Below are 57671 nucleotides of genomic sequence, written 5' to 3'. Positions count from 1 at the left end.
CGAGGTTGTTCATGTTTACGAACAAAAGTTGAAACAATTTGCGGGGCAGCCGGTCGCTCAATCCGTGATTTTAATCGGACAGCAGAAGTGCTTTGGGTTCGTAAAACGGGATCGGCTTGAGTCAGCTGGTCAATCATCGCAGCTGTGTTACGATCGACTTCGGGGGCCAGTTCCAATACGGGAGGGATCCGCTTTTCGATGTGGGCACTGATCTTATACAGAGCATCTGCCGAGTAATGAGGAGGTCGTCCGCAGGCAAGTTGCCACAACAAACATCCAGCCGCATACAAATCGGTTTCGTGTGTCCAGACACCAGTACGAATCATTTCTGGAGCAAACAAATCGTAACATTCATAAGGGAGCCTGGTTTGCAATGTCCAGACGGGCTGAACCTGAGGACGCACGCCAGCATTGAGAATTGTAATGCTTCCCTTTCGGCTAAGCAGTAAATTTCCTGCTCGGATATCCCCGTGAACAAACTTGAGACTTTGATATCGCTTCAATTTCTCGTGAAGCTGTAACGCGATTGTACGCAATAATTCTTCAGGGAGTCGTCCTTGTCTGACAATGAGTTCCTGAGCAGTGATCCCGGCATGGTACTCATTGACGGCAAAGAGCTTTTGTTCGGTGGCGACAAAATCGACTGGGAAATCGGTCAATCGATTTTTCCCGAGCTGATTCCGTTCCTGAAATTCCAGGGAATTTACTATTTGATGAGGATCCTGACCTTCTGTGGGAAAAGCATCCAGAAAATAAAACGTTCTTTTATCGACAGATTGAGCCAGATATCGCTTTTGAACGTGATCGTTATTGATGAGGTCGACGACAAAGTAGGAGCCTACGCGAAGAAGATGTTCCTGATGATTGGCCAGAGCTTCTGCCTGAAACGACGTTAATTTCCGACGCTGCACCAGAGCATCGAGCCAGGTGGAATCGAATGCGGGTAAATCTCGCGAGAGCGCATGCACGATCGAACGGCAACCCAGCACATCCTGCTCTCTGCAGGTCGTATACTGTTCCAGACGCGCAATCAATTCTCGTGATGGGGGATCGTACATGCCCCAGGGAGTCCCTTCCCCTCGATACCTTAAGTAGTGCTCTTTCGAGCTTTAAATGTCGCCCTCAAATCGCTGTTCCGCAGTCAGTTTGACTGCTCCCCGATATTGAACTTACACGACATTTTGCGGTAGTTCGAATAGTAGGGTCCGCTGTGCGGTCCAAGATTGGCGTGACGGGTCTTGGATGTGAATCCTGCATTTACCTATCAAGCTGTCAGAAATGTACTTGAAATCTACAATTTCAGAAAGATCAGACCAGTTCGGTAACAGACCATTTTCAAATGGTTTCTGCAGTCGCCTGGACACGAAATGTCCTGAAAACGCTGTCTTTGCTCGTGCCGAACGCTTCAGGTCATTTTTGAATATACTCCAGAACAGGCTTGAGAGGACATCCAGGCATACATCATCAGGCTGCCTGCAACTCCGAGATTCAACGAGTCGACTCGATCGGACATCGGAATTCGCACGAGATGATGACAATATTCCTGCTGAGTGGTTGACATCCCCTGGCGTTCTTCTCCCAGAAAAATCAGGGTCGTTTTTGGGAATGGAAAGTCATTTAACAGCTGTTGACCACTTGGAGAAGTGCCAATCGGCTTAAGGCTGTGGGTAATTGTCCATTGTTCCAGTTCGTGGAGAGAACTGTGAATAAACTTCTGAAAAAACAGAGAGCCCATCGAGGCTCGGAGTATATCTGGTTGATAAGGATCAATCTGATGTCCCAGAAGAATCAAACCGTTGGCACCAAAAGCGTTAGCAGATCGAAGTAATGTTCCCAGATTGCCTGTATTTCGCACCGTTTCGAGAATAATCCAGCACGAACTTCGAGAAAGATCAATTTGAGAAAGTCTGCTCCATTGGCTTCGTACCAGAAAGCCAATCCCGGACGCATGTTCGAACCAGGAGATTTTCCGAAACTCCTCAGGACTGAGCGAAAGAGCAGGTGTCCCCGCTCTTTTCAATGCTCGAATCTGCTTTTCCGCAGCAGCTGATTTTAGCAACTTTTTGCTGTAGAAGATCGTTGCGATCTGCTGGCGGGCATTGATGGCGTGCAGAAAATTTCGCAAGCCTTCAGCATAAAAACATCTATGCCGTTCTCGCCATTCGCGTTCACGATGCAGTCGACAAACGAAAGTTATCGCGCGATTGACCGTTGGAAAATGTGGAATTTGATTTCTATCACGAGGCATACTCCAGTCTGGAAGACGACGCTTCCAACAGCAACACGAGGTTAAAAAAAGATTCCAGTCGTAGGTTGGGTTACGCTTCGCTAACCCAACCTACAGATTGTCTCGGCTCAGTGAAGTTAGAAAATTATTCGTCAGCAGCCATCAAAGATGCAGCCAGTGAAAGCGAATATTCGCACAATTCGTTGTCCTGAAAATAAATCGGGATCTCACGTTTAGCGGCTTCGGGGCCATCACTGCCATGAATAAGGTTCATTTGACGTGAGGTGCCGTAATCTCCGCGGATGGTTCCCGGATTCGCTTCGCGTCCATTCGTACTGCCCATCATGGTACGCATGACAGAAATCGCATCCGGGCCTTCAACAACCAATGCAACAACTGGTGCAGAGGTGATAAATGATTCTAAGTGTGGGTAGAAAGGCTTCTCAACATGTTCCTCATAATGTTTTCGAGCCAGTTCAGGCGTCACTTGCAGCATCTTCAATCCTGCAATTTTGTAGCCCTTGTTCTCAATCCGGGATAGCAATGCTCCAATCAAACGACGTTGAATGGCATCGGGCTTGAAAAGAATTAAAGTCTGCTCTTGTGGCATGGCGGTGTGTCTTGAAGGTTAAAGGTAGAAGGTTGGTATATAGTCCTTGGAGTATCGACCCGTCAGGCTGGTACTGGCTCTGCCAGTGTATGAAACATTAGTACTTAGTGTCGATTTGCACTGGCCAAGCCAGTGGCACACAATTCGAGGGTTATTGGGCCAGAATACAAATCCCTAGACATTGACCCCAATCATCGATTGCATAAATTCATCAAACAGATAACGACTGTCGTGCGGACCAGCTGAGGCTTCGGGGTGATACTGTACTCCGAAGACCGGTTCGGTTTTGTGCCGGATTCCTGAAACGGTGTTGTCGTTTAGATTGATGTGAGTCACTTCAACGTTATCAGGCAGAGTCTTTTCGTTGATCGCAAAGCCATGATTCTGGCTAGTTACTTCGACTCGGCCGGTTTTCTTATTCATCACCGGCTGATTGGCTCCCCGGTGTCCGAATTTCAGTTTGTAAATCTCTCCGCCCATCGCCAATCCAAGAAGTTGTTGGCCAAGGCAGATTCCGAATATCGGCTTTTTACCGATCAAATCGCGAATTGTATTCACAGCATAGTCCAGAGGTCGGGGATCACCTGGGCCATTGGACAGGAAAACGCCATCTGGATTCCGTTCGAGTATCTCGGCGGCAGTCGAAGTGCCTGGCATCACTTCGACATCACATCCACAATCGACCAGGTGCCGAGGGATATTCCATTTCATGCCGTAATCAATCGCGACAACTTTCGGGCGTTTGCTGTTCGGAGGAAGTGTTGTCTGATTAGCGGGTGTTCGTGCCAGTTCTGAAAGCGCTTCCGACCAGCAGGTCGTTTCTTTGGCAGAAACCGCTTTCACATAATCCTGTCCGACCAAATCCGGCGATTGTTGAGCTTTGGCAACCAGAGAAGCATCATCCAGATCGACAGTAGAAATCACACCGGTCATCGCACCTTGAGTTCGCAGTCGACGAACCAGAGCGCGGGTGTCAACCCCCTGCATTCCAATCACACCATGTTCGGCCAGATAACTGGAGAGGGAATGCGTGGCTCGATAATTACTCGGCTTCTCGCAAACTTCTCGACAGATGAAGCCTTTGAGAGCCGTTCCACTGCTTTCAATGTCTTCAGGATTGACCCCATAATTCCCAATTTGCGGGTAGGTCATCACAATGATTTGGCCGCAATAGGATGGGTCGGTGATAATTTCCTGGTAGCCAGTCATGCTGGTGTTGAAAACGACTTCACCAAAGGATTCGCCCTCTGCTCCGAAGGCGGTTCCGGAAAAGACTGTACCATCTGCCAGAGCGAGTTTGACGGGTTGAGACATAAGTAGAAAAGTTCCTCTTTTGGGGATCAGGTTTCAAACCAAATTTATCAGAGACCAGCTGAAAAAAAAAGGAAGTTCGACACGATTCAATCGGTTTAGAACGTATTGAAGTGTGTGCATAAAAAAAGCCGTGAAGAATGAACTTCACGGCTTCATCAGATTGCTCAAGTCGGCTAGTCTTCACGAGAAATTGTGAAGTCTTCGAATCGCAAGTCGTTGCTGCTGTCGTTTTTCATGGCTGAGAAGAACTCAGAAATCAGACGATAGAAGTGAATCTTACGGATCGAGTAGAAGTTGTGCTTGCCATCACGGCGAGCTTCGATCAAGCCGGCAACTCGCATCAAAGCCAAGTGATGGCTGACAGCTGGCTGGCTCTGCTTGAGTCGATCGCAAAGTGCGGTCACATGCAATTCGCCAGAACTCTGCAGGTAAAATAGAATTCGCAGGCGGGTTTCGTCAGCCAGCAGTTTGAACGACTGAACCAGATCTTTTTCCAGTTGAACGTCGATCTCGGTTTCCATCGGTGTACGATCCGGGATGACACTGTTTTCGCGTGCAACACTCGTTTCACTAATTGGGGTAATCATCAGCTTTTCCTTCCTCGCTTCGTGTGACGAAGCTGTAATTTTTTAAAAGCACGCTGTTAACGAAATACTATTCTGAGCGTGCGAACATTTCCGAAATGGTTGGATAAGAAGTTTCAGTTACTTATCCTCGTAGTAACAAAGTTCTAAGTGATCGTATCGTCAATCAAGTGAATGTCAACTGGTCTTACCAGATAATTTTTCAAGATTTAAGGAAATTTACTAAGTGAACTTTCGTGAACTTTTGGTGAAGATGAATTCTTCAACAGGTAACACTGTGAAGACAATCATGAAGTGCGTCTTCCCTACTAATAATTTGGGTTAATGATGTTGTACCGCACAACTACGGAGTGCGGTACAGTTATTTGAGGCCCAAATCTTAGCCCTTAAAGGGCAGTAGCCGAAATTTCATGTGTTAGTTTTTGAAAAGTGTCTTCTCGTGGATTCGATTCGAAATTATCTCTCGGTATCGAAGATTGTCAATATCATCTTCAAGGGATCCCTGTATTTGACCCACATCCCTTATATAGCGTTTGATTGATAAGCAATTATTGGTCCAAACTTTAATTAGTTTCTGAGAAAGTTGACAATATCCATGAAATCAAGTGATTGCATAGAATCATTAACTCTCAATTGAGTGATTTGAGCGATTGATTGATCAAAATAGAGGCAAGCTCTGATGCTTCCTTGTGCAACCTATCAGACATTACTGTTTAATCCTATAGCATATTCAATAATTACCTGCAGCGTTCGGCAGGAGCAGGCTTAGCGTTTTTAGGACATTTCGTGTCCAAGCGACTGCAGAGACCATTTGAAAATGGTCTAGTGCGCCTTCCAAGCGAATAGTTTGGGTTGATGTTCTTAATAAATAAAGCACGAAAACGAAGTACGTTACAGTGATTTGATGCAAAAATCTAAGCCCTGACAGGGTACGAGTTCATTCAATTCGTGCACATTTCACCAGGAATTCTTGAGGAAGAGTCAGCAGAAACAATTGGATCTCCAAAGTTATGGAACGAATGTGTATGTCCCCTGGTTGAACTGAGAGAGCTCCCGTAGTTGTTTTTCACTTGAGGGATTTCCAATACAGATTGTGCAAATGCGGGCTTTCCCCTGATTGAGTCGAGAGGCTTTATCCAGATCCCGTCTTGAAATGAGCCCATCTGTGAGGAAATAGATAAGGTCAGGGCTTTGGTGGATGGATGCTTGGAGTGATGCTAGAGGCTGAGTTGGGCCAACAGCCCGGAACGTGGCGATCCACTCATAGAGTTTCATAGGTCTGTTTCGACCTCGCATTACGCACTTTCCGGGAGACATTACTGTAGAATTATTATTGAAAAAATAAACACAGAATTCCTGTTCCGGTGAAAGCGATTCGATTGAGCGGAACAATTCGACTTTCACTCGACCGAACCTCGTCTTTGCAGCCGAGTCGTGCTTACCGTTCATACTGGCTGAAGCATCGACAACATACACAATGCGTTTGTCATTTGTCTTTGTCTCTCGTGTCAAAAAACCACCGCTGCTGGCTCCGTATCGGTCAATTCCCTCGCCAATTCCTGCCAGATGCCATAAACCAGCAATAGTATTGTTCGGAACTTCAGCAAATTCCCCAAATTCATGTAGCTGTACGGGATTGGGATTGACTGCAAAAAGCAGAGGATCTGTGGGAAGGGAAACCGAAATCTGAGGCTGTGGACTGACAGGTTGCAGGAGCTTTTGAGGTGAAGATTCAAACAAGGAACTGTTTGGCTGTTGGGGCTGACTGGAAGTTTCCATGGTGATCTGCAGCGGGTTTTTCCAGAGAACCTCCTTAGTTTCTACCGTATTCCATGTTGCTTCGATTGCCTGAGTAACTGTTTTTTTAATGGAAACATGGGGAATCAACAACAAGAGAAACAGAATGACAACATGGAAGAAAATCGCTGATCCCCAGGAAATGCAAGTTTGCTGTCCAGGAAAAGCGATTCTGAAATGTCGTTTCAGTATGATGCGAGATCGCAAGAGGTTCGGAATCTGGCGGAATATGGACATAAGAAAATTGTGCCTGAATTTTGCTTGTGTGCCATCAAAATTATAGAAAAGTTAACGCAAACGATGAAAAAACTGCCGGAAACAGAACGATTACGGCTTAGGCAAATGGGGCCATCCGATATCGATTTTCTCTGTGAGATACTAAGCAATCCAGAGGTCATGCGTTTTTATCCTAAACAATACACACGCGAAGAGGCCTACGAATGGCTCGATCGTCAAATGGGGCGCTATGAGGAGTTTGGCCACGGATTATGGCTGGTGGAGCGCAAGCAGGATGGTCGTCTGGTAGGGCAGGCGGGAGTCGTTTCTCAAAAAATCCAGGGCGAACTCTGGCTGGAGGTGGGCTATATGATCCACTCGCAATATTGGAAGCGGGGATTCGCTTCGGAGGCAGCAATCGCCTGCCGTGATTATGCGTTCAATGAATTGAACGTGGAGCAGGTTTGCAGCTTGATTCAACCAGCCAATATCGCTTCACAGCGAGTTGCCCTGAAAAATCAAATGAAACCACATCGCCTGGTTCAGCATTACGATAAGGATCATCTTCAATATATTGTGCAACGTAGTGATCTCTGATACATACGCCCATCTTAAACTTCAGGTGATGAGGTTTACTCCGGCGATCGATGCGGCTCAAATGTCGTCAACTGTTCGTCGCTGCGTTTCTTGGCTTCGATTTGAATGGCATTATGAAAATATTCCTGTGCCCGAAAGCGTTTTCCTTTTCGGGAAACGGGAACGTAGTTTCCATCAGGACCAAGCTCTTTTGAATTGGTATTATCTCGAAAATAGATATCGAGATAATCGATCAGGCGCAAACGACTTGGATCATCATCAATCGGTACCAGCAGTTCGATACGTCGGTCCAGATTTCGTGGCATCCAGTCTGCGGACGATATAAACACACGATCATCTCCACCATGATGAAAGTGCACGATCCGAGCGTGTTCGAGAAATCGATCGATAATACTGATGACTGTAATGTTCTCGCTCAAGCCGGGAATCCCTGGTCGCAAGCAGCAGATTCCGCGGATATTTAACTGCACTTGAACTCCAGCAGAGGAGGCACGATACAACGCTTCGATAATTTCCTGATCAACCAGCGAGTTAACTTTTGCTTTGATGAATGCCTTTTCGCCCCGCGTGGCCTGATCGATTTCGACATCGATCATTTCGAGCAGTCTTTGTTTTAAACCTGTCGGAGCTGCTTCAATTTTATGGTAGGGTTGTGGCTGAGAATAAGCCGTAATGGCATTGAAAAACGAAACGGCATCGGCTGTCAAATCGACATCCGAAGTCATGTAGCTGATATCCCCATACAGCCGCGACGTCTTTTCGTTGTAATTCCCGGTTCCATAATGCACATAACGGCAAATGCCCTGGGATTCCTGTCGAACAATCACACAAATTTTGGCGTGAGTTTTCAAACCCTTCACGCCATAAACGACTTGCACTCCGACCAGTTCAAGCTGTTTTGCCCATTCGATATTACGGGCTTCATCGAAACGGGCTTTCAATTCGACCACCGCAGTGACATGTTTGCCACTGATTGCAGCTTCTTTGAGAGCTGCAACAATCGGGCTGTTCGCGCTGGTTCGGTAAAGAGTCTGCTTGATCGAAAGCACATCCGGATCCTGAGCAGCCTCGGAGATCAGGCGAATCACGGGATCGAAACTTTCATAGGGATGTAGCAAGACCGCACTTCGCTGAGACAATTGTTCGAACATATCCACTGAGGGATCGATATCCAGGGCACGACTCGGTTCCCAGGGTTCATCAGTCAGAGAGTCAAATCCCTTGATACTTGCAAGGGACATGAAGTCGTTCAACCCAAGTGGACCGTGCAACGGGTAGACATCTGCAGGAGCCGCCTGATAAGCATTGGCCAGAAATGCCTGTAAAGTCGCTGTTGCACGAGAATCGATTTCGAGACGCACGCAATGACTTTCTTTCCGCGCCTGAAGCAACTGCTCCATTTCCGCCATGAAATCGACCGCAACATCTTCGCTGATCGTAATATCTGCATTTCGGGTCATCCGAAACGGAACAACTTCGAGAACTTGTTCCCCCGGAAAGAAGCGTTCCGCAAAACCGGCAACGACATCTTCGAGTAGCATGTACTCGTATCCAGACTCCGAAGGAACTGTCAAAAAGCGAGGCAGTTTGCGGCCGAGTCGGATGATGGCATATCGAAACGGTTCTTCCGCATCGGGCAGACATCTCAAACGAATGCACAAACATAAGTCCGGTTCTGGAAGCATCGGGACATGCTCGTTGTCCCAGACTGCGATCGGACTCAAAATAGAAAACAGTTCATCCTCGAAACGTTCTTCTACAACTCTCAATTGCGACTGTGAAATATCTTCGGCTCGCAGTCGACGAATTCCATTTTCAGAAAGGGCAGGTTCCAGGACTTCGTTGTAGCAATCATATTGGTCGTGCTGCATTCTGCGAACACGATCCCGAATCGCGATCAGTTGTTCTTCCGGGCTCATGCCGGTGAAGTCGAGTCGTTTGACTTCTTTCCAGGTCAAAATCTGCAAACCACCCACACGCACCATAAAGAATTCATCCAGGTTGGATGCTGTGATGGCTAAAAACTTCAAACGTTCGAGTAAAGGAACGCTGGAGTCACAGGCCTGGTCGAGCACCCGCTGATTGAATTCCAACCAGCTTAATTCTCGATTGATATACCGGTCGCTACTCATAAGATTTCGTTCAAATTTAAATGACTTCAGTCGGGGAATACTCACTTGCTTGCGCTACGTGTTTGTATTTATGAAATGAATTCACTTTTTGATAGTAAATAGGTAATTGTCAACTTGTGTTGGGTTACGCTTCGCTCAACCAATCTACTGCTTGAGGGACTAACGTTTTCTCATTGGTAAACTTGGCTGACCACGTAACAGGATTGGCAAACCGAAGGTTTCTTCGAAGAGATTTCCAATCTGACGAATTGCCAGCTGTTCCATGGAAAGGTCGGATATTTCTGGAATGGTTATCACGAGCCGTTTGGGTGTCAGCGTGCATTCGAAATCGTGAATCCGCTGATTTCTCGCTCCATCCAATGCCAAAGCAACTCGCAAAATGGCTGCCAGTTTAATAACGACGACTCTATCATCCCGTTCCAGATTGATAAAACCTGTATGGGAAGATTTTGGCGATGTCCGCCGGTGATACCGAGTGATCAGCCCAATTATTATCAATTGTTTGCGACCAATCCCAAACAATTCGGAGTTGGTGATCAGATACATCGAATGCTTGTGATATGCACTCGTTCCAATGAACAACCCGATTTCATGAAGCAGAGCCGCCAGCACGAGCAGCAATTCATATCGTCGGTCCAGTCCATGGAGCGGTGCGAGTTGATTGAATAATGATTTCGATAAGCGTGCGACATGTTCGGCATGAGATTCATCAAACTGAAAGCGTCGTCCGACATCAATGGCCGAACGGATAATCTGCTGAACCAACTCATCCGACCAGACATCCTGATCAATCAATTCCCGCAACAATCCGTCACGGACAGTGGCGGGCAGAACATGGATTTTGGAAACACGTAATTCTTTTGCCAGTTCAGTATTCGCAACGAGTGCCGGACCGAGATTTTCCGCATCTGGAAGTGGAATGTGAAATTCCCGGACCAATTCATCGACATTCATCGATAGAACCCGGTTGGTGAATGACTCCAGGTCTTTCAAGGTGATTAACGCGGCTTCCTGAGTAGATTCCACTCCGAGAAGCTTTTCCGCAGTTAACCGCATTTCACCCCCCAGAAGTAGCAGTTTTGCAGCTGGCGTTCGCTCGGCATAGATTCCGGTTCCGCTCAACGCCCGTTGAGCATGTTTCCGCAATAAGACCGGCCACTGACCTTCCGGGGCATCGTATGTTTTTAGTAAGGCACTCAGTCTGAGCGATCCCAGGCGTACGGCATTCGCCACTTCTACTTCGCCATGCTGAAGCATCAGGTATTCGGTATTGCCGCCACCCACTTCGGCGATCACCCAGCGATCCTGGGACAGTGTCGGAAGTTGATCTCGCCAAACCCGAATGCCCTGGTATATGACTCGATGAAGCTCTGCCACATCGAGAACATTGACAGACCAGCCCGTCGCAATGAAAACCCGGTCAACAAATGCCAGCGTGTTTTCCGCTTCCCGCACAGCGCTCGTGGCAACAACGCGAATGTTCTGAGGATCCGTCAGTCGATATTCGCGTAACTTCTCCTGATACATCTTCAACACGCCAACGCATGTTTCGATTGTGTTTCGGGAGATGCGTCCGACTGTGTAGGTGTCTTCTCCAATCGCCACCGTCTGGACAAGCTTTTCCAGAGTCTGAACACGACTCTCTTCATTCCCTTCGGCAATAGCCATGCGAATGGAAGTCGTGCCAATTTCAATGACCGCAATCCGACGTTTTTTCGACTGCGAAGTTTCACTGGAGATTGCTGGAGGAGACGACATGGTTAATAACTTCGGTGATTTTAATTCGATAATAGTAATGAGTTGACTTGCGAAACGTTTCTGATAATGGGGAATGCGGGTTCAGATTTCATTCAATTTAAAATCAAGCCTTTTCGTTTTCCGAATTGTCAAAATTCTTGCGTGCCCAGGCAGCAGAACCTCGAATGCCTGCATCGTCACCTAGTTTTGCGACCACGACCTCCGACACATCCTGATAGGCTGGCAGGAGCCAGGATTTCATACCCTCTTTGATCTTCTTACTGAAAAATTCCGGCATCGCTTCAACAAGTCCACCACCCAGTACGATTTTTTCAGGGGCTAGCATGTGCACAAATCCTGCAATGCTTTTCCCCAGTTGGACTACCGCTCGCGTCATAATATCCTCGACCATCGAGTCTTTCTTAAGAGCATCGGCCAGCAATCCACTGCGAATATTGGCCAAGTCGGTTCCCGCGGAACTGGCAACAGTGGGAGCCTGTCCGCGATAAGAGGCCTGGGCGATTAATGCACTCATCGCCAGTCGGCTCGCAACCGCTTCCAATGAACCGGGTAGGCCTGCAGAGGCGATTGGGCCTTCTGGAACCGTCGGTATGTGACCGATTTCCATGCAGGAAATTTTCGCTCCCTGCAGAATCACACCATTCTGTACGAATCCGCCACCAATTCCTGTTCCCGGGAATACACCCAGTAAACTTTCAGCACCTTGGCCAGCCCCAAACAAATATTCTCCGTAGACTCCTGCATCGACATCGTTAATCACGACGACTGGTTTTTTGAATTCCTTAGTTAGGCTTTCTGCAACCGGGACATTTTTCCATCCCAGATTGGGAGCTTGCAGTAAAATTCCTTTTTTGGGCTGAATCGGCCCCGGACAACCAATCCCAATGCCCGCAATACTATCGAGAGTGACACCCGAACTCTCTATTGCATCGTAAATGCACTTAATAACACGCTCCAACCCTGCTTCCGGACCCTGAGCTCCCTTGGTTTTTTTTCGCTCGCGTCCCAAGTCTTTATAATTCTCATCGAAAACGGCTGCCAGCATTTTGGTGCCACCGAGATCAAAACCGATCCAATTCTTATCACTCACAGCTCACTCCACTAGAAAATCTGGCTTTGACTTGTGTATTCATCCAATCCAATTGCTTAGACAGGATTGTACTCATTAACGCTTCCCCTGTCAGGGGTTAGAAACATATGTCTGATTATTGTGGCAGCAGGTTCACCTTCTCCATTTTCTCAGGATTTGCTACATTTCGATTGAGCGCTGAATCCAGCAGGTTTGTTGGCGAATTCAGTTCGATCCCAGTGCCTGTTCCAATTGAATATTAGGGTGCCACTGGCAAAGCCATTAGCACACAACTCGAAGTTTTTATTGGAACAATCCACTGGCGGGTAATAACACTTAATATCCTTCAGCATTCAGAAGTTTTTCATGCATCGTTCCTCGTGTTTTTGATCAAGAGGATTACATTTTTCATCTGCTTACAATTGTATATTTTTGGTATTGGATAGGATTTTCTGTCGGCTGGAATTCAGAACTTGTTAAACTGCATGGGTTTGAGTGAATGACGAATGTGAAGGGTTTGAGAGTTTGGCCTAATTTGGCAGGCCAATTGCCTATTGACCAATATGAGAGTTTGGCTACAATCACGATATATGGATAAACAGGGGAGATTGGACTTCCTCGGTGAAATGTTCTCTGTGAAATGTTTACGCCACGATTTCGTGAGTGTTTGCTCAAAGTCGAATTATGGTTTTCCTTCGGTAGAGAGTGAACTCGCCCGTTGGAAGACGATGTAACCGCTTTATCTCAGAAATCATGGTCCAATCAATGGAATGAAGTGACCTGGAATTCGCCCATATAAACGGGCGATACACTGATTGACATGGGAGTTTCCGCAGTAAATTTACGTCTGCGGTAAATTTACTGGAGTCCCTTGTCATCTCCTACAGTAAGGATGGAGCGACATGAAGACGGTATTTACAACGGGCGAAGCAGCCAAAATTTGCAAGGTCAGTCAGCAAACGATCATCCGCTGCTTCGATTCAGGACAATTGAAGGGATTCCGCGTTCCCGGCTCGAAATTTCGTCGCATTCCACGCGATGTTCTCTTCAAGTTCATGCGTGAAAACGGCATCCCGACCGACGCTCTCGAAAGTGGAAAACGCAAGGCGCTAGTTGTCGATGATGACCAGGAACTGGTCGAACTGATTCGCGACGTTCTCGATGCGGATGGACGTTTCGAAGTCCGCGTCGCCAACAACGGGTTCGATGCTGGTATGATGGTCAAAGAGTACCATCCTGATGTCATCGTTCTCGATGTGATGTTGCCAGATATTAACGGCAAAGAAGTCTGTCAGAGGGTCCGCAGCGATTCCAGCATGGATGATGTCCGCATCATCTGCATCAGCGGAATGGTCGAGCGGGACAAAATTGAAGAACTCAAAGCAGCCGGTGCCAACGATTTTATGCAGAAGCCTTTCGAGGTCGATGTGTTAATGAATCGCATCTGCAAACTGCTCGATGTGGAACCTGTCGGGGTTTAATTGTCGAGCCAAGAAGAATCAGGCCGCACGGACTTCGTGCGGCTTTTTTTGTGGACATCTCATCGGAAGTCAACAAGTGAGTCTTCTATCCTGATATTTTGGGTTGATGATGTTATAAAGCACGACAACGGAGTGCATTGCAGTTATTTGAGGCCTAAATCTAAGCCCTGAAAGGGCACTAGAGTGAACTCGAAGCAGGAAACGATCTCAATTCACCCTGACGATGCCCGCATGGCATCGCTCGTTGAATTCTGCGCTGCTGCCGGCCATGAAATCAACAATCCGCTCGCAGTGATTCTCGGTCGTGTCCATCTGCTGCTGAAAGATGAACATGATCCTGCTCGCAGACAATCACTCGAAACAATAGCCGGTCAGGCACTGCGCGTGCGGGATATGATTGGCGATGTCATGGTCTTCGCCGATCCTCCTTCTCCTCAACCAAGCCGATTTGTGGTTCATGACGAAATCTCAAAGATTATTGAATCTCAACTCGCTATTGCCCGGCGCCAATTTGGAGATGAAGTCCCGCAGATCAAATTTGATTGCAGTGAGGAAATCATTCTGGAAGCTGATCGGGATCAATTTCTAACGGTCATCTCAGAATTAATCCGAAACACACTGCATCCCTCAACGGCGGCGACTTCAATACAGATTGAAATCTTAGAGGCAGATGATCAATGTGAAATTCACGTCACCGACGATGGTCGTGGCTTAACCCCAGAAGAAATGCAGCATCTCTTCGATCCCTTTTACTCCGGACGACAAGCGGGCCGTGGACTAGGGTTTGGATTGAGCAAAGCGTATCGTCTAGCCGAATTGCATCAGGCGACTATTGAAGTGATACAGATCCCTGAAACTCATGGCCTTCAATTAGTCGTAATCTGGCCACTTGCTGTAGGCGAGCCAAGTCAGTCATGACTCGGGTTTTGTCATGATTATTGTGCCCGCACAAGACCAGGTGTTACATCAATATCAAGTGAAGCAAACAACTGCCGATCATAACTCTCCCAGGCAATCGCTCCCATGGCTGCGTTGTCGGTGCAGTATTCCATCGGTGCAATGACGAGTTGAGTTTTACGTTCGGTGCACATACTTTTCAGGTCGTGCCGTAATCGCCGATTCGCCGCGACTCCTCCACCGACACACAAAGAGTTGTATCCCAGTTGCTTTAGAGCCTGTTCACATTTCCTGACAATCACATCCACCACTGCTTTTTCAAACGAGGCGGCCACATCGGCCAGTCGTTTTGAGTTCATTTCAGGCGGTTGTTGATGAGCTCCCGGTTGACCTTTCACTTCGTAGAGAACAGCCGTTTTGAGTCCGCTGAAACTGAAGGCTAGGCGTGATTGATGATAAAACGCTTTGGGAAAATCAAACGCATCGGCATTTCCATCGTCAGCGGCTTTTTGAATTGAAGGTCCACCCGGGTAGGTGAGTCCTAAGATCGCTGCCACTTTGTCAAACGCTTCTCCCGCGGCATCATCAATCGTCGAACCGAGCAGCGGCATCTCTAAAGCATCTCTGCAATCGTAAAGATTGGTATGCCCGCCACTCACAACCAATCCGACTGCCGGGAAGACATTTTTCGCGGAGGACATCTGGCAGGCATACAGATGAGCTTGCACATGATCGATCGCAATGAGCGGAAGATCGAGAATTAAAGCCAATGTTTTTGCGGCTGTCACCCCCACGAGCAAGGAGCCGACTAAACCGGGATGAGTCGCGACAGCAATCGCGGAGAGATCTGTCAGATTTACTCCCGCTTCACTCATCGCACTCTCGATGACCGGCAGAATCCGTTCGACGTGCGCGCGAGCTGCAATTTCAGGAACAACTCCGCCGTATTGCTCGTGCAGATCGCTTTGCGAAGAGACAATCGAACTCAGAATCGTCAGGTCACGCCCGATAACTGCAGCCGCAGTCTCATCACACGTCGACTCAATCGCCAGAAGCAGTTTGGGCATCGGTTACCTATAAAATAAAAGAGGCGAGCCGCGTTTTGAATAACTAGGCTCGCCTCATATCAGCAAAGAAAATCTAAGATTAAAGCACAGTTTGTGCAGGCACCACGAAGAAGCTTCGCGGAATAAAGGCCGCTTTTTTGCTCTCTTCTTCAGGTTCGACCTGCTCAGTCTCTTCCTTGGCTTCCTGCTTTTTTACCTCACCAGACATCGCGGATTGTACATACTCGAGAGCTTTATCGAGCTGAGTATCGACGAATTCACTTTCAGGTGGAGCTTCGTTGCTGAGCACATCCCGCTCGCTGCGGAATTTGCGGTATTCGATCATCTGCTTTGTGGTGAACTCAACTTTCTCACCTTCGTCGGGCATTACACCCCATTCGTCTTCAGGTTTGGCTTTTGGAAAGCGATGAATGTTCTTACCGCTGGGACGATGATAACTGGCAGTCGTCAACTTGAGTGCACTGTTACCATCTTCGAGTTCAATCACATTTTGAACGCTTCCTTTACCCCAGGACCGTTCGCCGACAATGATGGCCCGATCATGATCCTGCAGACAAGCCGAGACGATTTCGCTGGCAGAGGCACTGAAACGATTGATCAGGATTGCCATTGGAAAATCGCTGAAAGTACCACGTTTCTTGGCTCGCCATGTTCGTTCCTGAGTGTTGCGACCTTTCGTACTGACAATTTTTCCAGACTCGATAAACAAGTCAGAAATTTCTGTTGCAGAGGTCAGCAGTCCACCTGGATTCCAGCGGAGATCCAGAACCAGACCTTTCATGCCTTCTTTTTCCAGCTGCTTCAAAGCGGCCAGTAGTTCGCTGGTACTGTTTCGGCTGAAGTGTGACAAGCGGATGTAGCCAATTTTGCTGGCATCATCGAGCATGAAATTCCAGGTGCCGTCCGGGTTGTAACGATCTCCCATTACGGTCGCCACTTTGATGACGTCCCGTTCGATTTCCAGTTTTTCGATCGTACTTTTGACTTCCACTTTCTGATCTTCCGGCAACTCTTCAGAATTTTCTGCAATCTCTTCTGCGGTGCCATCGTCATCGGTCGTTTCATGGCGAACTGTAATCGTCACTTTTTTGCCTGCTGGGCCTTTAAGGAGTTTCACCGCGGTCGCGAGTTCCTTGCCAACTTCGAATTCCGCAACAGTTTGACCTTCAATACTGATAATACGATCGCCTGCTCGAACGCCAGCTTTGTAGGCGGGGGTGCCGGGCAGGGGAGTCATGACGACGATTTCTCGATGATCCTGATCGAAGTGGACCTGAATACCAATGCCGCCGAATTCCTGCTGGACATCTTGTTCAAAGGCGGAGAGGTCTTCCGGGCTGATGTAATTTGAATAGGGATCAAGTTTAGCCAGCATTCCCTGAACAGCCGCTTCAATCAGATCGCGGCGATCAATGTCCTTCACATAATTCTCGTCGATCTCTTCAAACGTATCGACAAACAGCCGCATCAATTCGTAGGTGTCGTCTTGTTCATCGCCGTGTGTCGCCTTTCCCCAAATTACAGTCAAGGAAACACACAGGCATATCAGCCACGCAGTGGTCGCGGAATTCCGCATCAGACGGCTCCTTCTTTAAACAATGGTCGATCACGTCAAAGCCAACGCTGCTTTCATCCAATTCAGCAACGCTGGGGAACGGCATATTCTAAAAGCTTTACAGGTTTCAGACAAGATGCAACAAGTTTGCGGACCTGAATTCGCAATTCGTGGAAACGAAAGTTGCATATGTGATTTCTAAAAATAGTAGTTCTATTTCAAGCACGAAGCGCAAGCGAGTGAGTCGCATGATTGAAAACACACTCGCTTGCGCTTCGTGCTTGTATTTTGACTCATTGTGAATACGTTGTCGCATCGCATCATGTTGGAAATCTGCAACTTTGATCCAACTCGTTGTGAATTCTTGAGTTATGGTTATTTAATTGAACTTAGAAAATGAAAGATGCATTTCCACATCATCCCCACGAATAGTCCGATTAACGATGTGTAAAGAAAATGGACATTTTAATTATGTTGTAAATGCCTGCTAAGTAAATGGTTATGGAAACAGTGGCATGTTTGCGCCCAAGTTTCTCAGTTGATGAAATCCAGTTCTGGCACGGCTGCTGCTTTATCAGTAAACATCAAAACAAAACCACACACACTTCAAATAACAATCAACTGGAGACTACCACCATGACTCAACTCATCAACAACTTGTACAACGACGAAGCTGGTTTCATTGTTTCTGCTGAACTCGTTCTGGTTGCCACTATTGCCGTGCTCGGAATGGTTGTCGGACTTTCAGAAGTCGCTTTCAACGTGAACCAGGAACTCGAAGACGTCGGATCAGCCTTTGGCTCGATCAATCAGAACTTCCACTACAACGGAACAGCTGGTCACAAAGGCGGAATCGCCGGTAGCAAATACAACGACGAGTGGGATCAATGCGACGATTCCTGCGACGTAAGCTGCGATGTCGCTCCAACTGGCGAAAGCTACTAAGGAGCATTCTGCTCCACCGGGGGCAGTCGCACGAAGGACTAGAGACTGAGATCGCTGAGTTTGCTCCTGCAGAACGAGAAATGAATTTGTGAATCAAATTAGATTTGGGGTTAGTGGGTAAAGGTTAGAGTAAAAGCCGAGGGCGGAAAGCGGAAAGCCGTAAAGGTGACGCTTTCCCAGTGGGTCCAAACCCCTCGGCTTTCGGCTTTCCGATCTCCGCTTCGCTGCGACCCCAGCCCACACATCAAGAAAACTCTAACCTCTAACCAATAATCTCTCACCTCTTCATTTTCCTGACACGACACCAATCCATCGGGAATTTTCAATCAAGTGAGAGTTCACACTGGGCCCATTGGCCAAAGTTTTCTTCGACATCGACACGAATACTTTTCAGTTCGTGCCGATGTTTTTTTATGACGTCATCAACCAGACGAGTTGCAATCCAGTGGGCAATCTCTTCAGCTGTCGTATTTGGGACCGGAAGAATGATGCAGTCTTCTTTGGGAAAAACCCAACGTCGGGTTTCAAATCGTGCTTCGACTTCTTCGCGTTCATCATCGACGGTAACGGAAATCGTCGGATGACCTGTCGGTAGCAGCATACGGTGATCAAGCTCATTCACAATCGCCTGGGTTGCATCGCGTAAGGCGATGAAGTCGAACACGTAACGATTCTCGTCCAGTCCCCCCGTCACTTCGACGGCTACCCGCCAGTTGTGGCCATGAAGTCGTTCGCAGATGTTGCCATTGAAAGTAATGAAGTGAGCGGCACTGAATACGAGATGATCTTTGGTCACTCGAACTCGATAGGAGGTATCGGACATGGTGGGATTTCTGATTGCATAAATGATATTTGCATTTAATTACAAGCACGAAGCGCAAGCGAGTGAGTTTGATTCACACTTTTTGGCACACTCGCTTGCGCTTCGTGCTTGTAGATTTAATTTAATAGGAGTTTCGTCAGTTGGAAATCATACCTTCGCGCAAGCCGGCAAATAATGTAGCCGCTACGAGATCAGCAGAAGTGCCGGGGTTCTTTTGATGGCCATCATCACGAAGCCAGTCATCGAGTTTCGCAAATTCCTCACAACTTTCAGCTGTTTCCGGCCAGTTCAACTCAAGAACCTGTTTGGCTCGGATGCTCGATTCCTTAGCAACTTCATAACCACACTTGCGGGCGATTAGACTGTCGGGATAAGTCGCCATCCAATCCAGATGCAAACCGACAATTGCCTGATTGCGATCCTGCGGAAAACGCTCCCACCAAGCCTTGAGTCGGTCACGACCAAAGCCGAGGACATCGGCGAAATTATTAGAGTATTGCCGAGCGATCAGATCACGATCGGCAGCCAGCGACATGATTTGCCGAACGGATTCCGTCGGTTCCGTCGAGAGATCCTGCTCAGACGTTGTGCCCATTCCACCCGGTTGAGCGGTGCGGATTGCTTCGAAAATCAAACGACTGTCGGCGACATCGAGCCCATCGATAAATTGTGTAATATGGTGTTCAATTTCCCCTACTTGGGATGCTGCCGCGAGGGGAGCGATTAATAGCACGATGCCGAGATTCGTATTTTTGCCGATCTGCAGTTTGACAGTTTTCACCGCGTCAAGAATCGATTTAGAAATCCCGCGTTGATCGATTCGTGAAAGCATAAACGCAGTCACACGAGCAGAGCGGACGAAGTCATTGTACGTGAGATCGACAAAAGAAGCCTGGGGATGAACATTGCCCGCTTTAGGAGCTTCTGCTTCCCAGAGGCAAGCGGTTTCAATCCATTTTATTAATTGAGTGGTGCGGTCGTTAGTCAAAATCAAATCCAGGAATCAGGCGAGCCGAGTCAGTTATGACTCGGATTTTCTCACGATCATTGTGGTCTGTAAGATGAGTTGTGTATTAAATTTATCATAACCCGAAGCGTCAGCGAGGGGAAAGTGTTGCTTATTAATTCGCACAGATCAACAGCAGGGTTCAATACAACGGACATGACTCTTAATTATCAGTTGAGTAGTGAAAGTTCAACGATTCGGGGGCTTCTCTTCGAGAGCGCCCCGCCACCCCGGTATTGTTTATGTTTAACCGGATAATGAATTGAACGCCGTCCCCTCGCTTACGCTTCGGGTTAAGAAAAGTGGGAACATTAAACGAGAACAGCCGTGCATTTTCGTGCACGGCTGTTGTTCTCGTTTAGAGCAATTTCAATAATTCACTGCAGCGTACGGCAGGAGCAAACCCTGCGTTTTATGGTCATTTGATGATCATGCGACTGCAGAAACCATTTGAAAATGGTCTTAATCAATTACTTGTTATTCCGACGTTCTTCCAGTTCTTTGCGGCGGCGTTCGACGACTTCTTCCTGGACATTGCGAGGACAGCGGGCGTATCGGGCGAACTCCATGCTGAAGCCCCCTTTACCCTGTGTCATCGAACGGAGTTCGTTGGCGTAGTCGAACATGGCTGCCAAAGGCACTTCTGCCAGAATGTAGCAGGACATACTCTTGGTCGAAGATGATGTCACGATTCCACGCTTACTCGAAATATGACCTGTAATCGATCCCTGATATTCATCTGGAGCTTCGATATCCAGAGTCATGATCGGTTCGAGCAATGCCATATCGCACTTCTCACGCAGATTAGTTCGCATGCAGTCGAAGCCAGCAATTTTGAATGCCATTTCCGACGAGTCGACATCGTGATAAGAACCATCAGAGAGATAAGCATCTACTCCAACAACTTCACATTCGCACAACGGACCTTTTTCGAGAGCCCGCTGAAAACCAGCGTCGACGGATGGAATGTATTCTTTAGGAATACGTCCCCCGGTCACTTCGTTATGGAATTCATAAGGAGCTTCAAAACCTTCGGCCATCGGCACAATCTTGCCCACGATGTGAGCGTATTGTCCGGAACCACCGGTCTGCTTCTTATGTTTGTAATTGAACTCGACGGCTTTACTCGGAGTTTCTTTATAAGCCACCCGAGGTTCACCAATGATACACTCGCATTTGTACTCGCGTTTGATACGTTCGATATAAACATCCAGGTGCAACTGACCCATTCCGGCAATAATGGTTTGTCCGGTTTCTTCATCGGTCATCACATGGAATGTCGGATCTTCACGGCGGAAACGCTCGAGAGCTTTGCCGAGTTTGTCGGCACTGTCCCGGCTTTTCGGTTCAATCGACAGACGAATCACCGCTTCTGGAACGTAGATATTTTCCAGAGAGTAGTTCGCTCCATCTCCACAGAACGTATCCCCGGAAGCACAATCGACACCGACGATAGCGACAATGTCGCCGGCTCCAGCAACGTCGACATCTTCACGGTCGTTTGAGTGCATACGGACAATACGTCCGAAACGGGTTTTCTGACCCGTTCGAATATTGATGTAGCTTTCGCCCTTTTTGATTTGTCCCTGATAAATTCGGGTATAAGTCAACTGACCGAACTGCTCCATAACGGTTTTAAACGCCATGCAGACGAGCGGATCGTCATCACTTGTTGAGAGGGGAACTTTGAATTTTTCAGGATCGACTTTTTCATTCGTTCCATTATCCCGTTCTTCTTTTTCTGCTTTTTCGACAGCCGTGACATCGATTGCTTTCACTTGACGGTCGAGCGGCGAAGGAAGATAGCGAATCACGCCATCCAGGAGAACCTGAACACCTTTGTTTTTGAACGCACTTCCCATCATCACGGGAGTGATGCTTTGTGAAAGCGTTGCTTCACGGATGACATCTTCAATTTTACTGACAGGAATTTCGGATTCTTCCAGCAGCATTTCCATCAACTCATCGTCAAACAGAGAGAGCTGCTCGAGCATGTGGGCACGAGCGGCATCGGCTTTGTCTTTCAACTCCGCAGGAATTTCTTCGTACTTGATCTCTTCGCCGTTATCACCAAAGAAGTAAATCGCCCGCATGTTGAGCAGGTCGACAACCCCCTTGTGGTTTGTTTCGACACCAATTGGAATTTGTAATGGCACGGGAATTACGCCGAGCTTTTCTTCAATCTGTTGACAGACTGAATCCGGATCCGCTCCCGTGCGGTCGAGTTTATTGATGAACGCGATTCGAGGAATTCCGTAGCGTTTCATCTGACGGTCGACCGTCAATGACTGACTTTGCACACCACCGACTGAGCAGAGGACCAGAATCGCACCATCGAGAACGCGGAGTGAGCGTTCCACTTCGACTGTAAAATCGACGTGACCCGGCGTATCGATCACGTTAACCACGTGATCCTGCCAGCGGACCTGTGTTGCAGCTGAGGTAATCGTGATACCACGCTCGCGCTCGAGATCCATATGATCCATGACGGCACCTTCGCCACCGTCTTTCACATCGCCAATTTTGTAGGTCTTTCCAGCGTAAAACAGAATTCGTTCTGTTAACGTGGTTTTGCCAGAGTCGATGTGAGCGGAGATCCCAATGTTCCGTACTTGGTCGAGGTTTTTCATGGTTCGGTGTGCATAAATTCAGTGAGAGTTAAATACAGTCAGGTTGCCAATCAACCTGATGAAAAATTGACAGAGACACTTCCTCATACGTTCGCATCTCTGCTCTGAAATCTGCTTAGCTTTCCTGTAATCTCTTCGTGGAATAAAAATTCTGATTCCAACACTGAAGAGAATTCTCATCCATCATTCATAATGAAGAGACTTCGAGTGTGGTTACAAAGCAAGCAGATCTGAGGCAGTTGAACCCTGCCAAGCCGGCATTCAGAGCGTAAGCTCCCCATGTCCTGAGGGTTCTAGAGCATTTTCAAAAAATTATCTGCAGCGTACGGCAGGAGCAAACACTTCGTTCTATGATCATTTGATGCTCATGCGACTGCAGAAACCATTTGAAAATGGTCTAGTAAGAATATTAGCGACGTCATAGCAGTCTGAAAAGAGGAAACGCCCCGCTAATTGGGCAGATTTCGCTCCAATTCGCGGGAATCTTCGGAAATTTGCCTGTTTGCATTGCGGAAATTATCGACCGAAGATCGTTTCGACATTTCCTCGCAGGATCAAATGCCCCAGTTCGACAGCTCGTTTTTCGGACCAGCCTCGATCCACAACAAACTCCTGAGCAAGGACTTTGGCCAGAATTCGTCGATACATGCGGAATTTGGGCAGTGCAAATTCCAGCTTGTACATATCGCTGTAATAGCCGACGTATTTAGTCTGTGGGATCGCAGTCAATCGTGTCCGACAATCCTGTTCAATGTACGGCGGCGTGTTCGAGTACCACCAATGCCCATTGGCGATGACATTCGGGAAAATCCATGAATAACTGACCAATTCCTGATTGCTTGTGCTGGTTAACACAGAAATCGGGAACGTAACCTGAGGGAAACTATTAAACAGGTCGCGATATTGAATTAGGGAAGTTCGTTTGTCGTACAAATCCTGGCCTTGAAACACGCCGTTTTCGTAAACACGTCGATTCACGCCAATCATCAGATCGAATGGAAGTTCAAAGACGACACAATTCTCAGCCAGCTGCCAGAAGACAAACTGACTCAACTGAGCAGCCTCGGCTTCATTCAGTTTTTCTCCCCGCCCCAATTGAGACCAATAAGGCGCAACTGTGCCACTCGGGACTAGCGTCGGTGAAAAGTCAGGAGGCAGTGAAATCGCACAGGCTCGGGCTCCATTTTTCGTGAAATGCGTAAACAGATCGCGAATCGCAGCCTGTAAATCTTCGATAGAACCGAGATCGCGGTTGGTTGCTTTAGAGAGCCGTTCGCGGACGTCTGATTTTGTCAGATGAAAAACGAGATCGTCAGTACGCAGACAGGGAACATACAGTGAAGTATCGAAGCCTTCGAGGGGATCATCGAAATCGTTGGTGAGATAGACCTGCTCGAGCCCTGATTTTTTCAGAACCTGCTGCTCCCAGTCGGACTGGCCGAGCACTTTGTCGGCTTGATCGTACAGGTTCTCCCAGTTTTCTGTTGTGATTCGATCATCTTCGAAATTGAAGAATTCCCGGCAGATCTCGATCAACCAGGCATATTGAGCTGTATTTTCCAGTGCACTCAGTTTTGGAACGAGCCGACCGACTTTCTCTTTGGGGGAGATTCCCGGTTCTTCAATCTTGTTCTTTGCCAGCCCAGCCGAGTGCGCCAGTTCAGTATAATAGTGATATCCCATGATGTCCCCTAGCGACTTTGAAGCAGCCGCATGGGGGTTGATGTGCGTGTGAGGATCGATCAGCGGAAGGGCTTCGAGTTCCTGAAAGAGACGCTGTTGGAGAGAATCACTCATGAAATAACCGTTGTGGACCAAATCTGGCAGGGAAATTAAAAATATCCGCAGCAAAAGTTTCTACTGCGGATGAACACCATATGAACCACTTTATCGATTGTGGATTAGCTTGAAAACCCTATTGCAGAATCTCAGGAGGACTGCCGTTTCTTCCGAGCCGCAGTGACCAGGTCATTCAACTCAGTCCGTTGTTCGGGAGTTAATACAGACTGAATTTCCAGCGTTTCCTCAGTTCGCATGTCTTCGAGTTGTCGGATGAGTTCTTCTGTTTTCGTGCGGAACTCCGCCTGAATTCCATAAATTTTAGTGCGTTGTTCATCGCTCAATCCAATTTGTCCATAGTAATTGGGTAATCGATTCTTCGAGCGAGCAGTCGCCGGCGCTTCAACAGATTTCATCTTCTGAGCAGGAGCTGAACTGATGACAAAGCACAGGCAGAGGCAAAGCGTGATTAGACCAGTCGTTTTCATAGGGCTTTCTTCCGTCATGTATGAAGAATTTAATCATGGAGACGATCAAGTTCGGAAACACTTGTTACCAAATGGTCTCCTGTTCACATTCTGGCCAGAAGTTTTATTCCGTTGCAAGAGACAGGTAGAATCGATTTGAAATTTATTGCATAAAAATACTTTAAATTTACGCTATTGCAGGACAGGCTTCAAAAAGTTCTCGCTGTGCATAAAAAAACACCGCAGATGCTAAAAGCAAATGCGGCGTCTAATTGGTTGGTTAAACAGGACTTCAGGAATTGACAGCCATCTCAGCGGTGGCGTTTCCCTCGATCAAGGCGGCCAGTTCACGAAGTTCAGTCAGTTGTTCGCGACGCAAAGCCACCGTTTCTTCGGTTGGGTCTTCGCGACGTAAACGCACGGAACTTGTGATATATCGCAACCCTTCGAGCAGCAGATCCTGCTGACGAGTGTTCAATTCCACGTGGAGTCGATCGGTTGTGGACATGAGAGTATCCTTATAAACAACGCGGCTGCCGACCTTCCTGATTCAGTAACCGACCTGATTTGTTCTGTATGTCTTCTTGACTTGGAGAGTAGCTAGCGGATTAAACCATTCTCTAAGAACAATGTTAGCAATTGTCAGGCCAAACTCAATCGAAAGCTGACTAATCCGCGGAAATGTCAGACGAATGCTGTTTGGATAATTGCATAAGTTGACGAATGAAGCGCGTTTTCGATCAACCGACACCAAACAATGTCGGTTATCCTTATCTATCGAACTCTCATCATTCAGACTTCGAAACTATTCTCTGTGTAGTTACGACAACTACAGACCGACTTTTGAAAAATAATGCAATTATCCGTGTAATCGTTACGAAAACGCCGAAGGACAGGGGAATCATTAAGCAGATTGGGCGAGCCGGGTTAGTCATGTCTCGGACGGGGCTGGGGGCGTATCAAAGCCAAGCCCGCAGTTCATCACACCATCTTGCTGCATCACTTCGTTCGTCCCCAGCCACCTGGGTTTTAATAAAGACTGAAACGAATTCAATTTCAAGTATTGTTAGGAGTTCTGCGATTTGCCATTCAATCTTAAGCCATCCTGACGGAATGCATCCGACATCGCCTTCGGAATTTCTGCTTCCGCCAAAATCACTTGGGCACGGTTTTCCTGAGTCAACGCCATCATCTCGGCTTCGGTTGCCACAGCCTTGGCACGTTTTTCTTCGGCACGGGCTCGGGCAACACGCATGTCAGCCTCGGCTTGATCTCCCTGTAACCGAGCACCGATATTGTCGCCGACATCGATATCGGCAATGTCAATCGAAACGATTTCATAGGCCGTCTGTGAGTCGAGACTTTTTGCCAGCACAGCTTTGGCGATCATCATCGGATTGGCCAGCACATGCTTGTGGCTTTCACTCGATCCAATTGCCGAAACAATTCCCTCGCCGACGCGGGCAATCACCGTGTCTTCGGTGGCTCCGCCGATCAATTGAGCCAGATTCGTTCGAACCGTCACTCGGGCACGAGCTTTCAATTGAATGCCATCACGGGCGACACCGTCGAGCGTATTACGGGAATGGCGTTTAGGATCTGGACAGTCGATGACTTTGGGGTCAACACTGGTTCGCACGGCATCGACGACATCGCGACCTGCCAGATCGATCGCAGCAGCTGTGTCCCAGTCCAGATCAATCTTGGCTCGTTGAGCAGCAATCAGAGCCTGCACAATGCGGCGGATATTACCACCTGCCAGATAATGGGCCTCAAAAGCAGCCGTCGGAATTTTTGGTAAACCAGCCTGCACAGCCATAACACGAGCATCGATAATGGCGGTGGGGTTGACCTTTCGCAGAGACATCAACACGAGTTGAATCGGGCCGACGTGTGCTCCAGTAACAAAGCCACGTAACCACAGGTGAAAATACTTTGTGAAGAGCACAAAGACCACAATGCCTAAGATGACCGCGAAAACAATAGCCGCGAAGATCAGCATTTCCTGCGAAAACATATTGAGCGTCCTATTTGATAAGTGTCGTCTCGGAGTGTTCATCAATTAGTTTAGCCTGCCAGCATACGGGGTTGCAAGTTGATCCCCTCAAAGATTCGCATCTTCACCAACAGGATTCTGTTATTCAGAAAGTTGTCAAGTTTGAATCTTCAACCTTGTCGAGTGCATTCTCTTTCACGTATAAAGGGTATTCGATGCTTTTTTTAATACTTCGAAGCGACTTCGGGAAGATTGCTGATGAGTACCACTAAGTCTAAGAAATGCCTCTGCTTGCTGAGTGCTTTCATTATCCTATACGGTTTGCAGACTCAGATTCAGGCAGCTGATCCAAAATCGGAGATTGATTTCGAAAAGCATGTCCAGCCGATTTTGCGACAGCATTGTTTCCGCTGTCACGGAGAATCTCACGAGAAGGGCGGTTTCCGACTTTCCCGCAAGGCAGCCGCATTCGGCACCGGAGATTCTGAAGAAGCTCTCATCATTCCCGGCAATGCGGCAGCAAGTTTACTGATTACTCGTGTGGAAGATGCCGATGCGGGTGATTTGATGCCGCTTGATGGTGAGCCGCTGGCGGATAAAGATATTCGGATCTTAAAAAAGTGGATCAATCAGGGAGCGAATTGGCCCGACTCGGCAGCGGTCGCAACACATTGGGCCTACGAACCGATTGTCAGGCCTGAAATCCCAGAGGTCGAAAATCAAGCCTGGGTAAAAACTCCCGTCGATGCTTTCGTCTTAAAACAGATTCAGGAGTCCGGCTACGAACCTGCTCCTGAACTCGATCGCGCCCGCTGGTTGCGACGAGTTTCTCTCGCTCTCATCGGCTTGCCTCCGACTCCCGAACAGATCGAAAAGTTTGAAGCCAATCAATCTCCAGAGGCTTATGAACGTGCCGTTGAGGACCTGCTCGCCTCTCCTCGCTTTGGCGAAAAGTGGGCGGTCGCCTGGCTCGATCTGGCTCGCTATGCCGATTCGAATGGCTTTCAGGCAGACCAACTTCGCGACAGTTGGGCTTACCGCGACTGGGTGATCTCCGCATTCAATCAGGGGATGCCAATTGATCAGTTTGTCGTTGAACAACTCGCAGGCGATCTTCTGCCTGATGCGACCCCCAGTCAGAAAATTGCGACCGGCTTCCATCGGACTGTGACCTGCAATGTCGAAGCGGGAGTGCATCCCGAACAAAATCGCGTCAATCAGGTGTTCGATCGCGTTAATACGACAGGCACGGTATTTCTGGGAACTTCGATGGAATGTGCCCAGTGTCACGATCATAAATACGATCCTTTTTCTCAGGAAGATTATTATCGACTGTTCGCTTACTTCAATAACACTCCATTGGAAGTGAAGCAGACGGCTGGAGTGACTTACGATTTCTACGGCCCTTCCATGGAACTGCCTCTTCCTACGAAGGAACAGAAACAACGAAAAGAGTTGCAGAAACAACTGGCTGATTTGCAAGCCAGGCAGAAAGCAACGCTCGATTCCTCCGAAGAAGATTATCAACTCTGGTTGACTCAACTGAAAAGCACCTCGGCAATACCCGAATGGTCTGTTCTCACTATTAGCGAATTTGAATCGACAGGCGGAGAAACCAGCACAATTCTGGAAGATCAATCAGTACTCGTAACCGGTCGCATTCCGGGAACAACTATTTATACTTTGACGGCTCAAGCAGAATTGGCGGAAATCTCGGCTATTCGCGTGGATGCCTTGACGCATCCCGAAATTCCCGGCATGGGACCGGGACGTGGCGATGAACTCCGCACGAATTTTATCCTCAGTGAAATCGAGTTCAAACTGATTCGCGGAGACAAAACGGAACGGCTCGAATTGGCCAATGCTATCGCCGATTACTCACAGGATCGTTGGGATGTCACTCAGGCAATTGATGGAGATCGAAAAACGGGCTGGGCGATCGGTCAGGAATTCGGCAAGCCGCATTGGTCGCAATTCACACTCATTGAACCAGCAAAACTGAATGCAGGAGACCAGATTGAAATCGTTCTCGATCAAAACTACGGCCGTGGTCGGACCATTGGTTGCGTTCGTGTCTCCGCTTTTGGGGGCGATCCGACAATGCTGTCGATTCCTGAAGAAGTCCGAAAGCTGGCCTCTACCGACAAAATCAATTCCAAAGATGAGAAGAAATTGCGAGACTTTTATTCTGCTCAGAATCCTCAACTGGCCAAGCTCGAATTGCAGATCGAAACGGTCAACAAGAAACTGAAGCAGATTGAGCCACCCACCACATTAGTGATGGTGGAAATGGACAAACCTCGAAAAACTCATGTGCTTTCGCGGGGCGATTATTTGAACCCGGCTCAAGAAGTGACCGCAGGGTTGCCGGGAGTATTTTCCGTGCCCGATGACAAATTCGAGACAAATCGCCTCGGTTTTGCCCGTTGGTTAGTCTCTGATGAAAATCCGCTGCTCGCCCGGGTGACGGTTAACCGCTGGTGGACGCAGATTTTCGGTCGTGGCATCGTGATGACTCCAGAAGATTTCGGGACCCAGGGAGAACCGCCTACGCATCCAGAATTACTCGACTGGCTGGCTGACGAACTTCGTTCCCATAACTGGTCGATGAAGCATGTTCTCAAGCAAATTGTTCTCTCCTCGACATTCCGGCAATCGGCTGATTTGACTCCTGAACTCCTCGAGGCTGATCCTGATAATGCACTCTACGCCCGTGGACCACGTTTCCGGATGCAAGCCGAGATGATCCGCGATAACGCGCTCGCAATCAGCGGATTACTTTCAGAAAAAATGGGTGGAGAACCGGTCATGCCGTTTCAGCCGGATGGTATCTGGCGATCCATTGGAAGGAATCAACCCAAGTGGATTACCGCGCAGGATGAAGACCGCTTCCGCCGCGGGATCTACATCATCTGGAAACGCGATGCCCCATATACTTCGCTGATGAGTTTCGATGCTCCCGACCGCACCGCCTGCGTGGTGAAACGTCCTCGAACCAATACGCCGTTACAGGCTCTGACACTACTCAATGACCCGGCTTATTCGGAGATGGCACTCGGGCTGGCGACGCGAATTTTGAAGCATGCCAGCAATTCAAGCGATCGAGAACGGATGATTTACGGCTTTCAACTCGCCATTGCCCGGCAACCCACAACCGTGGAAATCGATTTGCTGACTGAGTTGCTGGAATCCGAGCGAGCAACACTGGACGCAAATCCCAAACTGATCGAACAACGGATGAAACTCAAACTGAAAGAGTTTCCAGAAGCTAAAGTCGAATCCAAAGAATTAGCAGTCTGGTTTTCTGTAGCCAATGTTCTGCTAAACCTGGATGAAACGATTACGCAGTGATTGTTTCAATGAATAATCAGCCACAGAGAGTCCTCTGTGCTCTCTGTGGCAATAAAAATATGTCTCGTTGAAGCGTAAGCACGGGCACAAATTGATTAGTAACCAAGAGTTATAAACCATGACAAATTCTCCTCTGCAATTCGTCAATCCTGAACTGACGCGTCGTTATATGTTGCAGAAGTCGGGGTACGGACTCGGGGCTTGTGCGCTGGCATCGTTGTTGAATCAGGATGCAGTTGCTGATCGTCGCGAAAAACCTCTGGAAATGCGAACTCCCGATTTTCCGGCTCGGGCAAAGAATGTCATCTATATTCATCTAGTCGGGGCTCCTTCGCATTTGGATCTATTCGACTATAAGCCCCAGCTGCAGGAACGTAATGGTCAGCTTTGCCCGGACGAGTTCTTTGAGGGCAAGCAACTGGCCTTCATTCGTGAACAACCCGTCTTGATGGGAACACCAAAATCGTCTGAATTTGCATTCAAAAAATGTGGTCAGTCAGGACTGGAAATTTCGAATCTGATGCCGAATCTGCAGGGTGTGGCGGATGAATTATCGATTCTCAAAACCGTCACGACGCAGCAGTTCAATCATGCCCCCGCTCAACTTTTTATGCTGACTGGTTTCGAGCGTTTCGGAAGACCCAGTATCGGTTCCTGGGTCACTTACGGACTTGGCTCTGAAAATCAGAATCTACCTGGCTTTGTAGTTTTGATTACCGGGCAGATCCTCGGAGCTGGCAGTAGTGCCTGGGGGAGTGGGTTTGTTCCCACTGTTTACCAGGGAGTCGAATTCCGCTCACAGGGAGATCCTGTACTTTATTTATCAAATCCTCAAGGCGTGACTTCCGAGAGCAGGCGGGGAATTATTGATACGGTCAACCGATTGAATCAGGTGCAGGTGGCTGATGTAGCCGATCCCGAAATTGCAACTCGCATTAGTCAGTATGAAATGGCCTACCGGATGCAAACCAGTGTGCCGGAGTTGATGGACATCAAAGCGGAATCTCAGCGGACTCATGATCTGTATGGAACCGAACCTGGCAAAACCAGCTTTGCCAATAACTGTCTGCTGGCCCGACGGCTCGTCGAACGCGGCGTCCGTTTTGTGCAATTATTCGATGAAGGCTGGGACATGCACGGCTCTGTATTCAATAACTTGCCGAAAAAATGCAAACAAGTTGATCAGCCAATCGCTGCATTGATTCAAGATCTCAAAGAGCGTGGCTTGCTCGATGAAACGCTCGTTGTCTGGTCTTCCGAATTCGGCCGTACGCCGATGGCTCAAGGGAAAAATGGGACAGGGAAGGAGACCAAAGCGGGTCGCGATCATCATAAAGAAGGCTTTTCGTTATGGATGGCTGGCGGCGGAGTGAAGGGTGGTTTTTCTTATGGACAAACCGACGAACTCGGCTACGCTCCCGTCGAAAATGAGGTTCCTGTCCACGATTTCAACGCGACCATCCTGCATTTGCTGGGAGTTAATCACGAACGATTGACCTACCGATATCAGGGCCGTCAGTTCCGCCTGACGGACGTGCATGGCAATGTTGTGCACGAAATTATCGCGTAATATAACGTTGATTTCGCAGAAAGTATTATAGGATCCACTGGGTGGAGGGGGCGCTCCGCTTTAGCGGAAGCCCCCGGGTGTTCTACGATTCGGGGGCTTCTCTTCGAGAGCGCCCCCGCCACCCGGATCGTTTTGACTGGATTAGTTTATATTCAGTGATTACGACTCTACCGGTCGTGGCGGTGCACCGGGTGGACGCCCCGGAGGTGGTCCATCGGGGCGTCTCTCTCTTCCATCCTTGGGAGGTCCGAAACGATCATCGTCACGACCACGTTCATCCTCAGGCCGCCGTCCACCGGGAGGGCCTCCCCCATTATTCCGGCGATCAAAGGGATGCAATTCACTGAGCACCTGGGCATGAAAATCATGATTCATGAAAATGCTCTCATTGCGATGAGTATCCCAAAGATACAGCCACATGAGTGCCTCGGCCTGATAATCAGCCGGGCTGTTCAATAATGCCGCCTGCTGATTGGTTTCGAGTTGTGCAAAAAATGATTGCAGTTCATTATTGGAAACTTGATCGACTCGCTCAAAACCTCGCATTTCGGAGACCATTAAGCTTCTCAACAGCAGACTGCGAAATGCAATTCGTTCCCAGGCAACGGCAGGCAAAATGCGAGTAAATCGACTACTTTCTTCTTCACTCGGCTTTTCAAGCTTCAGTCCATTTTTACGGACCAGTTCGAGTGTCTGCTGATTGGGCCAGGTCATTCTCGGATTGTTGGTATTGGCAATTGAAGCTCCGAGAATGCGAGACATTCTAGCAATGCCGGTCAACTTTAGTTGCTCAATTTGATCTCGCTGTGCAGAAGCCAGTTGCGAAAATAGAATTTCGTTGACCACCTGATTGAGTTGCTCATCCTGCAATAGAAACGGGGTCGTATTGTTGATACTCCAATTGGGGTCGAGCATCCACATCAGGATAGAAAGGCGACGATCTCCCTTGGAAATAATCCGAGCCATCAATTCCGGCAGCAGTCGATTGTCCTGCGTTCGGTTTTCTCTCAAAATCGATTCTACGGTCGCAATTTGAGCGGCTGGCTCCGGGCTGTTTCGCAGACTTTGTCGTTCAAATGGCGATAGTGTATCGAGCCATTTCGTATATTGATCAATCAATGGTTCGAGTCCATTCTGCTCAATATAGTTATGCAATTCCCAATATCGGGCTTTCTCTGCATTCGAGAGTGATTGATAAGTCTCCAGATTTCGATCGAGCCTCTCCCGATCCTCCTGAGGCAGGCTGGAAATTTTTTGTTTGATGTCCCGGGATTCTCTGAGTGACAACTTCGGGCCGAATGTCGCTCCACAGAGAATGACTAGACAGCAACTTCCGAGCAATGGAAAGGCCCATCTGGAGAAACGATGCGTTGGAGAAGAAATTGCTTTTTTTGCATCGATTTCAGTGAGATTTTCATGCGGATGCTTCATCGTATGGCCTCCCCATTCTCCTGATTATGTTTAAGCCATTCCGGGCTACTCTGCAATTTCTTGAGAAATTCCACAGAGCCAATTTCCTGGTAACTGTCAAATTGCTCAAGGACAGGATAGTTTTCAATCAGGGCTTCAGTTGTTGAAGGTGGAAAACTTCTCATGAGTGCAAACCCGACAAATCCACAGGCAATCACCAGGCACCAACCGAGAACCCGACTCCCCACTTCCTGGGCTTTTCGAAACCAGGCCTGATCGGAAAGTGGCGTTTGCTGTTCGTCCATCTTCAATGTGGCGATGGTCTTTTGAGCAAAATCCTCGGGAGCTTTTGTACGGGGCAGGGTGTCGAGGACCTCCCAGACTGTTGCCAGCGATTCCATATCGTGACGCGCAACCTCATTCTGTGACAGCAAACGCTCGATCTGTTGCGTTTCCTGCTCACTCAATTCGCCATCAAGATAAGCGACAAAATTGGATCGCTGATCGGCGGTTAATCTGGCGAGTTTTTCTACCATGCGACTTGCTCAAAAATTGACAATAACAACATTACATCACTGGATATGGCCAAACACGTTTTTAATCAATTTGGTCAGGCAATGCCCGACCTGCAGTTATCTGAAATTTTGGAACCGCGGATGGACACGGATAAACACAGATGTGATTTTCAACATTTCCTCTTAGCCCAAATTTGTATTTTTTAAAAATGATCTGAGGTTCAAAACTTAATGAGGAGCCCTGTTTAGTAAATTAAATAGGACTCCGCAGTACTATTTGAAGTGCCTGCTTGCTGAGTTACATTTGCACGTAATTTTCCAGAAAGTCCCGTAAGTTTTCCCGTGCTCTGGACAGCAAAGATTTCACTGCGGAGGGGGAAAGTTCCAGAGTGTCTCCAATATCGGAGTAACTCATTTCTTCAAATTTGTTCAATAACAGGGCCATCCGCTGGCGATCGTTCAAGGTTTCCATCGCCTGATGAATGATCGTGACCAGTTCGGCTTTATCGAGTTGTCGAGCCGGCATTAATGCCGATTTCTCGGCCAGATTCTTTTCAGGCAGGCCTGTTTTTACAGGGCCCGATTCACCACTGCTGAATTGAACTTCTTTACGTCGTTTGGAGGATCGGCGGGCATTGCTGGCAAGATTATTGGCGATGCGAAATAACCAGGTGGAAAATTTCGCTTTAGGTTCATATCCACGACGTGCCCGGTAGACACGCATAAAAGTTTCCTGAGCAAGATCTTCTGCAGCTTCCTGGGAACCAAGTATCGTGCTGAAAATACCCACCACCCGATCCTGATAGTTTTCTACCAACTCGGCAAAGGCTTCTTCATCATCTTCGCGCACCCTGAGCATCAACTGAACGTCGGGATCGCTCAGATACGGATTACTTGGTGCTTGCGAGGTCGCATTCACAATTACTGGTTTTTCTCACAAGTATGAATAACGGATTGTTTGTTGATCGCATTTGCAACCAAGCCGATCCGGTCAAAGATATTCGAATTTGATTGTCTTGAGACAGCCGCTCTCTTATTGTCGTCAAAGTTCGCCCCAGAGGCAACAGTCCCATGACAATGCAGAACAATCTCTAATCGATTATTATCTAAAAAGTTACTAAATCCCCTGGGATCTCAGTTTTTGAGATCACCAAGAATGCAAAATCGAAACTCAATATGGATTGAACACTCAAAAAACGATGAGGTTTCGCAACTCATATGTGGTTTCAGCAGCGTTTAACTAAGAATAACTCTCCATCATCACTTTCAGCATGTCATTATCCTGATAACTTTTCAATTACGAATAAATCGTTATGTCAATTTCCACGCTTCCCCTCAGCTATTGCGGTAATGTTCATCCGGCCAACACCGTTCCCGAATTCATTCAGATATTACAGGAGAAAACGGCTCTCGTGCAGCAGAAAACCGGTTCCAGGATTGCCGCTGGTTTGTGGTTGCCCGATGCGATTACTCGTGAAATCGAATCCAAGCCTCAACTCCTCGATGATATTCAGATCACACTTCAGCAGCACGATTTAATCTGCTACACGCTGAATGCATTTCCATTCGGGAATTTTCATTCCGAGCGAGTCAAAGAACAGGTCTATCTGCCGGATTGGACGCAGGAAAACAGACGAGAATATACTATACGCTGCGCCCGAATACTGGCGGCATTATTACCGGATGGTGTTGAGGGTTCTATTTCGACCGTTCCGCTAGGCTTCAAGGAACTTTCTGGCAGAGAAGGTTTTCTGAAAGAGTGCTGCGATCAATTGATCGAAACCGCTCGATTGCTCGATGAAATTCACGACGATACCGGCCGCATCATTCGCCTGGCGATCGAGCCCGAACCACTTTGCGTGCTGGAAACAACACCGGAAGTTGTTGACTTTTTTGCTCTGTTACGCGAACGGGTGAAGTCCAACGAATTAGCCGAAATTGTCGAACGGCACCTCGGAGTCTGTTACGATGTTTGCCATCAATCGGTGGAATTTGAAGATGTTGCCGCTTCGATCCGAACATTGCAGGAGCATGACATTCGCATTAATAAGGTGCACATCACCTGTGCCATCGAATTGCAGAACCCGGCTACCAATGAGGCGGGGCGAAAATTCTTAGCGGACTTTGCCGAACCCCGTTATTTACATCAGACGTTTCGAACTCAGTCTGGAAAGAGTCAATCGATTATCGATCTGACTGCTGAATTCGCCAATAGCCCACCTGCAGACTGGCTTGATGCTCCCTGCTGGCGGATTCACTTTCACGTTCCCGTTCATGCGGAAAACCTGGGGCCTCTCAACACAACTCGCCCCGACTTGAAACTGGCATTGGCAGAAATCGCGAAACTGGAATACGCACCCCATCTCGAAGTGGAAACCTATACCTGGTCGGTCATGCCCGGCGAAAACCTGCCAGATCCCTGCGAAGGACTTGCGCGAGAGATGACTGCCACAATGCAGTTATTGTCCGATCTGGAGTCAAAATAGTTTTATAAAAGGGTGTCCCAGATAGCTCCACTTTCCGGGCTATCCCATTACGGCGTTAAACAAACGAAATCAACTTTTACCATCATACAGGCGTATCAAGTCACACAAATATGGACTACCGAACTCGAAATCGTGCCGCTTACGATCGACTTGTTCGTGAGGGTGCCGTCTTTGCCAAAGTCGCTACCGATGAAGAATGTCAGCGACCACTGGCGATACTCGATTCGCGTGGCTGGTTACCAAAATCTGTTGTTGGCTTAAAGGTGCTCTGTCTGGCCGCAGGAGGAGGATGGCAATCGATTCTCTATGCAACTGCTGGTGCAGAAGTCACTGTCGTCGACCTCAGCCAGGAAATGTTGGCACTCGATCAACGGGAAGCAAAGCGTCGCGGGCTCTCTCTGAAATTGATCGAAGCCTCCATGGACGATCTGCCCATGCTGGGTGACAGTCAGTTCGATATCGTCCATCAACCGGTCAGCACCTGCTACGTGCCTCAGCTATTGCCAGTGTTTCAGGAAGTTGCACGCGTGCTTAAGCCGACGGGACATTATATCAGCCAACACAAATCCCCTGTGAGTCTGCAGATTTCTCACCGCACGAACAAAAATGAATACGTGATCGGCCTCGATTATTACCACGAAGGACCACTGCCTGCAGTTGAAGATACCTCTTACCGCGAAGCAGGTGCGGTCGAGTATCTGCATCGCTATGAAGAAATTCTCGGCAGTATGTGTGAAGCAGGCTTAGTCATCGAAGCCTTCAGCGAACCCAAACGGGCTCACACCGAGGCAAAGCCGGGCGATTATCGTCATCGTGGAAATTTCATCGCCCCCTACCTGAGAATCAAAGCCAGACGGAGTGAACAGGCTTCGAATCCTGCTCCGAATAAGTCGCAACTATGGACCCCGTAAATGTTGGCGTAGGTCAGGCACTACCTGACGAAATGGATATTGAATTCTACTTTCATCGCAGAGAAATCAAAAATGGGTGCCATGCTTGCATCGCGCAGCAGGGCAAGCATGATTCGAGGTGGATTTTGTCCAGATTATCGAATTATCATCAATGTGTTATCCTGGAAAATCCTTGTCGATCAAGTCAACAATTACCACGCCCATCACTTCGTTCTGAGCGTGCCACCCAGCGTTTCATAAAATTAACATCGCATCCCCATAACTGAAAAATCGATACCGTTCCTCAACCGCAATTCGATACGTTTCCATGATCTCTTCATACCCCGCAAACGCACTCAGCATCACTAGCAGAGTGGAATGTGGCAAATGAAAGTTGGTAATCAGGACATCGACGGCATGAAATTTGAAGCCCGGGCGGATGAATAAAGTCGATTCTCCCTGCCACGGCTGCAATGTGCCCGATTGACTGGCCGTCTCCAGAGTTCGCACGGTGGTCGTGCCAACGGCAATCACCCTTCCATTGTTTTCTCGACAGTGTTGAATCTGCTGGACGGTTTCTTCCTGCACCTCACACCATTCGGCGTGCATCGTATGTTCATCGAGTTTTTCCACACCAATCGGACGGAACGTGCCCAGTCCAACATGCAAAGTCACTTCCGCAATTGTCACCCCTTTTTGACGGCATTGCTCCAGCAATTCAGGCGTGAAATGTAACCCGGCTGTCGGAGCTGCCGCTGCTCCCGGTTGGTTGGCATACACTGTTTGATAGCGTTCCCGGTCTTCCGCCTGAGCATGCCCATGTTGAATATAGGGAGGCAGGGGAACCGATCCGATGGCATCGAGTATTTCCCAATGAGTGCGGGGGTCCTCTTCTGATTGCAGAGGGCGAACCTGCCAGCGACCTTCATCTTTTCGGGCGATGAGCTTCAATTGGATACGATTCGAGCCATCATCATTCACAACCGTAATGGTTTCCCCCGGCTGCAATTTTCCGCGAGTCTTGCCGATGATCTCCCATGTCTGTTCGCTGTCAATTCCCAGAAACAGGCCTTCCCATTTACCGCCAGTCTGATCACGAACTCCGCGTAAACGAGCCGGAACAACTTTGGTCCGATTCACAACCAGACAATCGTTCGGCTGAAGATACTCGAGCAGATTGAAAAAATGGGCATGCGTCCGCTCGCCCGTGTTCCGGTTAAAGACCAGCAATCGCGATTGATCCCGCTTTTCTGCCGGCGATTGGGCAATCAGCTCTTCGGGTAAGTCGTATGCGTACGACGAGATCAGATTCAAATCCACCATATAAAATTCCAGCTCTACCGTTGTCGATGACATCCTGATTCCACAGGGTATCAGTATTTTCTCACGTTACAGGGGGACATGTTATCGAATCGAACCTATAATTTCTTTGCATCCCGCTCAGCAACCAAGATGACTGAATTTCATGAATACCGATTCTTCGCCCATCCCAATCCTGTTCTGCATCACGGAACTCGATCCCGGCGGAGCGGAGCGGGCCTTTGTGCATATTCTTTCCCGGCTCAATCGAACTCGCTGGAATCCCCGAGTCATTTGCCTGAGTGGTCAGGGAGAATTGGTTGAGGAACTGGAGCGGTTCAATATTGAAGTTATCTGCCTGAATGGAAGTCCTCGACGACCTTTACAGTTATTGTCTCGACTTTATCGAGAGATCAAACGGTTTCAGCCAGTTCTCATTCAATCATTTTTGTTTCATGCCAACATTCTAAGCCGGATTGCTGGCCGATTTGCGGGAACAGCCGCAATTGTCTCCGGAATTCGAGTCGCCGAGAAGCGGTCGACGTTCTATCTGAAACTCGACCGCTGGACGGAACGCTGGGCTACAAAGCACGTTTGTGTCAGTGAAGCGGTTCGCGAATTTTCGGGAGAGCAGGGCGGCTTAACGGCTGAAAAACTGATCGTGATCCCAAACGGTGTCGACCGCAATCGTTTTGAGAATGCAGCTCCGCTTACCAGAGCGAAAATAAAGAGTGCAGACTCAGACATATTGGCCCTGTTCGTAGGACGACTCGATTCGCAAAAGGGTGTTTCGGACCTGCTCGAAGTTGCAGCGCGATTGAAAGATGACGTTCCGCAGCTCAAATGGTTGATTGCTGGAACTGGTCCTGAAGAACATCGATTGAAAGAATTCGCGAATCAACTGGAGTTGACGGAGTCTGTTCAATTTCTTGGCCGACGAAACGATGTGCCTGAACTGATGAAAACGGCCGACCTGTTCGTGTTTCCTTCTCACTGGGAAGGAATGCCGAACGTGATTCTCGAAGCAATGGCTGCCCGATTGCCGATAGTCACGACCAATGTTGAAGGCATCGATCAGTTGTTGGAACACCAAGTTTCTGCAGAGATTGTTCCGATTGGTGATCTCGGAAAATTCTCTGCCAGCGTGCAGAAATTAATTCAAAATCCAGAACTTCGTCAGCAGTACGCCAGCAAGGCATGGGATCGTTTATCGACAGAATTCGATTGGCAATCCATTGCAGATCGCTATCAGAATTTATACGAACAACTCATCGCTAATGAACATTCGAAAAGGTGAGTTGTGTCAGTCCTGGTACGGGCGAAATTCTTATAATTCGATATGCTCAGCAACCATCGTATCGAGATCGACAATGGCAATCGTATGCGGATTCGCCCGGTGCAAGGCTCCCGGATTTAAGACGAGCGTCTCTCCGACTCGATGCTGTTCTTTGACATGCGTATGCCCATAACAGACGAGATCATAAATCCCGGCATTTGCCGTCTTATCAAGTCGGCCAGTTTCATGACTGTGCAGCAGGGCGATGAGTCGTTTGCCGATCGTAAAATCTCCAAACATTCCATGCCAGATTTGACCGGCTTTCTCGACGGTCAGTTTCATGAGATCGGGATTGTCACAATTGCCAGTGACAAAATGTGTTGGCCAGTCTGCAAAAAGTGGAACGATTTCGATGCCGCAGATGTCTCCACAATGCAACACGGCTTCCACATTCTGCTCTTTCAGAATCTCAATGGCCCGTTCCGTATTCGGAATATTTCCATGAGTATCGCTGACGACTCCAATTTTCATCGGTACTGAAATCCTTTCAAATCACGAATTTGGATCGCTCCAGTATTTCCCTTCTGGGAAACGGGCATTTTCAATCGATTTCTCGTGCATCGTAATACTGTAGCCTGGCGTCTGCGGTAGCAGGTAATGCCCATTTTGGATTTGAATCGGATCCAGGAAATGCTCATGGCAGGTGCCGGCGTGTTCGGCCATGCGATTTTCGAGTGAACCGGAAACGCAGAGATAATCGATGATCGAAAGATGCTGCACGTATTCGCAAAGGCCGACTCCGCCCGCATGAGGGCAAACCGGAACGTCATACTTAGCCGCCATTAACAATACAGCCAATACCTCATTCACTCCCCCGAGACGGCAGGCATCAATTTGACAAACCTGCATCGCATTGGCTTCCAGGAACTGCTTGAACATGATGCGGTTCGCGCAATGCTCGCCCCCCGCGACTCGAATTGGGTGTAATGCTTTGGCGATTTTTGCGTAGCCGAGGATGTCATCGGGACTGGTCGGCTCTTCAATCATCCAGGGATCGAACTCGGCTAACTGACGCATCCATTCGATAGCCGTCGAAACATCCCAGACCTGATTGGCATCGGTTAGCAATCTTCGGTCCGGCCCAATTTCCTCGCGAATGATCCGACATCGTCGCCGGTCATCTTCCAGGTCGCGGCCAACTTTAATTTTGAAAACTTCCCAGCCTTCACTCAGACGCTGCCGACACAGTTCCCGCAAACGTTCATCGGAGTAACCGAGCCAGCCTGCTGACGTTGTGTAAGCGGGATAGCCATCTCGTTCGAGAATCGAGAGTCGATCCGCCTGAGATTCTTTGAGCCGAGTCAGCATTGAGAGTGCTTCTTCCGGCGTCAGCACATCTGTCAGATAACGAAAATCGATGCAGTTGACGAATTGTTCCGGCGTGAAATCCGCCACTAGTTTCCACAGAGGCTTCTTTTCCGCCTTCGCCCACAAATCCCAAACCGCATTCACGATGGCAGCAGTCGCCAGATGAATGACCCCTTTTTCAGGCCCCAGCCAGCGGAGTTGACTGTCGGAGGTCATGTGCCGCCAGAAGCCTGCCATGTCTCCCGCAATTTTTTCCAGGCGCAGTCCGACAACTCGTGAACGCAGGGCTTCGACAGCCGCGGCACAAATTTCATTGCCCCGGCCAATCGTAAACGTGATTCCATGCCCGACGAGATCCGGATGATCCGTTTTCAAAGTGACATAAGCAACCGAATAATCTGGGGCTTCGTTCATCGCGTCCGAACCATCCAGTTCACGCGAGGTTGGAAAACGTAGGTCGTCGACTGTCAGATCAAGAATTTGAATCGTCACGGGCGCTATTCATTCAGTGAAAAAAGTGGAGTTTGGAATGATTGAGATTAACTTAAAGTCTTAATCCTATCTCATCACATTCCGTTTCGCATCCCTTAACATGAAGATAACCCACAAGATACAAATTGGAACGCTGCTCTATCTCAAAGTTGAAAAGGCACTCAGACTCAATGGCTGACATGAAATCACTGTGCTGAAGTTTGCTCGCGAATTCCGGACAGAAGCGGAAGAGCATTCTTGCAATTCCATTGTGATATGTGGAAGATAAAACAGTATCCTTTCTCAACAAATGGGCCATGTTGATTTGTCCTGATAAATCTTCGCGGGGTTCCCGTATGCAGGATTAAGTCTCATACAATAGCCAAATCTAATTTGTTTCCCTACTATGCTGAAAGTGTCTGGTCTCTCATTGAGGTGCGTTCGTAAGCTCAACGGGGTCAGGCGTCAATTAGACTGAGATTGTGTGATCGCTGCTTCAGGCAGTTTCTCACAATTGATTTTTGATGAAAATCTAACTGGCAGAATTCGACAGCGTTCAAAATTCTCGTTGTCACAATATCAATATAAGGTGAGGTCAATGGCAAAGTGGATGAAAAAGATGGTCAGCGATGGTCACATCAGCGCCGATCAACTTCAGGAAGCACTCGCGATATCCAAAAGCAAAGGGAAAAAGCCTGAAGCGATACTCCAGGAACTCGGCTACGTGACCAAGGATACTATGCGAGAGTATCAGTCGGCTGCCCTTGGCTACGAAATGATTGACCTGACCGCGATTGAACCCGATCCCTCAGTCATCGAACAGGTGCCGGAATCGGTTGCACGCGAAAATATCGTCTTCCCAGTCGAAATGCGAGGGGAATCGCTGGTTGTCGCAATGAACGACCCGATGAATCTCGAAGTGCTCGACAAGCTACGATTTATTCTGAATCGTGATATCCAGGTTGTCGTCGCCTCAATGGAGTCGATCCAGGCTGCGATTAACACGCATTACGGACAGCACGAGACGGAATCGGTTGATTCGATTATTGCCGAATTCACGGAAACGGCCATCGATTTTACGGAAACAGAACTTTCCGAAGCCGAAGCCGAAGCCGAAGCCGATGAAACCTCACCGATTGTGCGGCTGGTGAATCTGATTATTTCCGAAGCAATTAACATGCGTGCATCGGATATCCATGTCGAACCTTTTGATGACCGCATTCGTATTCGTTATCGAATCGATGGCGTGCTGGTCGAGCGCGACAGCCCGCCTAAACGTTTGCTCTCTGCGCTGACGTCTCGTATCAAGATTATGGGTTCGATCGATATTTCTGAAAAACGCCGGCCTCAGGATGGTCGAATTAAAACTCGGGTGGGCGGACGAGAGTTCGATTTGCGAGTCAGTATTCTACCGACACACTACGGGCAGGCAGTGGTCATGCGTATCCTGGATCGAGACAACATTAAGGTTGGTATTCGTAATCTTGGATTTAGTGAACTCAATTACAGGAACTTCCTGAAAATCATTCGCCGCCCGAACGGAATTTTTCTAGTGACCGGCCCGACGGGTAGTGGTAAGACGACGACTCTGTACAGTGCATTGGGTGAACTTAATCGTCCGGATCGAAAGATTATTACCGCTGAAGATCCGGTCGAATATTACCTGCCTGGTATTAATCAGGTGGAGGTGAAGCACAATATTGGAATGACATTCGCCCGTATTATTCGCGCGATGCTTCGTCAGGCACCGAACGTCATCCTTGTGGGTGAAATTCGAGATACGGAGACTGGGGAAATGGCTATCCAGGCTTCTTTGACTGGACACTTAGTTTTCAGTACACTTCACACGAACGATGCGCCCGGTTCTATTACACGTTTGATTGACATGGGTGTTCAGCCGTTCCTGGTTGCTTCAAGTATTATGGCGGCTATGGCACAGCGCCTGGTGCGAGTTATTTGTCCGAAATGTAAACAGGCGTATATCCCTGAGCCGTCTGAGGTTGAAGAGTTTGGGATCGCGCAAGACGTTATTGATTCCGGGGAATTCTTCCGCGGCAAGGGGTGTAATCATTGTCAGCATACGGGCTATCGTGGTCGCCGGGCGGTGTTCGAATTGATGATGATGAACTCGGCAATTCGGGAAATGGCCTTCAATAGTGAGCCGACTCAGAATATCAGACGTCAGGCGCGATTGTTCGGCATGAAGACACTTGTTGAAGATGCAGTAGATAAGGCTATACAAGGAGTTACGACGTTTTCTGAGGCTTATAAGCTGAAGTCGGGTGGGCATTGATCAAGCGTGGTTGATGCGTGTTGTGGCTTGTGGTTTGGTATAGGTGTAGTCTGATTTGTTCGATGTGTGGATTTGTGTTTCCAGGGCATGTTATTCATCGCTTGGGAATTGAAGGGTCAGGTCGAAGTTCCGTTTGTGGGGTGGTCAAGTTTCGTGATGTCAGATCGGGATTGGTGAGGCCCTGGTTTGTTTGAGGGTCTCCTGTGCTGGGTGAGTTCGTTAGAGGCGAGAGGTGAGGACCCCGGTGTTTTCGGTTTGTGGTAATTTCTTGAGTTGTTGTGTGAAGTCTCGAATAATCATTTTGTCGGGAATCTTTTTTGATTTATTTTTTACTTGAAGTTTTTCGGGAATCAAATTGAAGAGCGTGAGTCGACTGTTTCTGGTCAACGCTTGGGTATCAGCTGTTTTCATGACAGCACATATAAAAGGGTTTGAAGATCGCTTCTCCAGTTGGGTAAATGATCTTCCTTTTCAGAGTTTATTCTTCTCTTCATCAAAAATATACGTTTTGGTCTCACAACACTCTCTTGTCGTTGAGTTGGTTGTAAAGGATTTCTATGTCGACAATACAAATTGACAAATTGCTCGAAACCGTAGTTAAAGAACGGGTCAGCGATTTGCATATAACGACTGAGCAGCCTCCCGTTGTGCGATCGGGCGGACGAATGGTGCGGCTCGAGACGAAGACGCTTACGCCAGACGATACTGTCTCCTTAATGAAAAGTATTACGCCTGAGCGAAATCAGCAGGAGTTGCAAGAAGTTGGAGGGACGGACTTTGGTTTTGCGTTTGGAGATAAAGCTCGTTTCCGTGTCGCGGTGTTTAAGCAGCGTGGCCAGATTGGAATGGTGCTGCGGCGAATTCCGAATGAGTTTTTGACATTCGAACAGCTGGGGCTGCCTCCCATTATCGCAGATTTGATCAAGCGGCCTCGTGGATTGTTTCTGGTGACCGGGCCAACCGGTTCCGGCAAGACGACCAGTCTGGCCAGTATGATCAACTACATGAACGATGAAATGGATCATCATATTATTACGCTGGAAGATCCGATCGAGTATTACCACAAGCATAAAAAGTGCACGATCAATCAGCGGGAGATCGGTGTTGACGTTCCCGACTTCCCGGAAGCGTTACGGCGAGCTCTGCGAATGGATCCTGATGTGATTCTCGTGGGGGAAATGCGAGATCTGGATACGATTTCAGCTGCGATTACAGCTGCGGAAACGGGGCACGTTGTGTTCGGAACCCTGCATACAACGGGTGCTCAGGGAACGGTCGATCGAATTATCGACGTGTTTCCAACCACGCAGCAGGAGCAGATTCGTACACAGTTGTCTGTGGCGATTATTGGCGTGTTGAGTCAGGCGTTGATTCCCAAGAAGCCGAAGGGGTTGGTTGCTGCTTACGAGTTGCTTGTCGTTACGCCAGCTATTGCGAACCTGATTCGTGAAGCCAAGACTTATCGTATCAATTCAAGTATTCAAACGGGTCGTAAATACGGCATGCAGTTGCTGGACGATGCCTTGTTCAATCTCTGGAAAACAGGACTGAGCGACGAGAACGATGTCGTTATGAAGTCAAACAACCCTGGTGAGTTGAAGGCGAAAATCACAATGGCCAAGAAAGGCCTGCTGGAAGATGACGAAGACGATGATGATGACGATGATGATTATTAAACAACAGGGGTAGAACTGCGGTAAACGAAGTCACGTTAAAATGAGTTGGGTAGATTATGGCACGTCGTAAACTTGGACAGGTTCTGGTCGATCTCGGTTATATGTCCGACGATCAACTCTGGGATGTTCTGGAAGAACAGAATCAAAGCCCCGGGGAATTGATTGGGCAGGTAGCCGTTCGCATGGGGTTCGTTACGGATTCCCAGGTGACCGAAGCTCTGGCCGAGCAGCACGGCATGCCGGTCGTGAATCTGGCCGAAACAAACATTCCTCCCAAGGTTCTGGAACTTGTTCCGGAAACGATGGCGGCTGTTTACAAAATCGTGCCCATCTCAATGAAAGATAATGTCCTGACTGTTGCCATGGCCAATCCCGGCAATGTTGCTGCACTGGATGACTTGAGAAACTTTCTCGGAGTTGATGTTCGCGGAGCCGTCTCTTCTTTATCTGATGTCGAGACTGCAATTGCCAAGGTTTATGCAGGGCATGAGGACAGTATTGAGGATGTCATCGGGCAGCTCGAATCCGGGCATGAAGATGATGGTAAAATACGTGGGATCGACATTGGCGATATGGATCAGATGTCCGATGCCGCTCCTATTCGTAAATTGTTGAACATGATTCTCTTGTTGGCGATTAAGGATCAGGCAAGCGATATTCACTTTGAGCCATTTGAAGATGAATTCAAAGTGCGTGTCAAAGCGGATGGGGTTCTGTATGAAATGGTGCCTCCTCCGCGTCATCTGGCCAATGCAATTGTATCACGTATCAAGGTGATGTCGGAACTCGATATTGCCGAGCGTCGGCTACCACAGGATGGTCGAATCGAATTGAATGTCGGGGGAAATCCGGTCGACTTGCGTGTTTCGGTTTTGCCGACAATTAACGGCGAATCGGTCGTCATGCGAGTGCTTGATCGTACGGTGATTCAGCTCGATTTGAACAAAATCGGAATGGATGCCAATACACTGAGCCGCTTCCGTCGCATGTTGAAATTGCCAAACGGAATTGTACTGGTGACTGGGCCGACCGGTTCGGGAAAAACAACCACATTATACTCGGCTCTTAATGAGTTGAACGATATCGAGACGAAGGTGATTACCACCGAAGACCCGATTGAGTATGAAATTGACGGCCTTATTCAGGTGCCGGTGAATGCCGACATTGATGTGACGTTTTCGAATGTGTTGCGGGCAATACTTCGGCATGATCCCGATAAAATTCTCATCGGGGAAATTCGAGACTTTGAAACGGCGGAAATTGCGGTGCAGTCGGCTTTGACGGGGCACCTTGTGTTCAGCACGCTGCACACGAACGATGCTCCTTCTGCTGTGACGCGACTTCGCGACATGGGAATTCAACCGTTCCTGATTACTGCGACCGTCGAAGGGATTCTGGCTCAACGGCTCGTCCGCATGATTTGCAAAGAATGCCGGTCTGAGTTTGAGCCCTCCGATGATCTGCTGATGGAATTGCAGTTGCCGATTCAGCAGGCACGAAAATACAAATTCTACTACGGGAAGGGTTGTCCCCGCTGTAATAACGGTGGCTACAAAGGCCGAACCGGAATTTACGAACTGATGACCATCGACGACGATATTCGTGACATGATTTCAAACAATTCGTCTGTCGATGATATGCGAAATCTTGCCCGCGGCCAGGGGATGACCACGCTGAGGGAATCGGGCCTGAAATTAATTTTCGATGGTGTTTCCACTATTGATGAAGTCGTGCGGGAAACAGTCATGGAAGATCTTGAATAAGTGATTGAGTGACATCCTTTGTATAAGACATGTGACTCGCAAGAAGTTTATTGACACCGGAATAATTCACTGAGTTCCCGAGACAATCGGGGCAACTTTTACGGAGCAGGACCATGCCAACATTCGTCTACGAGGCGATGGACAACACCGGTTTGGAAGTCAAGGAAACGATCGAGGCGGGTTCCGAACAGGAAGCTCAGCAGAAGATTCGTGAGAAGGGATTCTTCGTCACGAAAATTCAGGAAAAGAGCACCAAGAAGAAAAAAGAAAAAAACAAAGTCGCCGCCAAAACAGACAAGCAGGGGAAGAAAAAAACCTTTGCGATGGGCAAAGTGAAGGCCAAGAAACTCTGTGCATTCACTCGCCAGCTGTCGACTTTGCAGGATGCCGGTCTGCCGATTTTGCGATCGCTCCGTATTCTGGAGTCACAGGCAAAACCTGGTCCCCTTAAGAATTCACTCATCGGCGTTATTGATGATGTTGAATCGGGTAACACGCTTTCCGAAGCAATGGCCCGTCAGCCGAAGGCGTTCGATAACCTGTACGTCAACATGGTGAAAGCCGGGGAGGCGGGCGGGGCGTTGGAGGTCATTTTACAACGTCTGGCTGAGTTCAAGGAAAAATCACAAAGCCTGAAACGTAAAGTTCAGGGAGCCATGATTTATCCGGTATCGGTTATCACCGTCGCGGCTGGTATCGTCGGTTTCATTATGTATTTCATTATTCCGAAGTTTAAGGAAATTTTCCTCGGCTTCGGTATCGATCTCCCTGCAATTACCGTCCTGCTGATCACTATCAGCGATATCGTTGTCACCTACTTCTATCTCATCCCGGCGATTCCGTTTGCCTTGATTCTGATGTTGAAGATTATCAGGAAGAATAAAACAGGGGCCTACGTGACCGACTGGCTGGCACTCAAGATTCCGATCCTGGGGCTGATTCTGAAAAAATCGACCACGGCTCGAACCTGTCGTACACTCGGTACACTGATCGCTTCCGGAGTGCCGATTCTCGAAGCCCTTTCGATCTCCCGCGATACGGCTGGAAACCATGTGTTCCGCAACGCGTTCGATCATATTTATGCAGCGATTCGTGAAGGGGAATCGATGGCGGTTCCTCTGAAGGAAACAGGCATCGTCGATGACATCGTCGTCAACATGGTCGACGTCGGTGAAGAAACCGGTGCCTTGGATAACATGCTTTATAAAGTTGCCGACGTGTACGAAGAAGAAGTGGAAGTCCTCGTCGAAGGTTTGATCAACATGCTCGAACCGATCATGGTGGTTGTCCTCGGTTTGATCGTCGGTTTCATTGTCATCGCGTTGTTTTATCCACTGATTCAGCTGATGAACGATCTGAGTTAGAGTGTCCAGAGACAAGGGGCCAGAGGCCAGGGGGCTGCGACGAGGTATTTGGTATCTCGCGCAGCCAGACTGGAGACCTCTCAAAGAAGTTCTCATGAAAATAAATACGCGGGCTGCGTAAGTAACACTATTAAAACACTGGCCACTAGCCACTCAACACTGGCCATTCCAAGGAGACCGTCATGCACCGCAGCAATCGGATGCAACCGAATCAAAATCGCCGTCATAGCGGCTTCACGTTAATCGAACTGCTGGTCGCGATAAGTATTGTGGCGCTTCTGGCGGGCTTACTGCTTTCCGGCGTCGGTAGTGGAATATCGGCTGTCAATAAAGCCAAGGCCGCTAATGAATTGAGAAATCTGGAAACGGCACTGGCGTCGTTTCATTCGGAATTCGGAATGTATCCCCCGAGTGCCATTACTCTTCATGAAGCACCGGCTGGCTGGAATGGCGATGCTCGCAGTAAGAATCTGATTCAGAAATTATGGCCATCATTCGACTTCACGATCACAAGAAATATCAATTCTGACAATAGCACAGATGTATCGATCGATTTGAATGGCGCAGAATGTTTAGCGTTTTTTCTCGGAGGAATTCCACAGAGTGGGGCGCTCATCGGTTTTTCCAAAAATCCAGCCAACCCGTTTTCAAGAACTGGAAATAATCGTACTGGGCCGTTCCATGAATTTATCGCCAGTCGTTTTGTTGATAAGGATTCGGATGATATCCCAGAGTATGTCGATACCTTTGCCGGCCAGACCTCGCCCATTGTTTACTTCAGCAGTTATGATGGACGGGGCTACCGCAGTTCAGAAATCACTCCTCTTTTAGCTAATGGTATTTATCGACAGGGAAAAGAAACGGATCCTACCATGGGGCAACCCGATGATACCACACCTTGGAAAGAAAAAACCTTCCAGTTGATTTCTCCAGGTCAGGATGGCTTATACGGCACCGGTGGCTATTACAGTCCGGATGATACCTCTGGATTGTCAGAAGAAGATGCCGACAACCTGACCAACTTTACGACCGGTACTTTGAAATAATGTCAGCACTGTTTCCAGATGGACAACAGAAACAGAGGATACTCATGTTTAATTCCATTCGACAACCAGAAAACCACATGCAGGTTGAACTTCGAGAGAAGTTATCACGTTCCGGTTTTACGATGATAGAACTGCTGGTCGCGATTGGGCTGATCGTCATTCTTTCAGGCATTCTCTTAGTAACGCTGGGCAGAACTTTGACCAGTTCCAAAGAGAAAGCCACGCGGGTTACGTTGCAGAAAATCAATGAGATTCTCAAACAGCAACAGGTTGAGTTCAATACAGCAATGCAACGAACCCCTTCGCGAGCGACACAGGATCCTTGTTTAGGCTCGATTGATGTCGACGCCAATCTGGCGGCTCTACTGGAACGCAAAAGGCTCTTTCGACAGGCATTCCCACAGCGGTTTGCTGATTTAGTGGGACCAGGAGGAGCCTTTTTGGGAGGCGGGAATCTTGGGACGATTGTTGCCACAGAAATTGCCAAAATTACTGCTGAAAAGCAAGCAGTCGATCCAACATGGATATTTTTTGATGATCCTGGACCTCCTTTTAGAGCAGGTCAACATAAAGTCGAGACAGAGAGTTCCGAATTATTGTATTTGCTCATCTCAAAAGGCTCTGCCTTTACAACCGCATCCGCAGATGCCGCGGAGTTCAAACCGACGGAATTGAAAGATACGGATGGCGATGGCCTGATGGAACTGGTCGATGCCTGGGGAGAACCTCTGCAGTTCTATCGCTGGCCGACACGTTTGTTGCGTCCCAACTTTGCACCGGGGGCTGCCGCGTTTGATGCGGAAACTCCAGCTGATTCTCTGCGTCCACTGATACCAACAGTGCAGTCCGTGTATTGGACATTGCTGGCCAATGGAAATCTGGATCGTGCGACACTGGCACGCGATCAGGATGATCCCACTGCTCTTATTTATCGATTCCTGCAGAATCAACAGAGTGCACGAACGAAAATTTTGGGCGTGGAATCGAATGGATCAGACTTCTGCACGTTCCATACACCTGAAACCTATACCGCAATGATGGTCGTTTCGTCCGGGCCAGACTTGGAACTGGGATTGTATGAACCGACAGATGTGACCAATTTCGGGCATCTGGCACAACCAATAGACAAACCCTCTGTCGCAGCCGAGGGGGCTTTGAATGATAACCTGACCAACTTGAAATCCGAGGAATGATGGGCCTGATCTGTTTTCAGATCAACATCGAACGGAATTTGAAACGGCATCTGCCTTAATTGGGCCGCCAGTTTTGAGTCCAACAGACATCGGAAACTATGATATGAAATTCTCAAACTCTCAAACTATGAAACGCAGCGGATTCACGCTGATCGAACTGCTGGTCGCGGTCACGATCTTCGTCATCCTTACGGCTCTGGTCGTCGGCTCGTTCAATCTCAATATCGGGAATGAGCGAGTCCGTTCGGCGGCTCGTCAACTGCAGGCAACTTTTGAAGGTGCTCGTTCTCGAGCCTTCAAGTTGCAGCGACCCGTGGGGGTGCGATTTATTTTTGATGAAGCTTATCCTGGTGAAGTGAATGCGTTACTGCTGGTCTCTTCGGTTTCCGATGCCGGTGGCAATCTGTATGAAACGGGCCGCCTGCGTTTTGTCGATCGAGCCACCGATGGCGATCCGACTATGGTGGCTGCTTACGACAAAGCCATCCAATATGTCCCTTCAACAACCGGGATTTCCTGGACCGATATGAACAGTCTGGACATGTTGCGAGCGGGAATGCGTATTCGAATTCCAGCCGAAACGGGTTCCTGGTACACCATCTCTTCCAGCAATTTTCTGACGGACGCTAACCGCAAGATCATGCGGCTTAACGAACCGCCTCTGGATCAATCCAACTTTGCTCCTGTTGGGAGCAACTATACAAATAATGGTGCCACTACGACGTACGAAATTGATCTAACCAGTGTCATGATCCCGCTTCAAGGGGAAGAGGCGATTTCATTACCAAATGGTGTTGTGATTGATTTGTATAGCAGCAAGGTTCCTTCAAACTGGCGCACTAATAGCTGGGCTCCTGGGGTGACTTATAGTGTTGGTGATTGGATTTCAGTCGTTTCACAGAGCAATGTTCAGCGATTGTATCGAGCAGAGACAACTGGGGCTTCAGGAGCCACTCCACCCAATTGGGATACTGCGACTGCTGTGAACAGTACAATTGTTGATGGTGGGGTGACATGGCGATGTTATCAAACACCTCAGTATGACGTCATCTTCACTCCTCAGGGAAATCTGTATGGGCCAGTTGCAGCAGAAGGCGTGTTACACTTTGTCATTGCAGAAACTCGTGATACCCGAGCAATTTTTGAAGATTATCCAACCTTAGGCGACGTCACAATTGGCACGACAGCCAGAGACCTGACGGATCGTGATGGTGATGGCAGTCCCGATCACGTGGGAGCTTATCGAATCGTGTCGGTGTTCGGTGCGAGTGGGTCTGTGAATGTAAGTCCCATCGATCAAACTGATACTTCACCAGCAGATGGCATTGCAGATGACTTATACAATTTCGCAATCCAGGGTGCAGCGGCTAAGTGACGATTTTCCGTTGATAAAAGCATTCAACCAAGCAGTACAAAGCGAAACAGTACCGGGCATTACCGCTGGGGGCGGTTATTATGAAGTGTGTTATTCGACAATTTGAAATCAATGCTGGTTGTCAGCCACTGGATATGGAATCCAGGAGTGGTGCGACGCTGGTGGAAATTCTGATGTCGCTCTTGATTATGGGCATCGGTCTGGTCTCGGTCGCTTCACTTTTTCCGATCGCGGTCCTGCGTTCCATTCAGGCAACTCAACTGACTAACGCGGCTCTACTGAATTATCAATGTGAAGACTACGTGCGTGCGTTTCCCGGTTTGACACGAAACAATTTTAACGGCACAAATACGATTCCCAATATTGAGTACACTCCCGCTTCCAAAGCCTGGAGGCGGATTGGAGTCGATGAAACGAATACCAACGACGTCTTTCCACCTGGGGGAACGCCGGGCAATGGTGTGCCGGACTGGATGGACTTTCTGGCGTTGAGTACTCCGAAAGTGGTGACTGTAGTTGACCCTGTCGGTGTGCTGCTGAATTCCTCAGGGGATGCGACCGTCTATGGCAAAGACATTTTCAATTTACACACTGTTCAAGACTCGCTGTTTCAGATTGATCGCAAGAACGGGGGCTTCAACTTTGCGAGTTCCATTCAGAAAAATCAGGCACTCAGTATGTTTTCGTCCAACGACAGTTGGTCGCAGGCTTACTCCTCCATTGAAGTCACTAAGACAAGTGCGACAGTCTTAACTTTGGCCGATATCACTGCGGAAGACATTTCGGTCATTCAAAGTTCACTGAGTTCAAATGTGACAGTGAGAGCGGTTGTGTTTGACGTCAATGGGAAGCAGTCACATTCCAGTCTGATTGCTTCGACTTCAGGTCAGACGATCACACTGGCCACTGCTATTCCAAATAATGGAATGTTTAATGTGATTTCAGAAGTCATCATTGAAACATTCGAGCCACGATACAGTTGCATGATTACTGTCCGTCGGCAATTGATGTCGCTCGGGCCAGCTGGAACACCCGGAGAAGACCTGGTCGATGATGATAACTTCGATGGTGATAACGACAACACGACTAACGAGGACGACAGAAACGAAATCGGCTGGCCGGGAACAGATGACCGCGTTCGGAATATTGGAGCGAATCTGGTGGTCTTTTTTCGACGTGATTTTTCACCGCTGGCCGAGCAGGTTTATGAGGCGGGGAATCTGCGGAAAGGCTTGCTTGTCGGTCAGTCGACTGCTCAACCTCAGCAGGTGACGATTCGCTGGGACAGCACGAATGAAGACTCGAAGCCGAAGTTGAAAGAGGGGGGCTTCGTGTTTGATGTGACGAATGGCTACTGGTATCAGATCCGGACCATTCTGATTGAACAGCGGGCTTCGCAGAATCCACGAAATACAGTCAACAATGTCGAAGCGGTTATTCTGCTCGATCAGCCGCCACAGGCGAACGGTAACTTTCTGATGGTCCCGGAAAACGTCGTCGAAGTCTTCGACTACCCGGGCTTCTAATAAAAATTGATATCGAATCGTAACGAAATAATTTTACCACAGAGACACAGAGATCACAGAGAAGAAGAGATTTGTATCGGAGAAGAAATCGTTTTAGAGGTAATTTTGTTTCTCAGCTCTCCGTGTCCTCTGTGTCTCTGTGGTAAATTCAAAATCTGAAACCAGACAGTCGAAATCAGACTCAATCACTCAAAATCCTTGATGGGCTTTACTCAAAAACGAATTGTAATCATGTTGAATTCCAATCAAGACAACCTGTTCATACCTGTGGCTGATCATGGTCGCAGAGATCACGGTGGCAACGTTGATGTCACTCGCCGTTCCGGTTTTACGTTGACCGAAATGCTGGTGGCGGTTGGGTTGCTGCTGGTGATCATGCTGATCTTTTCGCAGATCTTCTCACTGGCTGTCACTGCGATGACGCGTCAGAAGGGATTGGCGAATAACGATCAGCGGGCGCGAACTGCGTTTACTGTTCTCGATGCCGACCTCAAACGGATGTCCTATCGCTCTGTTCCAGGGCAGGGGGGTGTCGTGCCGCTTGTGCCGGGATTGCGGTACAACGGGGAAGCGAGTGCGACCGAACAGCAAGGTTATATCTATTATTCCGAGAACGATCCGAATCTCGATACCGACGATGTGCTGCAGTTTACGGTTGATGCCTCGGTGACCGGAAAGTATCCCGGTGCGCAGCGTTATGCCGGTCAAAATGTTTTGCCGTATTATGGTCGGGGAGCATCTCTTGATAACAATACGGGACGTCGCGATCAACCCGACTGGGATGACGGGACCCCGGGAGACAATGTCGGTTCGTCCGAGCAGGCCGAAGTGGCCTACTTTCTGCGAAACGGCACACTCTATCGACGTGTCTGTCTGCTGAGAAATAACAAAGTAGGCGTGCCGATTAATATGGCTCAGTTCGATCAGGGAAACCAAACGGCTCTGGCACAGCCTGGGTATTTACCATCGTCTCAATTTGACGATGGCGGAACGTTCAAAGATATTCCGTTCGATATGATGCGGAGTTTTCCGGCTGCTGGAAATTTCTATACGAGTTTCGACTACTCGGCTCATTATGCCACCTCCCCTTATGATGCCATCATTTCAACAATCGTGACCAATGTCGCACCGCCCACATACGGAACACCATTGGCTGTGTTTCATGGAAGTCTAAGTAACTCAGCCACGGACAACTGGCCGTTGGGAGTTCCCCATTTCCGGTTTGGTTTCAATAACGATACGAATACAAACCCGAATATGCGGGGAAGGCCACGAGAGTATATTGCCGGGACATTGGGCACCGCTTTTCATGGACGATATACGCATGAAGAAACCTCCAATCTGAGTTTTAAATACCCACAGACTCTTACGGGAAATGTGTTCGCCAAAGATGATTTTGATATTGCCACGTTTCGTGCCACTGGTCGCGTGCCTGCATTTGCAAATGGTTCTCGTCGCGGGGCTGATATCCTGATGTCGAATGTTCACAGCTTCGATGTGCAGGTCTGGGACGCGAATGCCTTCGGTGGAGTTGGTGGATTCGTCAACATTGGCGATGGAAACAGTGTCGATTTCGCTCCCGCCGCCCGTTTGAATGGTGGGAGCACAGGCTATGGTTCCATAGACGGGATTGATGATGGAAACCCGGTTGCCACAAATGGAAACAATGTTCTGGATACCTGGCATTCGGTTGCGGATATCAATACGACTCTCGGTTTACAGCCTGTAGGAACTGGGCAAGCTCCGTTCGTACCTAAGCTAATTACTACTACTATTGATGATTGGATGCTAAATACTACTTATAATGTTGGTGATATTGTCGTCCCTTCAAATGCTTATCGAACGAATCCCGCCAATAATTATTCTCGTGTAAATCGAGCTGTCTACTACCGTTGTGTTTTTTCAGATGATGGTGCAGGAAATCCTGGACAATCAGATGCTACAGAACTGGCGAATTGGCCAACAGATGTGTTAGTCGGCCCCATTGCGGAGGCTAATGGTGAGATTCAATGGCAAATTGTCGATAACCGCAAACCAATCAGAGCCTTACGCGTCATTATTCGATTCATCGATCCTCTCTCGCGTCAATTGCGGCAGGTGACGATGGTGCATTCTCTGAATGAAGATGACATTTAACGATCAATCAAACTGAAAATAACTTGAGCGAGTCGGTGTCGACTGGCTGAGTCCACTACAACGGAGGCGGGCTTGTCTCTGGAGTTGAAAATGAAAACGACTATTAAACAACGAATCCCAAAGCTTCTGCCCGGAAGAAATTCTTCTGCGGTCGCGGGAGTGGACTACGGGCAGAATTCTTCGCAGCAACAGTCTCAACGACGGGGTGGGGCGGCGATTATTATCGTGCTCGCCATGACGGGGATGCTTGCCTTCCTCGGCTTCTTTTTCTTCTCGTTCATTTCGAGCGAACGAAACAGTGCCGGCTGGTTCGCGGCCACGCCCAATCGGGAAATCAGCGAAGGAGATTATTTCGATTTCGCCCTGCAGCAGATCATCATCGGGCCTTCCGACGAATATAAGAACTCTGCTCTGAGTGGTGGGAAATGGTCGATGCTGCCGAACATGGTCGGCTCGTTTGGTCCCGATTTGAAGCCGGATGATTTGCATCTGTTTTCGGGACGGGGGATTACGGTTACCTATCAGAAAGACCCGAATACCGATCTGCCGAACGATACCACAAACTCCAACAATAATTTTGGATTCGACTATAACAGCGATGGGGTGATTGACGGCAAGGTCGTCAACTTCAGTCCGGCTGCCAATCCGGTGGGGGGCAATAATTATCCAGCCAGTCCACTCGGTCAATCGAATCATCCGAATTATGTGCCGGACTTCGAGCCGGATGCCGGATATACCTATCCCGATATCAACAGTATGTTCCTGGGATATTTTGCGTTCGTCGATGTTGATCCAAGTACGAGTGTCAATTTGCGTCGCGTGTGGGTGCCTTCGTTTCATCGGCCACAGTATTTGCCGCGAAATGAGGATGTCGATGGCGTTCCGATGACCGACATCTATACCGATTCCACTTATGCCAACCGTGTGCTGCGACCTCATAAATCGCATCTTGTGCAGTTGAAGCAGTTCAGCGGTTCGACGTTGAATCAACAGAGTGCACCCCGGTTTATTTCTTCCGGGTCGTTTCACTCCTACACCGGAGCCGCAGGGCCTGCTAATCCGTTTCCGTTTCCTGATTTTGGGGCCAACGAGTATCAGGCCGGGATATGGACCCATGGTCGTGCCGGGCACAATTTAATCACATATGATGTCGATGCGGATGGGATTTTGGCCAATGGCGATGAAGCGATTCTAACCGATCTGGACCATGCGGTTGAAATTTTGTCCGATGGTACCAAACGGATTCCAATTTTTGCGATTACAATTCTGGATGCTGACGGGTTGATGAATCTCAATACCGGCGGCAATCTGTACGGCGAAGCGACGAAACTGCAGCACGTTCGCACAGAACCTTCTAGCGCAGGCGACGATCCGTTGGGAGATAACCACTTTATCTCCAATTCGAACCTGGGACTTTCGCCAAGCGAAATCAATCTGGCTCGTGGATTTTATCGTCCACTTCCAGATTTAGGTGGTGCAACGACCGAGCCACCAGCATCGATGCCACTTTATGCTGACATGTTCGAGATCTCCGCAACCGGTGGCGGAACCGTTCAGGTGACACAACTTGATATGGCGAACATGGAATTGACTCGATTGTTAATTGGTGTAGCCGATGGCGATTTAGGGACTACGGATGATCTCGTCTGGGGACGCTGGGGTGAAGCCGACGGTCTTGCCGGGAGTGCGAATGAAGACCGTCTGGAACTCGGC

The 57671-nt window shown here is 48.5% G+C and carries 44 protein-coding genes (2 of these 44 only partly in view); 19 read left to right on the top strand and 25 right to left on the bottom strand.

The window, feature by feature from the left end; all coding sequences use genetic code 11:
- The 6 genes from Pan54_RS12460 to Pan54_RS12435 all read right to left on the bottom strand — a co-directional run.
- Positions 1–1058, bottom strand: partial view of a protein kinase domain-containing protein gene (locus Pan54_RS12460; RefSeq protein WP_146503797.1) — the start only. It extends 1261 nt beyond the left edge of the window; the window shows 1058 of its 2319 coding nt (coding positions 1–1058); it begins with the start codon at positions 1056–1058; the stop codon falls past the left edge of the window.
- A 347-nt stretch (positions 1059–1405) separates the two neighbouring features.
- Positions 1406–2248, bottom strand: a complete 843-nt coding sequence (locus Pan54_RS12455) for a TrmH family RNA methyltransferase (RefSeq protein WP_146503796.1) — start codon at positions 2246–2248, stop codon at positions 1406–1408.
- 124 nt (positions 2249–2372) lie between these two features.
- Positions 2373–2837 carry a nucleoside-diphosphate kinase gene (gene ndk, locus Pan54_RS12450; protein ID WP_146503795.1) on the bottom strand — a complete coding sequence of 155 codons (465 nt, stop codon included), beginning with the start codon at positions 2835–2837 and terminating at the stop codon, positions 2373–2375.
- Between the two features lie 174 nt (positions 2838–3011).
- On the bottom strand, positions 3012–4151 hold the full coding sequence (gene carA, locus Pan54_RS12445; RefSeq protein ID WP_146503794.1) for a glutamine-hydrolyzing carbamoyl-phosphate synthase small subunit: 1140 nt from the start codon (positions 4149–4151) through the stop codon (positions 3012–3014).
- 173 nt (positions 4152–4324) lie between these two features.
- Entirely contained in the window at positions 4325–4738 is a 414-nt protein-coding gene (locus Pan54_RS12440) for an ArsR/SmtB family transcription factor (protein ID WP_146503793.1), read from the bottom strand.
- A 1005-nt stretch (positions 4739–5743) separates the two neighbouring features.
- Positions 5744–6514: a vWA domain-containing protein gene (locus Pan54_RS12435; protein ID WP_165441754.1), complete on the bottom strand. Its 771-nt coding sequence runs from the start codon at positions 6512–6514 to the stop codon at positions 5744–5746.
- Positions 6515–6709: 195 nt separating this feature from the next.
- Between Pan54_RS12435 and Pan54_RS12430 the strand changes: the two genes are divergently transcribed.
- Complete coding sequence (locus tag Pan54_RS12430) at positions 6710–7345, top strand: GNAT family N-acetyltransferase (RefSeq protein ID WP_146503791.1); 636 nt, start codon at positions 6710–6712, stop codon at positions 7343–7345.
- Positions 7346–7380: 35 nt separating this feature from the next.
- Here Pan54_RS12430 and ppk1 read toward each other — a convergent pair whose 3' ends face one another.
- The 3 genes from ppk1 to Pan54_RS12415 form a co-directional block, all read right to left on the bottom strand.
- On the bottom strand, positions 7381–9522 hold the full coding sequence (ppk1, locus tag Pan54_RS12425) for a polyphosphate kinase 1 (RefSeq protein WP_261343179.1): 2142 nt from the start codon (positions 9520–9522) through the stop codon (positions 7381–7383).
- Positions 9523–9636: 114 nt separating this feature from the next.
- Complete coding sequence (locus Pan54_RS12420; RefSeq protein ID WP_242631298.1) at positions 9637–11235, bottom strand: Ppx/GppA phosphatase family protein; 1599 nt, start codon at positions 11233–11235, stop codon at positions 9637–9639.
- A 103-nt stretch (positions 11236–11338) separates the two neighbouring features.
- Entirely contained in the window at positions 11339–12325 is a 987-nt protein-coding gene (locus Pan54_RS12415; RefSeq protein ID WP_146503789.1) for an ROK family protein, read from the bottom strand.
- 881 nt (positions 12326–13206) lie between these two features.
- On the opposite strand from Pan54_RS12415, the gene Pan54_RS12410 reads away from it, so the two are divergent.
- Together Pan54_RS12410 and Pan54_RS12405 are read left to right on the top strand one after the other, a co-directional pair.
- Positions 13207–13785 carry a response regulator gene (locus tag Pan54_RS12410; protein WP_146503788.1) on the top strand — a complete coding sequence of 193 codons (579 nt, stop codon included), beginning with the start codon at positions 13207–13209 and terminating at the stop codon, positions 13783–13785.
- Positions 13786–13968: 183 nt separating this feature from the next.
- Entirely contained in the window at positions 13969–14703 is a 735-nt protein-coding gene (locus Pan54_RS12405; RefSeq protein ID WP_146503787.1) for a sensor histidine kinase, read from the top strand.
- A gap of 17 nt (positions 14704–14720) precedes the next feature.
- On the opposite strand, the gene tsaD is transcribed toward Pan54_RS12405, so the two are convergent.
- Together tsaD and Pan54_RS12395 are read right to left on the bottom strand one after the other, a co-directional pair.
- Positions 14721–15749, bottom strand: a complete 1029-nt coding sequence (gene tsaD, locus Pan54_RS12400; RefSeq protein ID WP_146503786.1) for a tRNA (adenosine(37)-N6)-threonylcarbamoyltransferase complex transferase subunit TsaD — start codon at positions 15747–15749, stop codon at positions 14721–14723.
- A gap of 79 nt (positions 15750–15828) precedes the next feature.
- The gene (locus Pan54_RS12395) at positions 15829–17325 is read right to left on the bottom strand and encodes a S41 family peptidase (protein ID WP_146503785.1); all 1497 of its coding nucleotides are present in this window, start codon (positions 17323–17325) and stop codon (positions 15829–15831) included.
- 615 nt (positions 17326–17940) lie between these two features.
- Between Pan54_RS12395 and Pan54_RS12390 the strand changes: the two genes are divergently transcribed.
- Positions 17941–18249, top strand: a complete 309-nt coding sequence (locus Pan54_RS12390; RefSeq protein ID WP_146503784.1) for a branched-chain amino acid aminotransferase — start codon at positions 17941–17943, stop codon at positions 18247–18249.
- A gap of 322 nt (positions 18250–18571) precedes the next feature.
- On the opposite strand, the gene Pan54_RS12385 is transcribed toward Pan54_RS12390, so the two are convergent.
- The 7 genes from Pan54_RS12385 to floA form a co-directional block, all read right to left on the bottom strand.
- Complete coding sequence (locus Pan54_RS12385; RefSeq protein ID WP_146503783.1) at positions 18572–19072, bottom strand: 6-pyruvoyl trahydropterin synthase family protein; 501 nt, start codon at positions 19070–19072, stop codon at positions 18572–18574.
- Positions 19073–19208: 136 nt separating this feature from the next.
- A complete protein-coding gene (locus Pan54_RS12380; protein WP_165441753.1) occupies positions 19209–20060 on the bottom strand; it encodes a triphosphoribosyl-dephospho-CoA synthase in 852 nt (283 codons plus the stop codon).
- 488 nt (positions 20061–20548) lie between these two features.
- Positions 20549–22708 carry an elongation factor G gene (gene fusA / locus Pan54_RS12375; protein WP_146503781.1) on the bottom strand — a complete coding sequence of 720 codons (2160 nt, stop codon included), beginning with the start codon at positions 22706–22708 and terminating at the stop codon, positions 20549–20551.
- A gap of 516 nt (positions 22709–23224) precedes the next feature.
- The gene (locus Pan54_RS12370; protein ID WP_146503780.1) at positions 23225–24505 is read right to left on the bottom strand and encodes a glucuronate isomerase; all 1281 of its coding nucleotides are present in this window, start codon (positions 24503–24505) and stop codon (positions 23225–23227) included.
- Positions 24506–24636: 131 nt separating this feature from the next.
- Positions 24637–24975, bottom strand: coding sequence for a Spy/CpxP family protein refolding chaperone (locus tag Pan54_RS12365; protein ID WP_146503779.1), 339 nt, complete (start codon positions 24973–24975; stop codon positions 24637–24639).
- 271 nt (positions 24976–25246) lie between these two features.
- The gene (locus tag Pan54_RS12360; protein WP_146503778.1) at positions 25247–25462 is read right to left on the bottom strand and encodes a hypothetical protein; all 216 of its coding nucleotides are present in this window, start codon (positions 25460–25462) and stop codon (positions 25247–25249) included.
- Positions 25463–26020: 558 nt separating this feature from the next.
- Positions 26021–26971: a flotillin-like protein FloA gene (gene floA, locus Pan54_RS12355; protein ID WP_146503777.1), complete on the bottom strand. Its 951-nt coding sequence runs from the start codon at positions 26969–26971 to the stop codon at positions 26021–26023.
- A gap of 237 nt (positions 26972–27208) precedes the next feature.
- Here floA and Pan54_RS12350 point away from each other — a divergent pair, with 237 nt between their 5' ends.
- Together Pan54_RS12350 and Pan54_RS12345 are read left to right on the top strand one after the other, a co-directional pair.
- Entirely contained in the window at positions 27209–30301 is a 3093-nt protein-coding gene (locus Pan54_RS12350; protein ID WP_146503776.1) for a PSD1 and planctomycete cytochrome C domain-containing protein, read from the top strand.
- Between the two features lie 118 nt (positions 30302–30419).
- Complete coding sequence (locus tag Pan54_RS12345; RefSeq protein ID WP_146503775.1) at positions 30420–31871, top strand: DUF1501 domain-containing protein; 1452 nt, start codon at positions 30420–30422, stop codon at positions 31869–31871.
- A 159-nt stretch (positions 31872–32030) separates the two neighbouring features.
- Here the strand turns inward: Pan54_RS12345 and Pan54_RS12340 are convergent, their stop codons facing one another.
- From Pan54_RS12340 to Pan54_RS12330, 3 genes are all read right to left on the bottom strand, one after another.
- A complete protein-coding gene (locus tag Pan54_RS12340; protein WP_146503774.1) occupies positions 32031–33302 on the bottom strand; it encodes a hypothetical protein in 1272 nt (423 codons plus the stop codon).
- The gene (locus Pan54_RS12335) at positions 33299–33817 is read right to left on the bottom strand and encodes an anti-sigma factor family protein (protein ID WP_146503773.1); all 519 of its coding nucleotides are present in this window, start codon (positions 33815–33817) and stop codon (positions 33299–33301) included. Before Pan54_RS12335 ends, Pan54_RS12340 begins: the two co-directional genes overlap by 4 nt.
- 277 nt (positions 33818–34094) lie before the next feature.
- Complete coding sequence (locus tag Pan54_RS12330; RefSeq protein WP_146503772.1) at positions 34095–34715, bottom strand: RNA polymerase sigma factor; 621 nt, start codon at positions 34713–34715, stop codon at positions 34095–34097.
- Between the two features lie 394 nt (positions 34716–35109).
- Here Pan54_RS12330 and eboE point away from each other — a divergent pair, with 394 nt between their 5' ends.
- The gene (gene eboE / locus Pan54_RS12325) at positions 35110–36282 is read left to right on the top strand and encodes a metabolite traffic protein EboE (protein WP_146503771.1); all 1173 of its coding nucleotides are present in this window, start codon (positions 35110–35112) and stop codon (positions 36280–36282) included.
- Positions 36283–36392: 110 nt separating this feature from the next.
- Complete coding sequence (locus Pan54_RS12320; RefSeq protein WP_146503770.1) at positions 36393–37193, top strand: methyltransferase domain-containing protein; 801 nt, start codon at positions 36393–36395, stop codon at positions 37191–37193.
- Positions 37194–37427: 234 nt separating this feature from the next.
- Here Pan54_RS12320 and queA read toward each other — a convergent pair whose 3' ends face one another.
- Complete coding sequence (queA, locus tag Pan54_RS12315; protein WP_242631297.1) at positions 37428–38528, bottom strand: tRNA preQ1(34) S-adenosylmethionine ribosyltransferase-isomerase QueA; 1101 nt, start codon at positions 38526–38528, stop codon at positions 37428–37430.
- Between the two features lie 109 nt (positions 38529–38637).
- Between queA and Pan54_RS12310 the strand changes: the two genes are divergently transcribed.
- The gene (locus tag Pan54_RS12310) at positions 38638–39768 is read left to right on the top strand and encodes a glycosyltransferase (protein ID WP_146503769.1); all 1131 of its coding nucleotides are present in this window, start codon (positions 38638–38640) and stop codon (positions 39766–39768) included.
- A gap of 30 nt (positions 39769–39798) precedes the next feature.
- On the opposite strand, the gene Pan54_RS12305 is transcribed toward Pan54_RS12310, so the two are convergent.
- On the bottom strand, positions 39799–40278 hold the full coding sequence (locus Pan54_RS12305; RefSeq protein WP_146503768.1) for a metallophosphoesterase family protein: 480 nt from the start codon (positions 40276–40278) through the stop codon (positions 39799–39801).
- Positions 40279–40299: 21 nt separating this feature from the next.
- Positions 40300–41607: an enolase C-terminal domain-like protein gene (locus tag Pan54_RS12300; RefSeq protein WP_242631296.1), complete on the bottom strand. Its 1308-nt coding sequence runs from the start codon at positions 41605–41607 to the stop codon at positions 40300–40302.
- Positions 41608–42184: 577 nt separating this feature from the next.
- Between Pan54_RS12300 and Pan54_RS12295 the strand changes: the two genes are divergently transcribed.
- The gene (locus tag Pan54_RS12295; RefSeq protein ID WP_146503767.1) at positions 42185–43879 is read left to right on the top strand and encodes a GspE/PulE family protein; all 1695 of its coding nucleotides are present in this window, start codon (positions 42185–42187) and stop codon (positions 43877–43879) included.
- 219 nt (positions 43880–44098) lie between these two features.
- Here the strand turns inward: Pan54_RS12295 and Pan54_RS12290 are convergent, their stop codons facing one another.
- A complete protein-coding gene (locus Pan54_RS12290) occupies positions 44099–44290 on the bottom strand; it encodes a hypothetical protein (RefSeq protein ID WP_146503766.1) in 192 nt (63 codons plus the stop codon).
- A gap of 146 nt (positions 44291–44436) precedes the next feature.
- Here Pan54_RS12290 and Pan54_RS12285 point away from each other — a divergent pair, with 146 nt between their 5' ends.
- From Pan54_RS12285 to Pan54_RS12245, 9 genes are all read left to right on the top strand, one after another.
- On the top strand, positions 44437–45555 hold the full coding sequence (locus Pan54_RS12285) for a type IV pilus twitching motility protein PilT (protein ID WP_146503765.1): 1119 nt from the start codon (positions 44437–44439) through the stop codon (positions 45553–45555).
- Positions 45556–45611: 56 nt separating this feature from the next.
- A complete protein-coding gene (locus Pan54_RS12280) occupies positions 45612–47318 on the top strand; it encodes a GspE/PulE family protein (protein ID WP_146503764.1) in 1707 nt (568 codons plus the stop codon).
- 113 nt (positions 47319–47431) lie between these two features.
- Positions 47432–48682 carry a type II secretion system F family protein gene (locus Pan54_RS12275; protein ID WP_146503763.1) on the top strand — a complete coding sequence of 417 codons (1251 nt, stop codon included), beginning with the start codon at positions 47432–47434 and terminating at the stop codon, positions 48680–48682.
- A 182-nt stretch (positions 48683–48864) separates the two neighbouring features.
- Positions 48865–49728 carry a type II secretion system protein gene (locus Pan54_RS12270; protein WP_146503762.1) on the top strand — a complete coding sequence of 288 codons (864 nt, stop codon included), beginning with the start codon at positions 48865–48867 and terminating at the stop codon, positions 49726–49728.
- 44 nt (positions 49729–49772) lie between these two features.
- Positions 49773–50921: a type II secretion system protein gene (locus Pan54_RS12265; protein WP_165441752.1), complete on the top strand. Its 1149-nt coding sequence runs from the start codon at positions 49773–49775 to the stop codon at positions 50919–50921.
- A gap of 103 nt (positions 50922–51024) precedes the next feature.
- The gene (locus tag Pan54_RS12260; protein ID WP_146503760.1) at positions 51025–52296 is read left to right on the top strand and encodes a pilus assembly FimT family protein; all 1272 of its coding nucleotides are present in this window, start codon (positions 51025–51027) and stop codon (positions 52294–52296) included.
- An 80-nt stretch (positions 52297–52376) separates the two neighbouring features.
- Positions 52377–53822 (top strand): type IV pilus modification PilV family protein, encoded by a 1446-nt coding sequence (locus Pan54_RS12255; protein WP_146503759.1) that lies wholly within the window; start codon positions 52377–52379, stop codon positions 53820–53822.
- 231 nt (positions 53823–54053) lie between these two features.
- Complete coding sequence (locus Pan54_RS12250) at positions 54054–55958, top strand: PulJ/GspJ family protein (RefSeq protein WP_165441751.1); 1905 nt, start codon at positions 54054–54056, stop codon at positions 55956–55958.
- 90 nt (positions 55959–56048) lie between these two features.
- Positions 56049–57671, top strand: partial view of a hypothetical protein gene (locus Pan54_RS12245; protein WP_146503757.1) — the 5' portion only. 3798 nt of this gene lie beyond the right edge of the window; the window shows 1623 of its 5421 coding nt (coding positions 1–1623); the start codon lies at positions 56049–56051; its stop codon lies beyond the right edge, outside the window.

The sequence above is a fragment of the Rubinisphaera italica genome (assembly GCF_007859715.1).
Lineage (GTDB): Bacteria > Planctomycetota > Planctomycetia > Planctomycetales > Planctomycetaceae > Rubinisphaera > Rubinisphaera italica.
The sequence above is the reverse complement of the archived record's forward strand: the minus strand, read 5'-3'. Positions and strand labels throughout refer to the sequence as shown.

Bases quoted from the DNA above. Each gene is read 5' to 3' on its own strand.
- Pan54_RS12360 (WP_146503778.1), bottom strand. From the start codon at position 25,462: ATGTCCACAACCGATCGACTCCACGTGGAATTGAACACTCGTCAGCAG.
- Pan54_RS12260 (WP_146503760.1), top strand. From the start codon at position 51,025: ATGAAATTCTCAAACTCTCAAACTATGAAACGCAGCGGATTCACGCTG.
- Pan54_RS12305 (WP_146503768.1), bottom strand. From the start codon at position 40,278: ATGAAAATTGGAGTCGTCAGCGATACTCATGGAAATATTCCGAATACG.
- Pan54_RS12410 (WP_146503788.1), top strand. From the start codon at position 13,207: ATGAAGACGGTATTTACAACGGGCGAAGCAGCCAAAATTTGCAAGGTC.
- floA (WP_146503777.1), bottom strand. From the start codon at position 26,971: ATGTTTTCGCAGGAAATGCTGATCTTCGCGGCTATTGTTTTCGCGGTC.
- Pan54_RS12290 (WP_146503766.1), bottom strand. From the start codon at position 44,290: ATGAAAACAGCTGATACCCAAGCGTTGACCAGAAACAGTCGACTCACG.
- Pan54_RS12455 (WP_146503796.1), bottom strand. From the start codon at position 2,248: ATGCCTCGTGATAGAAATCAAATTCCACATTTTCCAACGGTCAATCGC.
- Pan54_RS12340 (WP_146503774.1), bottom strand. From the start codon at position 33,302: ATGAAGCATCCGCATGAAAATCTCACTGAAATCGATGCAAAAAAAGCA.
- Pan54_RS12440 (WP_146503793.1), bottom strand. From the start codon at position 4,738: ATGATTACCCCAATTAGTGAAACGAGTGTTGCACGCGAAAACAGTGTC.
- Pan54_RS12320 (WP_146503770.1), top strand. From the start codon at position 36,393: ATGGACTACCGAACTCGAAATCGTGCCGCTTACGATCGACTTGTTCGT.
- Pan54_RS12350 (WP_146503776.1), top strand. From the start codon at position 27,209: ATGAGTACCACTAAGTCTAAGAAATGCCTCTGCTTGCTGAGTGCTTTC.
- Pan54_RS12335 (WP_146503773.1), bottom strand. From the start codon at position 33,817: ATGGTAGAAAAACTCGCCAGATTAACCGCCGATCAGCGATCCAATTTT.
- tsaD (WP_146503786.1), bottom strand. From the start codon at position 15,749: ATGCCCAAACTGCTTCTGGCGATTGAGTCGACGTGTGATGAGACTGCG.
- Pan54_RS12285 (WP_146503765.1), top strand. From the start codon at position 44,437: ATGTCGACAATACAAATTGACAAATTGCTCGAAACCGTAGTTAAAGAA.
- Pan54_RS12395 (WP_146503785.1), bottom strand. From the start codon at position 17,325: ATGCGGAATTCCGCGACCACTGCGTGGCTGATATGCCTGTGTGTTTCC.
- Pan54_RS12390 (WP_146503784.1), top strand. From the start codon at position 17,941: ATGACTCAACTCATCAACAACTTGTACAACGACGAAGCTGGTTTCATT.
- Pan54_RS12370 (WP_146503780.1), bottom strand. From the start codon at position 24,505: ATGAGTGATTCTCTCCAACAGCGTCTCTTTCAGGAACTCGAAGCCCTT.
- Pan54_RS12280 (WP_146503764.1), top strand. From the start codon at position 45,612: ATGGCACGTCGTAAACTTGGACAGGTTCTGGTCGATCTCGGTTATATG.
- carA (WP_146503794.1), bottom strand. From the start codon at position 4,151: ATGTCTCAACCCGTCAAACTCGCTCTGGCAGATGGTACAGTCTTTTCC.
- ndk (WP_146503795.1), bottom strand. From the start codon at position 2,837: ATGCCACAAGAGCAGACTTTAATTCTTTTCAAGCCCGATGCCATTCAA.
- Pan54_RS12345 (WP_146503775.1), top strand. From the start codon at position 30,420: ATGACAAATTCTCCTCTGCAATTCGTCAATCCTGAACTGACGCGTCGT.
- Pan54_RS12365 (WP_146503779.1), bottom strand. From the start codon at position 24,975: ATGAAAACGACTGGTCTAATCACGCTTTGCCTCTGCCTGTGCTTTGTC.
- Pan54_RS12385 (WP_146503783.1), bottom strand. From the start codon at position 19,072: ATGTCCGATACCTCCTATCGAGTTCGAGTGACCAAAGATCATCTCGTA.
- Pan54_RS12295 (WP_146503767.1), top strand. From the start codon at position 42,185: ATGGCAAAGTGGATGAAAAAGATGGTCAGCGATGGTCACATCAGCGCC.
- Pan54_RS12430 (WP_146503791.1), top strand. From the start codon at position 6,710: ATGTCGTTTCAGTATGATGCGAGATCGCAAGAGGTTCGGAATCTGGCG.
- queA (WP_242631297.1), bottom strand. From the start codon at position 38,528: ATGTCATCGACAACGGTAGAGCTGGAATTTTATATGGTGGATTTGAAT.
- Pan54_RS12250 (WP_165441751.1), top strand. From the start codon at position 54,054: ATGTTGAATTCCAATCAAGACAACCTGTTCATACCTGTGGCTGATCAT.
- Pan54_RS12435 (WP_165441754.1), bottom strand. From the start codon at position 6,514: ATGGAAACTTCCAGTCAGCCCCAACAGCCAAACAGTTCCTTGTTTGAA.
- Pan54_RS12255 (WP_146503759.1), top strand. From the start codon at position 52,377: ATGAAGTGTGTTATTCGACAATTTGAAATCAATGCTGGTTGTCAGCCA.
- Pan54_RS12310 (WP_146503769.1), top strand. From the start codon at position 38,638: ATGAATACCGATTCTTCGCCCATCCCAATCCTGTTCTGCATCACGGAA.
- Pan54_RS12420 (WP_242631298.1), bottom strand. From the start codon at position 11,235: ATGTCGTCTCCTCCAGCAATCTCCAGTGAAACTTCGCAGTCGAAAAAA.
- Pan54_RS12275 (WP_146503763.1), top strand. From the start codon at position 47,432: ATGCCAACATTCGTCTACGAGGCGATGGACAACACCGGTTTGGAAGTC.
- Pan54_RS12270 (WP_146503762.1), top strand. From the start codon at position 48,865: ATGCACCGCAGCAATCGGATGCAACCGAATCAAAATCGCCGTCATAGC.
- fusA (WP_146503781.1), bottom strand. From the start codon at position 22,708: ATGAAAAACCTCGACCAAGTACGGAACATTGGGATCTCCGCTCACATC.
- eboE (WP_146503771.1), top strand. From the start codon at position 35,110: ATGTCAATTTCCACGCTTCCCCTCAGCTATTGCGGTAATGTTCATCCG.
- Pan54_RS12265 (WP_165441752.1), top strand. From the start codon at position 49,773: ATGTTTAATTCCATTCGACAACCAGAAAACCACATGCAGGTTGAACTT.